At 70.8% G+C, this 48,628-nt stretch carries 22 protein-coding genes and 2 pseudogenes; 2 read left to right on the forward strand and 22 right to left on the reverse strand.

The features are described 5' to 3' along the window. Positions 1-141 precede the first annotated feature (141 nt). Entirely contained in the window at positions 142-1,779 is a 1,638-nt protein-coding gene (locus tag F3T56_RS11875; RefSeq protein ID WP_246203572.1) for a serine hydrolase domain-containing protein, read from the reverse strand. 165 nt (positions 1,780-1,944) lie between these two features. Then, positions 1,945-2,694, reverse strand: a complete 750-nt coding sequence (locus tag F3T56_RS11880) for a TetR/AcrR family transcriptional regulator (RefSeq protein WP_149824871.1) — start codon at positions 2,692-2,694, stop codon at positions 1,945-1,947. A 247-nt stretch (positions 2,695-2,941) separates the two neighbouring features. On the opposite strand from F3T56_RS11880, the gene F3T56_RS11885 reads away from it, so the two are divergent. Beyond that, complete coding sequence (locus F3T56_RS11885; RefSeq protein WP_149824872.1) at positions 2,942-4,486, forward strand: MFS transporter; 1,545 nt, start codon at positions 2,942-2,944, stop codon at positions 4,484-4,486. Positions 4,487-4,841: 355 nt separating this feature from the next. Here F3T56_RS11885 and F3T56_RS11890 read toward each other — a convergent pair whose 3' ends face one another. The 18 genes from F3T56_RS11890 to F3T56_RS11975 all read right to left on the reverse strand — a co-directional run bounded on the left by F3T56_RS11890 (position 4,842) and on the right by F3T56_RS11975 (position 44,913). Beyond that, positions 4,842-6,032, reverse strand: a complete 1,191-nt coding sequence (locus F3T56_RS11890; RefSeq protein ID WP_149824873.1) for an acetylornithine transaminase — start codon at positions 6,030-6,032, stop codon at positions 4,842-4,844. Further along, positions 6,029-6,934, reverse strand: a complete 906-nt coding sequence (argB, locus tag F3T56_RS11895) for an acetylglutamate kinase (protein ID WP_246203577.1) — start codon at positions 6,932-6,934, stop codon at positions 6,029-6,031. The genes F3T56_RS11890 and argB overlap by 4 nt, the downstream gene beginning before the upstream one ends. Positions 6,935-7,020: 86 nt before the next feature. After that, the gene (argJ, locus tag F3T56_RS11900; RefSeq protein ID WP_149824874.1) at positions 7,021-8,172 is read right to left on the reverse strand and encodes a bifunctional glutamate N-acetyltransferase/amino-acid acetyltransferase ArgJ; all 1,152 of its coding nucleotides are present in this window, start codon (positions 8,170-8,172) and stop codon (positions 7,021-7,023) included. After that, positions 8,169-9,197, reverse strand: coding sequence for an N-acetyl-gamma-glutamyl-phosphate reductase (gene argC / locus F3T56_RS11905; RefSeq protein ID WP_149824876.1), 1,029 nt, complete (start codon positions 9,195-9,197; stop codon positions 8,169-8,171). The genes argJ and argC overlap by 4 nt, the downstream gene beginning before the upstream one ends. Before the next feature lie 167 nt (positions 9,198-9,364). Then, positions 9,365-9,862 carry an ATP-binding protein gene (locus tag F3T56_RS11910; protein WP_149824877.1) on the reverse strand — a complete coding sequence of 166 codons (498 nt, stop codon included), beginning with the start codon at positions 9,860-9,862 and terminating at the stop codon, positions 9,365-9,367. Between the two features lie 277 nt (positions 9,863-10,139). After that, on the reverse strand, positions 10,140-11,369 hold the full coding sequence (locus tag F3T56_RS11915; RefSeq protein ID WP_172638904.1) for a cytochrome P450 family protein: 1,230 nt from the start codon (positions 11,367-11,369) through the stop codon (positions 10,140-10,142). Positions 11,370-11,677: 308 nt separating this feature from the next. Further along, positions 11,678-11,893, reverse strand: a complete 216-nt coding sequence (locus F3T56_RS11920) for an MbtH family protein (RefSeq protein WP_149824880.1) — start codon at positions 11,891-11,893, stop codon at positions 11,678-11,680. A 41-nt stretch (positions 11,894-11,934) separates the two neighbouring features. Then, on the reverse strand, positions 11,935-13,251 hold the full coding sequence (locus F3T56_RS11925) for a lysine N(6)-hydroxylase/L-ornithine N(5)-oxygenase family protein (protein WP_149824881.1): 1,317 nt from the start codon (positions 13,249-13,251) through the stop codon (positions 11,935-11,937). A gap of 95 nt (positions 13,252-13,346) precedes the next feature. Continuing rightward, on the reverse strand, positions 13,347-14,042 hold the full coding sequence (locus F3T56_RS11930; RefSeq protein WP_149824882.1) for an FMN-binding negative transcriptional regulator: 696 nt from the start codon (positions 14,040-14,042) through the stop codon (positions 13,347-13,349). Between the two features lie 116 nt (positions 14,043-14,158). Beyond that, complete coding sequence (locus F3T56_RS11935; protein ID WP_149824883.1) at positions 14,159-30,754, reverse strand: non-ribosomal peptide synthetase; 16,596 nt, start codon at positions 30,752-30,754, stop codon at positions 14,159-14,161. A 6-nt stretch (positions 30,755-30,760) separates the two neighbouring features. Continuing rightward, complete coding sequence (locus tag F3T56_RS11940; RefSeq protein WP_172638905.1) at positions 30,761-34,297, reverse strand: non-ribosomal peptide synthetase; 3,537 nt, start codon at positions 34,295-34,297, stop codon at positions 30,761-30,763. Between the two features lie 143 nt (positions 34,298-34,440). Further along, entirely contained in the window at positions 34,441-35,271 is an 831-nt protein-coding gene (locus F3T56_RS11945; RefSeq protein WP_149824886.1) for a condensation domain-containing protein, read from the reverse strand. Between the two features lie 125 nt (positions 35,272-35,396). Then, complete coding sequence (locus F3T56_RS11950; RefSeq protein WP_149824887.1) at positions 35,397-39,419, reverse strand: SDR family NAD(P)-dependent oxidoreductase; 4,023 nt, start codon at positions 39,417-39,419, stop codon at positions 35,397-35,399. Further along, the gene (locus tag F3T56_RS11955) at positions 39,416-40,480 is read right to left on the reverse strand and encodes a thioesterase II family protein (protein WP_425473563.1); all 1,065 of its coding nucleotides are present in this window, start codon (positions 40,478-40,480) and stop codon (positions 39,416-39,418) included. Before F3T56_RS11955 ends, F3T56_RS11950 begins: the two co-directional genes overlap by 4 nt. Continuing rightward, a complete protein-coding gene (locus F3T56_RS11960; RefSeq protein WP_149824890.1) occupies positions 40,455-41,582 on the reverse strand; it encodes a ParB/RepB/Spo0J family partition protein in 1,128 nt (375 codons plus the stop codon). Before F3T56_RS11960 ends, F3T56_RS11955 begins: the two co-directional genes overlap by 26 nt. 303 nt (positions 41,583-41,885) lie before the next feature. Then, positions 41,886-42,539, reverse strand: a complete 654-nt coding sequence (locus F3T56_RS11965) for a ScbR family autoregulator-binding transcription factor (RefSeq protein ID WP_149824892.1) — start codon at positions 42,537-42,539, stop codon at positions 41,886-41,888. A gap of 365 nt (positions 42,540-42,904) precedes the next feature. Next, on the reverse strand, positions 42,905-44,134 hold the full coding sequence (locus F3T56_RS11970; RefSeq protein ID WP_149824893.1) for a cytochrome P450 family protein: 1,230 nt from the start codon (positions 44,132-44,134) through the stop codon (positions 42,905-42,907). 101 nt (positions 44,135-44,235) lie between these two features. After that, positions 44,236-44,913: a ScbR family autoregulator-binding transcription factor gene (locus F3T56_RS11975; RefSeq protein ID WP_149824920.1), complete on the reverse strand. Its 678-nt coding sequence runs from the start codon at positions 44,911-44,913 to the stop codon at positions 44,236-44,238. A gap of 445 nt (positions 44,914-45,358) precedes the next feature. Here F3T56_RS11975 and F3T56_RS11980 point away from each other — a divergent pair, with 445 nt between their 5' ends. Then, positions 45,359-47,266: an acyl-CoA dehydrogenase family protein gene (locus F3T56_RS11980; RefSeq protein WP_149824922.1), complete on the forward strand. Its 1,908-nt coding sequence runs from the start codon at positions 45,359-45,361 to the stop codon at positions 47,264-47,266. A 336-nt stretch (positions 47,267-47,602) separates the two neighbouring features. Here the strand turns inward: F3T56_RS11980 and F3T56_RS11985 are convergent. Then, positions 47,603-48,139 (reverse strand): annotated as a pseudogene (locus F3T56_RS11985) (GtrA family protein); the annotation flags it as partial. A 290-nt stretch (positions 48,140-48,429) separates the two neighbouring features. After that, a pseudogene (locus tag F3T56_RS11990) lies at positions 48,430-48,628 on the reverse strand (hypothetical protein); the annotation flags it as partial.

Genomic DNA, 48,628 nt, shown 5'->3' on the forward strand with positions numbered 1-48,628 from the left:
TGAAAAGCACGAGGCTGCGCCCCCGTGCTTTTCATCGGCCCGCGGGGCCGTGTCTTTTAGGGGCGCGGGGAACTGCGCGAACAACCTCCACCCACCCGCACGGACCAACTCACCGCAGCCCCCCTTGTCTCCCAGGGGGCGTTACGCCGTCTTCGGGGCTGCCCTCATGCCGATGTACGCGCACTTCGTGCCGTCGGGCAGGGTGGTGAAGACGACCGGCATCCAGTCTTCGGTGAAGGAGGCGCCGCCGCCTGCGCCGGCGAAGACTGTGTCGGTGAGGGGGACCAAGTCCATTTCCAGGTCCGGGGAGTAGCCGGACATGCCGTCTACGAAGGCGTAGGTCAGGTGGGGGGTGCCGGCCTTCTCCGTGACGGTGATCAGGACGCCTTCGCGCTTGTACGTGCCCGTCCAGGGGGTGATGTCGACCGTGGGCGGGTTCTCGGCGGGGGCGAACGGGGTCGGCATCGTGACGTCGGCCAGGTCGGCGAGGAGTTCGCGCATGAGGTCGGCGTAGAGGAGACGGGAGCCGCCGCCGTTGGTGAGGAGTGCGACCGCGACACGGGCGCCGGGCACCACGCGGAGGTAGGCGTACTGGCCGATGGAGGCGCCGTCGTGGCCGAAGCCGGGGACGCCGTCCCAGTCGTAGAGGGTCCAGCCGAGGCCCCAACCGTCCGCGCTCACCGTCCACTTGTCGGGCACGTCCGTCTCGCGGTGCTGCATCGCGGCGACCGAGTCGGCGCCGAGGAGCCGCGTGCCGTCAGGTGCCTTGCCGCCGTCCACGTGGAGCTTGGCCAGGCGCACCAGGTCACCGGCGGTGGCGCAGACCCGCGCGGCCGGGCCCGCGGCGCGCGGCATCAGGTCCCAGGCCGGAGCGAGCATCTGTTCCCCCTCCGGCCCGGCGAGATGCCCCATCGCCGCTCGGAACGGCAGGACCTCCTCGGGGAGCGTCATGGTGTGCGTCAGGCCGAGCGGGGTCAGCAGCCGGTCCTTGAGGGCCTGGTCCCAGGTCGTGCCGGTCAGCACCTCGACGATGCGGCCGAGCACCACGTACCCGATACCGCTGTACGACACCGCCGTACCCGGCGGGCAGTCCATCGCCACGCCCTTCGCGGCCTCGACGTACTTCGCCAGGCTGTCGTCGCCGCGCCCGGTGTCCAGGTGGAAGTCGCAGGTCAGGCCGCTGGTGTGGGAGAGCAGCATGCGGGTCGTGATGACCTTCGTGGCCTCCGGGTCGATCGTCGCGAACTCCGGCAGGACCGATACCACCGGGGCGTCCAGGTCCAGGTCGCCGGACTCCGCCAACTGCATGATCAGGGCCGCCGTGTAGACCTTCGCGATCGAGCCGAGCTGGAAGACCGAGTCGGTGGTCGCCTCCACGCCCGTCTGGCGGTTCAGGACACCGCTGGCCAGCTCCTGGACCTCGTCGTCCACCACGAAGGCGAGCGTCGCGCCGGGTACGTCGTGCTCCTCGCGGAGTTCGTCGAGGCGGTGCTGCCAGTGGCCGAGGTCCACACGGCGGCCGGTGGCCAGTTCGATGACGTTCGAGACGGGGGTGGTGGGGGCCGGCTCCTGTGTGGCCGTCGTCGTCGGCTGCGGCGTCGGGGCCGGGTTCGGCCTGCCGAACGTGTCCCTCGTGGCGTCCCAGGTGCCTGAGGCGCCTTCCATCTGCCATGTGCCGGTCAGACCCCAGCTGTCGCTCGCTTCCCAGCTGCCGGTCGCGATCCACGTGCGGAGGTCGTTCCACTTCGTGTTCTGCGTCTTCTGCGTCTTCTTCGACATGGCTTGTCCTTTGGGGGTGGGTTCGGGCGGTGGCTTCGATGAACACCGTACGGAGTGCGAACACTGTTCGCAAGGCCGTACGGCGTTCATTGTCGGCCAATGAAAAACCGTCCACGAGGGTCTCAACGCCGTGGACGGTTTTCTCATGCACAGGTCGGGGCAGCTTCAGCCCCGGTCCAGGCGGGCCTGGAGGCCGTCCAGGACCCAGTCGAGGCCGTAGCCGAAGTTGTCCACGAGGACCTCGTTCGAGCGGCCGCCCTCCTGTGCGGTGTAGCGCCGGCGGAGGTGCGGATAGTCGCGGGTGGCCTGTTCGACCGCCGGCCACACCTTGCGCGTCCAGTCCTCCTGACTCTGCCCGCTGCGGGCGAGCATCGTCAGCCAGGCGGCCTCACTGGTGGTCATGCCCATCACGTACGCGAAGAGGATCCGCACGACGTGGTCGGCCTGCTCCAGGTCGAAGCCCGCCTCCTCCAGCATGGCGAGCATGCCCTCCGTCAGCCGCATCGAGTTCGGGCCGAGGGAGACGCCCACCTCGCCCAGCATCGGGGCGATCCAGGGGTGGCGCAAGATTGTCGAACGAATGCCGTTCGCACAGCGGGCGGCGGCCGTACGCCAGTCCCGCGCGGCATCCGGTCCCGGCACCTCCATCTCGCCGTAGATGTGGTCCACGACCAGCTCGATCAGCTCGTCCTTGCTCGCCACGTGCGAGTACATCGAGGTCGCGCCCGCGTTCAGGCGGGTGCCGAGGCGGCGCATGCTCAGCGCGGCGGCGCCCTCCTCGTCGAGCAGCTTGACCGCCTCGGCCACGATGACGTCCCGGCTCAGCGTGGGCTGCTCACGCTTCGGGCGGCGCGGGCGGGTCCAGACGGACTGGATCACCGGGTTCACGGACTGGCTCACCGGGTTCTCGGGCATGCGGCCTCCTCGTTCTTCTTCGGGTTCAGGGTAGCGGCGCATGTGGACGACGTGCGGGGTTGCGAACAGTGTACGCACATCGTACGGTGTTCGGCGAGGCCGAGCGCTGCGCGAGCGAGGTGCGAGCGGGGTGCGAGCGGGGTGCGGCCAGAAACAGGGTAGATAACAAACCGCGTTGCTGGTTTTATTGAGTCCCGGAGCGGCAGCAGTCCGGAGCAGCCCCACACTCTGTTTGAAAGGTTTCGTCATGGAAGTCGACGTCAAGGAACGTCATCCACGCCGCTGGCTGATCCTGATCGTGTTGTGCCTCAGCACGCTGGTGCTGGTCATCGACAACATGGTGCTGACGGTGGCAGTGCCGCCGATCGCGGAGGACCTCAAGGCGAGCGCCCAGGACATCCAGTGGATCCTGGAGTCGTACATGCTGGTCTTCGCCGGTCTTCTGCTGACCGCGGGAAGCCTGTCCGACCGCTACGGGCGCCGCAAGGTGATGATCATCGGTCTGACGGTCTTCGGCGCGGCTTCGGTACTGGCCACCTGGGCCGGCAGCGCGGAGATGCTGATCCTCGCCCGGGTGCTGATGGGTATCGGTGGTGCGCTGTTGATGCCCAGCACGCTGTCCATCCTCATCACCGTCTTCGATGAGGACGAGCGGCCCAAGGCGATCGGTGCGTGGAGCGTGGTGGCCATGATCGGGCTCGTCGGCGGGCCCGTGTTCGGTGGAGTGCTCATCGCCCACTTCTGGTGGGGGGCCGTGTTCCTCATCAACATTCCGATCGCTGTGCTCGCGATCATTTCGGCGTTGGTGCTCATGCCGGAGTCCAAGGGGCCTTGGCGTAAGCCGGATCCCGTGGGCACGGTGCTTTCGGTGGTCGGGATGACCGCGCTCGTCTGGACGATCAATGAGTGGCCGAAGGACGGGATCACGCACCCGACGACCCTGGCTGCGGCCGTGGTTACCGTCGTGGCGCTCGTCGGCTTCGGGGTCTGGGAGACCCGGATCGACTCGCCGATGATTCCGATCTCGCTGTTCAAGAACCGGGTGTTCACCGGGTCGAGCTTCTCGCTGGTGCTGCTGACGTTCGCCAACGGTGGGCTGATGCTGGTGCTGACCCAGTACCTCCAGTTCGTGATGGGCTACTCCCCCACCGAGACCGGGCTCGCGTTCATGCCTGCCGCCGTGGCCTCGTTGGTCTTCAACGGGGTGGGCGCCGCGTTGGCGAAGAAGATCGGGAATCGGGCGCTCGCCGTTTCCGGTCTGCTCGTCATCGCCGGGGGGTTCGCCACGTTGTCGACGTTGTCGGCGGGGGACGGGTTCGGGACGTTGGCTGTGGCGATGGTGCTGATGGGGGCGGGGGCCGGTCTTGCCATGCCGGCGGCGATCGCCGCGCTCATGGGGGCCGTGCCGGAGGAGCATGCCGGGGTCGGGTCGGCGCTCAACGACACGATTCAGCAGGCTGGGGCCGCGTTTGGGGTGGCCGTGTTGGGGGCTGTGCTGTCCAGCACGTATACGGCTGAGATGCCGGAGGGCGCGCCTGCGGCTGCGAAGGAGTCCGTGGGGGACGGGCTGGCTGTGGCTGCGGAGAGTGGGGACGGCGGGCTTCTGGCCGCTGTGCACGATGCGTTCACCGGGGCGGTGTCCAGCAGCTTCACGGTGGGGGCTGTGGGGGTTGTGGGGGCGGCTGTGTTGGCGCTGTTCCTGATGAAGGGGGCGGGGAAGGGTGAGGCTCCCGCCGAGGCTGAGGGGGGTGTTGGGGAGGAGGTTGCGCCTGAGGTCGCCGGGGTTCGGTGAGCTTTCGTGAGGACGGCGGGGCCCTGCGGATTGGTTTCCGCGGGGTCCCGCCGTCTGTGTGTGAGAGCTCGGGGGTTCTGAGGTTTTCGCCCCCGCCGCCCCTGCCCTCCCCCACTCTCGGCTTCGCTCGAGCGGGGCGACCCCCATCATCCCCAGGGGCTGCCGCCCCTTCGACCCCGCTGCGCCTTCGAGCTCGGGTGGATGGGGTTGGGGGGCGGGTGCGGGTGAGTGGGGGTTGTTCGCGCCCACGCGGCGGAGCCGCAAATCGATACAGCCCCGCGCCCCTAAGGGCAGCGGCTGCGCCGCTGGCCGGCTGGGGTGCGTTGTGGGGGCGGGGCCGTGCCGGCTTCCGCCGTCACGTGGGCGGGGGGCCGTCGTGGTGGGTGTTCAGGATGGACGGGAGGCTTGTCAGGAACTGGTCCGCGTCCTCGTTCGAGAGGATCAGTGGGGGTGCCAGGCGGATTACGTTCGGGGTGGCCGCGTTGACCAGGAAGCCCTTGCACTGTGCTGTTTGTTGGATTTGGGGCGCCGACGGTGTCGTCAGGACGATGCCCATGAGGAGGCCCGCGCCCCTGACTTCGGAGATCGAGGGGTGGGACAGGAACTCTATGCCTGTGCGCAGGCGTTCCCCCATGCGTTTGGCGTGGGCCAGCAGGCCCTCGTTCTCGATCGTGTCCAGGACTGCCAACGCCGCCGCGCAGACTATGGGGTTGCCGCTGAACGTGGAGCCGTGGGTGCCGGGGGCAAGGAGGTCGGCTGCCTTGTCGAAGGCCAGGGTGGCGCCTATCGGGAGGCCTCCGCCCAGGCCCTTGGCCAGGGTTACGACGTCTGCCTCTATGCCTTCTGCCTGGGCTGCGAACCAGTGCCCTGTGCGGCCTATGCCCGTTTGGATCTCGTCCAGGGCGAGAAGCGTGCCGGTGGATTTCGTTATCTCTCGGGCTGCCGTCAAATAGCCGGGTGGGGGGACTACTACTCCGTTCTCGCCCTGGATGGGTTCCAGGATCAGGAGGGCCGTGTCGTCCGTTACTGCGCTGCGTAGGGCTTCTGTGTCGCCGTAGGGGATGTAGTCCACCGGGCCGGGGAGGGGGAGGAAGGGGGCCCGTTTTGGTGGTTGGCCGGTTAGAGCCAGGGCTCCCATCGTGCGGCCGTGGAAGGCGCCCTGGGTGGAGACGATGCGGGGGCGGCCGGTCAGGCGGGCGATCTTGAAGGCGGCCTCGTTGGCCTCGGCGCCGGAGTTGGAGAAGTAGACGCGGCCGGGGCGGCCGGAGAGGGTCAGGAGGCGTTCCGCCAGGGTTACCGTCGGCTCGGCCACGAAGAAGTTGGAGATGTGGCCGAGGGTGGTGGCCTGGTCGGTGAGGGCGCGGACGAGGGCCGGGTGGGCGTGGCCCAGGGCGTTGACCGCTATGCCGGCCAGGAGGTCTATGTACTCGTTGCCCTCCGTGTCCCAGACCCGGGTGCCCTGGCCTCGTACCAGGGGGAGGCGGGGGGTGCCGAAGTTGTCCATCATGGCCGACTGCCAGCGGCGGGTGAGGGTGCTGTGTGTCATGCCACCGCCTCCAGTCGGGCGCGGGTTTCGTCGGGGACGACCATCGTGCCGATGCCCTCGTCGGTGAAGATCTCCAGGAGGATGGAGTGTTTGACCCGGCCGTCGATCACTCGGGCCGTGCGGACGCCGTTCGTCACGGCGTGGAGGCAGCCCTCCATCTTGGGGATCATGCCGCTGGCCAGGCCGGGGAGCAGGTCGCGTAGTTCGGTGGCGGTGAGTTTGGGGATGACCTCCTCGCTGTGCGGCCAGTCGGCGTAGAGGCCCTCCACGTCGGTGAGGATCAGCAGCATCTCGGCGCCCAGGGCTGCCGCCAGGGCTGCTGCCGCCGTGTCGGCGTTGACGTTGAAGACGCCGCCCTCGGCCGCGTCCTTGGCGTCGGAGCTGCGGGCTATGGAGGAGATGACGGGGATGCGGCCGTTGTCGATGAGGGCCTGGACGACGCCGGCGTCGACTGTGGCCACCTCGCCCACGCGGCCTATGTCGACCGGTTTGCCGTCGACGTCCGCGTAGCACTTGACGGCCGTCATGAGGCGGGCGTCCTCGCCGGTCATGCCTACGGCGTGCGGGCCGTGTTCGTTGAGGAGGCCCACGAGTTCGCGTTGGACCTGGCCGGCCAGGACCATGCGGACGACGTCCATGGTCTCGTCGGTGGTGACGCGGAGGCCGCCGGTGAAGTGGGACTTGAGGCCGAGGCGTTCGAGCTGGGCGCTGATCTGGGGGCCGCCGCCGTGGACGACCACGGGGTTCAGGCCGGCGTGGCGCAGGAAGAGGATGTCCTGGGCGAAGGCGGCCTTGAGGGCCTGGTCGACCATGGCGTTGCCGCCGAACTTGATGACGATGGTCTTGCCCTGGTGGCGGGCCATCCACGGCAGCGCCTCGACCAGCGCGTGGGCCTTGGGCAGCGCCTTCTGTCTGCGGTCGGCGGCCTGGCCGGTGGGGGTGAGGTGGGAGTCGGTGTCGGCGTCGTCGCCGGTTCGGGTGAGTGGGGTCACGACGAGTACTCGCTGTTCTCGTGGACGTACTGGGCGGTCAGGTCGTTGGCCCAGATCACGGCGGACTCGGTGCCGGCGGCGAGGTCGGCGGTGATGCGCACCTCGCGGCCGGTCATGTCGACGAGGGCTCGGTCCTCGCCCACCGCGCCGCCCTTGCAGACCCATACATCGTCGATGGCGACGTTCAGGTCGTCGGGGTCGAAGGCCGCGGTCGTGGTGCCGATGGCGGACAGGACGCGGCCCCAGTTGGGGTCCTCGCCGTGGATCGCGCACTTGAGGAGGTTGTTGCGGGCGATCGTGCGGCCTACGTCGACGGCTTCGGCCTCGGTGGCCGCGTTGATGACCTCGATCCTGATGTCCTTGCTCGCGCCCTCGGCGTCGCCGATGAGCTGTCGGGCGAGGTCGGCGCAGACGGCTCGTACCGCTTCGGCGAAGTCCTCGTGGTTCGGGGTGACTTCGGCGGCTCCGGAGGCGAGGAGGAGGACCGTGTCGTTGGTGGACATGCAGCCGTCGGAGTCGACGCGGTCGAAGGTGGTGCGGGTGGCGTCGCGAAGTGCCTCGTCCAGTACGGCACTTGAGACGTCGGCGTCGGTGGTGAGGACGGCCAGCATGGTGGCCAGGCCGGGGGCGAGCATGCCCGCGCCCTTGGCCATGCCGCCCACCGTCCAGCCGTCGCCCTCGTACACCGCCGTCTTGTGCACGGTGTCGGTGGTCTTGATGGCGATGGCCGCCTTCTCCCCCGCGTGTGCGCTCAGGGACGCGGCGGCCTTCTCCACTCCCGCCAGCAGCTCGTCCATCGGCAGTCGTACGCCGATGAGGCCCGTCGAGGCCACGGCCACCTCGTCGGGGCTCCGGCCCAGCACGGTGGCGGCCTTCTCGGCCGTGGCAACGGTGTCCTGGTAGCCCTCGGGGCCCGTGCAGGCGTTGGCGCCGCCGGAGTTGAGGACCACCGCCGATATATGGCTGTCGGCGAGGGCCTGGCGGGACCACTGGACGGGGGCGGCCTGGACGCGGTTGGACGTGAAGACGCCCGCCGCGGCCGACCGCGGACCGTTGTTGACCACGAGGGCGAGGTCCGGCTTGCCGTTCTGTTTGATTCCGGCGGCGACGCCCGCCGCCGTGAACCCTTTCGCTGCGGTGACGCTCATGGTGCGACTCCGATCGTGGAAAGCCCCAGGTCCTCGGGGAGCCCGAGGGCGATGTTCATGCTCTGGACGGCACCCCCCGCGGTGCCCTTGGTGAGGTTGTCGATGGCGCTGATCGCGATGATCCGGCCGGCCGAGGCGTCGAGGGCGACCTGGATCAGGGCGGAGTTCGACCCGTACACGGACGCGGTGGCGGGCCACTGCCCCTCGGGCAGCAGATGGACGAACGGTTCGTCGAGCAGTGCCTTCTCGTACGCGGCCCGTACGTCGTCGGCGGTGACCCCGGACCTGGCCTTCGCGGTGCAGGTGGCGAGGATGCCGCGGGGCATGGGCGCCAGGGTCGGGGTGAAGGAGACGGAGACCGGCTCCCCCGCCGCGGCGCCGAGGTTCTGCATCATTTCAGGGGTGTGCCGGTGTTCACCACCCACGCCGTACGGCGACATCGAGCCCATGACCTCCGAGCCCAGCAGATGCGGCTTGGCCGCCTTGCCCGCGCCCGAGGTGCCCGACGCGGCGACGACCACCGCCTCGGGTTCGGCGAGCCCGGCGGCGTACGCGGGGAAGAGGGCCAGGGAGACGGCGGTCGGGTAGCAGCCGGGGACCGCGATCCGGGTCGTACGCCTCAACTCATGGCGGGCGCCGGGGAGTTCGGGCAGGCCGTACGGCCAGGTGCCGGCGTGCGGGGAGCCGTAGAAGCGCTCCCAGTCGGCCGAGCCGCGCAGCCGGAAGTCGGCGCCGCAGTCCACTACCAGGACGTCGGGGCCCAGCTCCCTGGCGACGGCCGCGGACTGGCCGTGCGGCAGGGCGAGGAAGACGACGTCGTGGCCGGCCAGGACCTCCGTCGTGGTCGGCTCCAGTACCCGGCCGGCCAGGGGTGGCAGGTGGGGCTGGAGTCCGCCGAGCAGCTGCCCGGCGTTCGCGTTCCCCGTCAGGGCGCGGATCTCCACCTCGGGGTGCCCGAGTAGCAGGCGGAGAAGCTCACCTCCCGCATAACCGCTCGCTCCGGCTATGGCTGCTCGCACTGTCATGACCCCTCCCGGATTGGCATGGGTTGCCGATGTAACCGGGGGCGGAGTCGCCCAACAAGGGGTTCTGTTGTGGTCATGACAATCAGATCGAGTGGAAGAGGGCGCCGGCATGTGTGCTCGCCGGCGCCCTCTTCCTGCGGGTCGGATCCGTGGTTCGGATCCGTGGTTCAGCTCACCAGTCGCAGCGGTCCTCCGTACACCGCCTCCACATGCCCGAACCCCTCCGCCGGGAGGTCGGGCGTGGCGTCGACCGTCTCCGCGTACTGGAGGCGTACGACGTCGTCGGGGACGCGGCGCCCGGGTGGGCGCCGGGCGTTGCGCTCCAGACAGGTCTCCAGGGGGGTCGTCAGGATCAGTGCGGCCGCCGGGACGCGATGGCGGCCGGCGATGTCGAGCAGTTTCGCGCGCACCGCGCGGTCGGGGCTGTCCGCGTCGACGACCGTGGTCAGCCGGCGGGCCAGCCGGGCCTCCAGCACCTCGCCCAGCACATGGACGGCCTCGTCGGTGGCGTCCGCGCGGATCGGGTCGTCGCAGATCCGCTCCCGGAACTCGTCCAGTTCCAGCACCGCGCTCGGTGGCCAGGCGTCGGCGAGCGTGCTCTTGCCGCTGCCGGCCGCGCCCAGCAGCACGATCAGGATCGGGTCGGGCAGAACGGCGTCGGCCATGGCTCGTCTCCTCTCGGGTCTGGGTGGACGAGCCGGGTGCGTCCCGTGGAGTGCCCCCGTGGAGGAGTCCGTACACGGCCGACGGCCCGCTGCGGGCGGGCCGTTGGTCAGGCTGTTCGGGGTGTACGGGCGATACGGGGTGTCCAGGGGATGTGTGCACCCGGCCCCCACGACTGTCCGTCAAGGATCGACCAAGGATGGGTGTTCAGTCCATAGGAGTCAGTTCATAGGGGGCAGTCCATAGGGGTCGGTTCATGGGAGGAGGAGAAAGCAGGGGTCAGATGCGGACCGGCAGTGACACCAGGTGGATGCCGTCGCCCGGCATGGCCACGTACTCCAGTTCGTCGCGGTCTACGGCGAGGGTGAGGCCGTCGTTGCGGATCAAGAGGGTGTCGAGGACGACCTCGGCCTGGAGGCGGGCCAGGGCGGCGCCGATGCAGAAGTGGGTGCCGTGGCCGAAGGCCATGTGGCCGACGCCGCGGCCGAGTTCGCGGCCGATGTCGAGCTTGTCGGCGCCGCCCGGGAACTCGCGCGGGTCGTGGTTGACGCCCAGCAGCGCCGCCGTGACCGCCTCGCCCTGCTTGACCGGCATCCCCGCGAACTCCAGGTCCTCGGTGGCGTACAGGGGCGCGCCGATCGGGACCGGTGTGGTGAAGCGGAGCAGCTCCGGGACCGCGCGGCCCGCCAGCAGTTCGGGCTCGTCGCGCAGGCGGGCGAGCTGGTCGGGGTGGTCGAGCAGGGCGAGGATCGCGTCCGCGATGAAGTGGGCGGGCGGCATGATCCCCGTGTTGATCAGCAGCAGGAAGATCGCGATGATCTCCGTCTCTCCGAAGTCGCCCTCCTCCTGGCTAACCCGGATCAGCTCCGAGATCAGGTCGTCCGAGCGGGCCGCCGTGCGCTCCTCGATGAGCTTCTTGCAGTGCTCGACCATGCCCTTGAGGGCCGGGATGAACCGCTCCGGATCGCCGGAGATGTAGTCGCGGATCCAGCGGCAGATCTGGGGCTGGTCGGCCTCGTCCACGCCGATGAGTTCGCAGACGCCGAAGCCGGCGAGGGGGTGGCTGAGGTCCTCCAGGAGGTCGGCCTCGCCCTTTTCCGCCATCGCCGTGTACAGGTCGTGGGTGATCTTCTCGATCTTCGGGCGGAGGGCGTTGATACGGCGAGCCGTGAAGGCTCGGGTGATGAGGGTGCGCATACGGGTGTGGTCCTCGCCGTCGGCCAGGACGAGGATGCCGAGGTAGTCGCGGTACTCCGGGGGGAGGCCGTAGGCCTCGATCATCTGGTCGGCGATGCTTGGGCCGTCCTGGCCGGGGAGTTTGGTGCTGTCCCGTACGAAGCGGGGGTCTGTCAGGGCCGCCTTGGCGTCCTCGTAGCGGGTGATGAGCCAGACCGGGGTGTCGACGTCCGGGAGCGTTACGCGGACCAGGGGGGCCTGGTCGCGCAGGCTCGTGAAGCCACCGGGGGTGCTGACGAACTTCGAGGTCAGGGAGAGGACTTCCTGCGACATGTTGTCTCCATCCAAGGGTGGCGAGCCAGGATCTCTATTGGACGGCTGAAACATACCGGGACAGCGGTATGTTTTGTAGGGCGAGCGTTCAACTGTTCAGGGTGGGGTGGGGTGGGGTGGTGTGCATGAGTGAGGGCCGCGCGATGCCGGTTGGCTTCGCGCGGCCCTGGGTTTGGGCTGGTCGCGCCCACGCGGCGGAGCCGCAAATCGACACAGCCCCGCGCCCCTGAAAAAGCGGGCTGCGCCCGGCTTTTTCAACGGCCCGCAGGGCCGTTGTCTTCAGGGGCGCGGGGACCCCTCCCGAGTTCTCAGGCGGCGGTCATGGCCTCGCGCAGGGTCTTGGGGCGGAGGTCGGTCCAGTGGTGCTCTATGTACTCCAGGCACTCCTGGCGGCCGGCCTCGGCGAACACCACCCGCCAACCCGCGGGGACCTGGGTGAAGGTGGGCCACAGGGAGTGCTGGTCCTCGTCGTTGACGAGGACGTGGAACGTGCCGTTGGGGTCGTCGAACGGGTTGGTGCTCATGGTGAGTTCAGCTCCTTTGAGTGGTCAGTTTTGGCGGTTGCTCAGACCTTTGCGTGTTGGCGGGACGCCAGGTCTATCGCTATCGCGTCCGCTATCTCGCCGCTGCGGATGGCGATGTTGGAGAGGAGGGAGGAGGCCAGGCCGTGGGTGTGTTCCGTGCCGCCCTGGAGGTAGATGCCCACGTTCAGGTCGGGGGTCGTGACCAGGCGGTAGTCGCGTTCTACTCGGAGGCGGCCCTCGTCGTCGCGCAGGCAGTACGGGGCCAGGTCGCCCAGCAGGGTCGTGGGGTCCATGGAGTCGTAGCCGGTGGCGAAGACGATCGCGTCGACGTCGAGGGCGTAGGCCGAGTCGTCCCGTACGGAGTGCATCGTGAGGTGGGCGCCTTCGGGGGTCGGGGCCACGGTTCGGACCCTCGACAGGTTCAGCAGGTGGAGGCGCTTGATGCGGGCCACCTCGTCGTCGTACGCGCGCTGGTAGAGGTCGCGGATGACCTCGTCGTCGGCTACGCCGTAGTTGGTGTTGCGGTGGTAGCGCCAGAACGCGTCGCGGGTGCGGTCGGTGCCGCCGTAGTAGTCGTCTACGGCGTCGGCGTCGAAGATGCGGTTGGCGTAGGGGGTGTCGTCGGCGATCGAGTAGCCGTACGACGGCATGATCGCGTAGACCTCGGCGTGCGGGACGGTGTCGTAGACGAACCGGGTGATCTCGGCGGCGCTCTGGCCGGCGCCGACGACGGCGAAGCGGCGGATCCGGGACTTGTCGAGGGTGTGGAAGCGGCCGAGGAACTCGGAGCTGTGCCAGACGCGTTCGCCGCGGTCGATGCCGGTGGGCATCTTGGGGACGAGGCCCGTGGAGATGACGAGGTTGCGCGCCTCGACGAGGCGGGTGCCGCCGCGCGGGGCGTTGTCCTGCACCTCGACGCGTACGGTGTCGATGGCGCCGTCGCCCGGGTGACCGTCGGGGAGGTGGACCGCGCTCACCTCGGAGTTGTAGGTGACGCGGTCCGAGAAACTGGACTCGGCCCATTCGAGATAGTCGTGGAATTCGTTCCGGGTGGGGAAGAAGTCCTGGTTGTTCACGAACTGGGCGAGGCGGCCGACGGCGTGCAGATAGGCGATGAAGCTCCACTGGGAGGCCGGGTTGCGGAAGGTCGCCAGGTCCTTCAGGAAGGAGATCTGCATCTTGGTGTCCGGCAGCAGCATGTTGCGGTGCCAGCCGAGGGAGGGCTGCTTCTCGAAGAAGGCCGCGGTGAGGGGGTTTTCGCCCTTTCCTCGCTGCTCCTCCAGGGCTATGGCGAGCGAAAGGTTGGCCGGGCCGAAGCCAATTCCCACGACCTCGTACGCTTCGGTGTGAGCTTCCATGAATTCTCCCGCGAGTGGTGTGCTGGAAAGGTACGTCGCGTCTTTTTCAGGCGTCAACGAACGGCTGTGGCTGGACAGTTGAACTGGACAGCGGTTCAGTGGTGGACCGGGCAGCCCTTGATCGTGCCCGTCTTCTCCATGCGGTCCATGAGGCCGGCCGTTTCGCGGTACTGCGTGGAGTCGCGCAGGGCGAAGTCCTCGCGGACCCGGTCCCGGATTTCCTGGTCCTGTTCCTGGCTGAGCTTGAACATGCCCTCGGCGCCGGTGATCCGGACGCGGAAGGCGCCGACCGCGGGCAGGATCGTCGCGAAGTAGTCGATGGAGCGGGACATGTCCCAGGCCTTCTCGGCCCCGAAGTCCCGTTCGTAGGCCTTCACGGTGTCCTTGCAGACCTCCAGTGAGTCCTCGCCGGGGGCGGCGGCCTCGATCTTCTGGAAGACGCCATGGACGTGGACGGAGGTGAAGTCCCAGGTGGGTGCGGCGGGCGTGATGTCGTACACGGTGGGCGACACATAGGCGTGCGGCCCGGTGAAGGTGATGAGGACGGGGGTGCCGGTCTCCAGGGCCGTCCAGTGCGGGTTCTCCCTGTTCATATGGCCGATGAGCCGGCCGCCGGCCAGGTTCTCGGTCCACTCGCCGGTCCACTCCGGGTCACGGATGACAGGAAGGTGGGTGGCGTAGGGGTCGGCGTCGGCGGGGCCGTTGGATACCAGCAGGGCGAAGGGGTTGAGGCGGATCAGCTCGGTCATCCACGAGCCGTCCGGCTCCCGGTACGGTTCGGGAACGAACATTCGGACCTACCAATTCTCGGCGCTTGGGAGGGTTTTTCCGTCCCCGGGGCGTTCCTTGTGGGTTCGCCCCGGGGACGGATTCGCGGGGCCGGGGGGTGAGGGCTCCCGCGAGGGGGTCAGGACGGTTTGCCGCCCCGGGCCTTGTCGAGCTCGTCGAGCTTGTGGCCGATGACTTCCGCCATTCCGGCGGCGTGCGCCGGAAGGCACATCTCGTGGTGGGTGCTGTGGATGTCGTACGCCGTCACCTTTCCGTCGACGTACGGCTTCCACTGGCCCGTGTAAGGCGCCTCGGGGTTCAGTGTCGCGTTGAAGAAGAGGACGTCGCCCTGGAATACGGGCGGGGTGAACCTCTTCAGCAGGTCGACATGGTGGACCACGAATTCCGAGGACCGCTCCAGGAGGTTCTCCTGGTCCGTGCCGTCGAGTTCTCCGACGAATTCGCCGAGGAGGCCGCGTACCTGGGCCAGTTCGAGATCCGGGTCGTTCGCGAAGTGGCCGCTCGGTGCCGCGTCGAGCAGGCCGAGGAGGGCTACTTCGTGGCCCCTGCGCTGGAGTTCCGCGGCCATCGCGTGGACGACCGCTCCGCCGAAGGACCAGCCGATCAGGTGATACGGTCCCTCGGGCTGAACAGAGAGTATCTCTCCGACGTATTCCGTCACCAGGGATTCGAGGGAATTCGGCAGTGCGGAATTCAGCGGTACGGAATTCCCGGCCGGACCGGAGGACCACGCCGGCGACTGGATTCCGTACGCCGGCCGGTCCGCGGGCAGGTGCCCGGCGAAGGACAGGTACGGCCAGGCGAGTCCGCCGGTGAGGTGCGCGAACCACAGGGGTTCCCGGTCGCCGTCGGCCTTGATGGTGAGCACGCGGGCGAACGGGTCCGTGTTCTCCCGTGCCGTCCGGGCTCCGTGCGCGGCCAGCCCGGCCACCGTGGGCGCCTGGAACACCGCCCGCATGGGCAGCGCCAGGCCCAGCTCCCGGCGGACGCGGCTGACCAGCCGGGCCGCGAGCAGGGAGTGGCCGCCGAGGGCGAAGAAGTCGTCGTCGATGCCGACCTTCTGCAGGCCCAGTACGTCCGCGAAGAGGGCCGCCAGGGTCTCCTCGCGGGCCGTGCGGGGCGCCCGGTAGGCCTCGCCGGTGAACTCGGGTTCGGGCAGCGCCCGGTGGTCGAGCTTGCCGTTCGGGGCCAGCGGCAGCCGGTCCAGGTGCACGAAGGCGGAGGGGACCATGAACTCCGGGAGCCCGGCGGTCACATGGGCGCGCAGTTCCTCGGTGTCGAGGTCCGGGGTGGCCGGTACGACGTAGGCGACGAGCCGCCCGGTGTTCCCGTGGGGCCCAGGGGGTGTTTCGAAAGTCCTGTGCGGTGCCCGCGGTGTCCGGTGCGTGCCCTCGGCGTGCCGCACGAAGGCCCTCGATGGGGGTCCCCCCGCTCGAGCGAAGCCGGGAGTGGGGGAGACGCTACTTGAGTCTTTGGCCGGTGCGGCGGTGGAGGCCCCTCCCGCTCGAGCGAAGCCGAGAGTGGGGGAGTGTGCCGGGCGCCGCGGGTGCTGTGCGGGACTTTCGAAGCACCCCCTGACGACCACCACCGCCCGGTCGACGCCCGGGTGGGCCGTCAGGGCCGCCTCCACCTCGCCCGGTTCGACCCGGAAGCCCCGCACCTTGACCTGGACGTCACCGCGGCCGGCGTACTCCAGCCGCCCGTCCGCGTTCCAGCGGGCCAGGTCGCCCGTGCGGTACATCCGTGAGCCGGGCGGGCCGAACGGGTCGGCCACGAAGCGGTCGGCGGTCAGGTCGGGCCGTCCGCGATAGCCCCGGCCGACGTTTCCGGCGACGTACAACTCGCCCACCGCGCCCGGCGGTACGGGGGTCAGTCCGGGGCCGAGGATGTACGCCCGCATGTTGGCGAGCGGGGCTCCGATCGGAGTACTGCCGCCGGTGAGTTCGGTCGTGGAGGCGTCGAAGAGGGTGGCGTAGAAGCTCTCCGTCTGGCCGTACGCGTTGATCACGCGTACCTCCGGGAAGGCCTCCCGCACCCGCCGTACGAGCCCGGTCGACAGGCCCTCGCCCGCGAAGACCAGGGTGTCCACGGAGGTGGTGCCGGCGAGCTGGTCGACGAGTTCGGCGAAGACCGACGGGACCGTGCTGATCACGGCGCCCTGCCAGGCGTCCCGCTCCCCCAGCGCCAGCACGTCGCGGACGATCTCGACGGTGCCGCCGTGGGCGAGCGTGGTGAACAGTTCGAAGACGGAGACGTCGAAGTTGATCGACGTGCCCGCGAGCATCCGCCGCCCTGGGGCCATGCCCACCGGGCCGGCCAGCCGCAGTACGCCGTTGACCACGTTGGCGTGCGTGATCGCGACGCCCTTCGGGGTGCCCGTCGAGCCCGACGTGTACATCACGTACGCGAGGTTGTCCGGGTGGACCGGGCGGCCGAGGTCGGTGTCGTCGGCCGGGAGGACCAGTTCGTCGAGGTGGAGCTTCGGTGTCGTGGTCTCCGGGAGGACGTTCGCTGTCCCGGTGTCCGTGAGGACCAGCTGAGGCCGGGCCTCGCCGAGGATGTACTCCAGGCGGTGGCTCGGGTACTTGGGGTCGATCGGAAGGTAGGCACCGCCCGCCTTCAGGACCGCGAGCAGGGCCACCGCCAGGTCGAGGGTGCGGGGCAGGGCCACGGCCACGACCGTCTCCGGGCCGACGCCGTGTCCGACGAGCTCACGGGCGAGCCGGTTGGCCGCCGCGTTCAGCTCGGCGTACGTCAGCGTCGTCCCGCCGTACTCGACGGCCGACGCGTCCGGGGTGGCCGCGGCCTGCCGCTCGACCAGCCCGGCGACGGTCACCCCGGGCGTCGGCGCCGCCGTGCCGCTCAGCTCGGTGAGCCGCTCGTGCTCGGCCGGTTCGAGGAGGTCCACCGCGCCGACCGGCACCGACGGGTCGGCGGCCATCTGACGCAGGACGCGGACCAGCCGGTCGCCCAGCGCCTCGACGGTCTTCAGGTCGAAGACGCCCCGCTGGTACTGGAGCACCAGCTGGAGATGCGGATCGGCGGCCGCCATGACCGTCAGCGGGTAGTGCGTACCCGAGAACGGGCGGATGCCGGTGAAGGCGATCCCGGCCGCGCTGTTGGCGGAGTCGATGCCCTCCTTGTCCACCGGGAAGGACTCGAACACGACGAGGGTGTCGAACAGCGTGCTCAGGCCGGTGGTCCGGTGGATCTCGCTCAGCCCGTGGTGATGGTGGTCGAGCAGTGCGGCCTGGCGGCGCTGGAGGCCGGTGAGCAGGTCGGCCAGGGTGTCGCCGGGGCCGTACTCGACGCGTACGGGCAGGGTGTTGATGAACAGGCCGACCATCGAGTCGACGTCCGTGACCGTGGGCGGGCGGCCGGAGACCGTCGCGCCGAAGACGACGTCCTGGCGGTTCGTCAGGCGGCCGAGGAGCACCGCCCAGGCGGCCTGCACGAGGGTGTTGACGGTGATGCCGAGTTCGGAGGCGCGGCGGTTGAGGGCGCGGGCCTCGTCGAGCGGCAGGCGGACGTCGAGCTGGCCGACACCGAGGTCGTCGCCGGTCAGGGTCTGCGGGGCGAGGAGCGTAGGTTCCTCCACGCCCTCCAGTTCCGCCGCCCAGGCTCGGGCCGTCTCGGCGTGGTCCTGCTCGGCGAGCCAGGTGAGGAAGTCCTTGAAGCCCCGGGTGCGGGGCAGGACGGACGGGTCGCCGGCCGAGCCGTACAGGTGGAGCAGTTCCTGCATGAGGATCGGGAAGGACCAGCCGTCGAACAGCACGTGGTGGGCCGTCAGGACCAGTTCGGAGCGGTCGTCGGTCATCCGGACCAGCGACAGCCGCAGCAGCGGTGGGGCCGCCGGGTCGAAGTGCGCCTTGTGGTCCGCCGCGAGGAAGCGTTCGAACGCCTCCTCCCGTTCCGCCTCGGGGAGTTCGCGCAGGTCCACCTCCCTCCAAGGGAGGGCTACGCCGTCCACGACCGCCTGGAGCCGCGAGCCGGCCGCGTCCGTCACGAACGCCGCCCGCAGGTTCGGGTGCCGGTCCAGGACGGCCTGGCCCGCGGCCCGCATCCGGGCCGGGTCGATATGGCCGGAGACGTGGAACGCGATCTGCATCTGGTACGCGTCGTGTTCGGCGTCGTCGTCGAGGAGCGACTGGAAGAGGAGGCCGGACTGGAGTGCCGTGAGGGGCCAGACGTCGGTGAGGCCGGGGTACGTCCGCTCCCAGCGCTCTATGTCCTGCTGGGTGACGTCCACGAGGGGGAGGTCGGAGGGGGTGAGACCGCCGGCCTTCGGGTCCTCGGTGACGTGCCTGGTGATCGCGTGCAGGGCCTCCGACCAGAGGGTCATGAGGTCTTCGACCTCGGTGTGGGTGAGGATGCCGGTGGGGAAGCCGACGGAAGCGTCGAGCTGGGGGCCGAGGTCGGTGTCCATGACCGCCGAGTTGATTTCTATGGTGGTCATGGCGGGCATGTCGCCGAGGTCTGCGGCGAGGGTGACATCCGGGAGTTGGGTCCAGCCGAGGTTCCGTAGGTCTTCGGGCATGTCCGCGGATGAGAAGCGGCCGAGGTAGTTGAAGCCGATCTGTCCGGCGCCGCCCCCTAGCTGAGCCCTTGTTCCCTCGTTCAGGTAGCGCAGCAAGCCATAGCCCAGACCCTTGTCCGGGATCGCCAGCAGCTGTTCCTTGATTGCCTTGACCACCGCGCCCGTTGTGCGGCCTCCCTCGAACGCCTCCTCCACGTCGAAGCCCGTCGTGTCCAGGCGGACCGGGTACATGCTCGTGAACCAGCCGACCGTGGACGACAGGTCCGCGCCCGGTACCACGTCCTGTTCGCGGCCGTGGCCCTCCAGGCGGATCAGCGTGGACGGTTCGTCCTGGCCCCGGATCCGGCGCCACTTGGTCACCGCCAGCGCCAGTGCCGCCAGCAGGCCGTCGTTGACCCCTCCGTGGAAGGCCGCCGGGACCTTCGTCAGCAGTGCCTCGGTGACCTCGACCGGGAGGCGGACCGACAGGTGGTCCAGGGTGGAGCGGGTGTCCGTGGCGGGGTCCAGGGGGCGGGAGCCCAGGAGAGGGTCGGGGCCGTCCAGGATGGCCTGCCACAGCTCCAACTCCGCTGTGCGCTGCGGCGAGTTCGCCTCCTCCATCAGGGCGTGTGTCCAGCGGCGTACCGAGGTGCCCACCGCCGGGAGCTGGGCCGTGCCGTTCGCCTTCACCTGCTTCCATGCCTCGGCGAGGTCGGGAAGCAGGATGCGCCAGGAGACGCCGTCCACGACCAGGTGGTGCAGGGCGATCAGCAGCCGGCCAGGGACGTCGGCATCCGCCGGGTCGAACCAGACGAACTGGGCCATGGCCCCGGCCGCCGGGTTCAACCGGCCCGTCGCCGCGTCGAGTTCCGTGGCCGCCGTACGCAGCCACTCCTCGTCCCAGGCGCCGTCGCACTCGACCCGTCGTATCAGCGCGGCCGTGTCCACCGAACCCGGCGGGGCCACCTCCAAGCTCTCCCCGACCAACCGCGACCTGAGCAGGTCGTGGCGGTCGAAGACAGCGTTCAGGGTCGCTGCGAAACCGTCCCCGTCGATGCCCTGCGGGAGTTCCAACGGCAGCGACATCGAGAAGCGGTCGAAGTGGCCGCCCAACTCCAGCATGTACTGGGCGATCGGGAGCAGCGGCAGGGTGCCCGTGCCGCCGCCGTCGAACTCCTCCAGGAGCACGGCGGTGCCGGTCGTGCGGGCCACGCGGGCGAGTTCGGCGACCGTTCGGTGTTCGAAGATCTCGCGCGGGGTGACCTCGACGCCCTGGGCGCGGGCCCGGGTGACGACCTGGATGGAGCGGATGGAGTCGCCGCCGACGGCGAAGAAGTCGTCGTCGATGCCGATGCGGGCGTGGCCCAGGACGTCGGCGTAGACGGCGGCGAGGGTCTCCTCCTCGGGGGTCCGGGGGGCCCGGTACTCCCCGCCGCTGAACTCCGGTTCGGGCAGTGCCTTGTGGTCGAGCTTGCCGTTCGGGGCGAGCGGCAGCCGGTCGATGACCACGAAGGCGGCCGGGACCATGAACTCCGGCAGCCGGTCGCCGACGAAGCCGCGCAGGTCGCGGGAGGTGAGCCCGGCGGTGAGGTCGAAGTCGGTGCCGCCGAGGTCCTGGCCGGCGCCGCTCGACCCGGCCTCCGCCGGGACGACGTAGCCGACGAGTTGCTTGCTCTTGCCGTGTTCGCGGACCACGACCGCCGCCTGGGCGACGCCCGGGTGCGCGGTGATGGCGGCCTCGACCTCGCCGGGCTCGATGCGGAAGCCGCGCACCTTGACCTGGGAGTCGGCGCGGCCCGCGTACTCCAGCTGACCGTCCGCGTTCCAGCGGGCCAGGTCGCCCGTGCGGTACATCCGGGAGCCGGGCGGGCCGAACGGGTCGGCCACGAAGCGCTCGGCGGTGAGGTCCGGGCGGCCCCGGTAGCCGCGGCTGATGTCGCCGGCGATGTACAGCTCGCCGGCCACGCCCACGGGGGCGGGGGCGAAGCCGGGGCCGAGGACGTACGCCCGCATGTTGCCGAGCGGGGTGCCGATGGGGGCGCTGCCCGTGCCGCCACCGGAGAAGCCGTTCGGCCCGTTCGCGGTGAACGTCGTGGCGTAGAAGGACTCGGTCTGGCCGTACGCGTTGATGACCCGTACGCCCGGGATCTGCTCGCGCATCCGTTCCACCAGCGTCGTGGGCAGGGCCTCACCCGCGAAGACGACCGTCTCGACGTCGAGCCGGCCCGCGAGCTGGTCGAGCAGCTCGGTGAAGGCCGAGGGCACGGTGGAGATCATCGTGCCGTTCCAGCTGTCGCGTTCGCCGAGGACGAGGACGTCCCGGACGATCTCGGCGCTGCCGCCGACGCTCAGCGTGGTGAACAGTTCGAACACCGAGACGTCGAAGTTGATCGAGGTGCCCGCGAGGATCCGCGAGCCCTTCTTCACGCCGACCCTCGGGATCAGCCGCAGGACGCCGTTGACGATGTTGCGGTGGCTCAGGGAGACGCCCTTCGGCACGCCCGTCGAGCCCGAGGTGTACATGACGTACGCCAGGTTCTGCGGGTGGGCGGTGACCGGCAGGTTCTCCGGGGAGCGGTCCGTGAGGTCCAGCTCGTCGACGTACAGCTTCGGCACAGACACCGAAGGCAGTACGGAGACCGTCTCGGAGTCCGTCAGGACCAGGGTCGGGGCCGCCTCGGTGAGGATGTGGTCGAGGCGGTGGCTCGGGTACTTGGGGTCGATCGGGAGGTAGGCGCCGCCCGCCTTCAGTACGGCGAGCAGGGCGACGGCCAGTTCGGCGGTGCGCGGCAGGGACACCGCGACGAGCGTCTCGGGACCGACGCCACGGTCGACCAGTTCACGGGCGAGACGGTTGGCGCGGGCGTTCAGCTCCCAGTACGCGAGCGTGGTGTCGCCGGAGACGATCGCGACCGCGTCCGGGGTGGCCGCGACCTGCTTCTCGACCAGTTCGGCGACCGTGAGGTGCGGGGTCGGCTCGGCGGTGTCGTTGAAGCGGTGCAGGACCTTGTCGCGCTCGGCCTCGTCGAGGAGGTCGACCGCGCCGACCCGGGCCGCCGGGGCGGCGACGAGCTGGCGCAGCACCCGGACGAAGCGGTCGGCGACGCGTTCGGCCGTCTCCCGGTCGAACAGGTCGGTGGCGTACTCCAGCAGGCCCTCGACCTCGCGTCCGTCCGGGCCCGTCACCTCGGTGAGGTTGAAGAACAGGTCGAACTTGGCGGTGCCGGTCGGCGTCGGGACGTAACTCACCGCGAGGCCCGGCAGGTCGAAGTCGGCCTGGGCGAAGTTCTGCCAGGCGAACATCACCTGGAACAGCGGGTGGTAGGCCGTGGACCGCTCGGGGTTGAGCAGTTCCACCAGGCGCTCGAAGGGGGCGTCCTGGTTGGCATACGCGGCCAGCGCCTTGTCGCGGACCTGGGCGATCAGTTCCTCGAAGGTGGGGTTGCCGGAGAGTTCGGCGCGCAGCACCCAGGTGTTGACGAAGAACCCGACCAGGTCGGCGAGGGCCTCGTCGGTGCGGCCTGCGATCGGGGAGCCGATCGGGATGTCGTCGCCGCCGCCGAGCTGGTGCAGCAGGACCGCCAGCACGGACTGCATGACCATCGAGACGGTCACGTCATGCTCCCGCGCCAGCTTCTCCACCGCGGCGAGGAGTTCGTCGTCGATCGTGAAGTCGAGCATCTCGCCGCGGTGGCTCGCCTTCGGCGGGCGCGGGCGGTCGACGGGCAGGCGCAGCGGCTGCGGTACGGCGGCCAGTTCGCGGCGCCAGTACGACGACTGGCCGGCGAGCAGGCTGTCCGGGTCGGTGGCGTCGCCGAGCAGAGCGCGCTGCCAGAGCGTGTAGTCGGCGTACTGGACCGGCAGTTCGGCGAAGTCGGGCGCCCGGCCCTCGCGGCGGGCCGCGTAGGCGGTGGAGACGTCCCTGATCAGCGGGGCCATGGACTCGCCGTCGCCGGCGATGTGGTGGATGAGCAGCGTCAGCACGTGCTCGCCCGGTCCGCAGCGCAGGATGCCCGCGCGGACGGGGATGTCGTTCCCCAGGTCGAAGGTGTGCTGGGCCGCGCGGACGACCGCGTCCGTCAGGCCGTCGCCCGGTGCCACCTCGACGACCGGGACGGACAGGGTGTACTGCCCCGGCTCCAGGACGATCTGGTAGCCGGCGCCGTCCGCGTCCTCCCCGTACACGGTCCGCAGGCTCTCGTGCCGGGCCACGACGTCCCGGATCGCCTCGGCGAGCGCCTCGGTGTCCAGGTCACCGGTCAGCCGCAGCGCCATCGGGATGTTGTACGTCGCCGAAGGGCCCTCGAACCGGTCGATGAACCACAGCCGGCGCTGGGCGAAGGAGAGCGGCAGCCGCTCGGGGCGGTTGCGGGCCCGGCGCAGCGGGGTGCGCACGGTGTCGCCCGAGGAGAGCTGTGCGGTGAGCTCGGCGACCGTCGGGGAGCCGAAGACCACCTTGATCGGGATCTCCACTCCCAACTCGGTGCGGATACGGCTGATCAGGCGGGTGGCGAGGAGGGAGTGGCCGCCCAGGTCGAAGAAGTTGTCGTCGATGCCGACCTCGTCCACGCCGAGCACCTCGGCGTAGAGCCGGGCGAGGATCTCCTCCCGCTTGGTGCGCGGCGCCCGGTAGGGCACCCCGGCGAACTCGGGAGCGGGCAGCGCGGCCCGGTCGAGCTTGCCGTTGGGCATCAGCGGCAGCCGGTCGAGGAGCACGTGGGCGGCCGGGACCATGAACTCGGGGAGTTTCTGGGCCGCGTAGGCCGCCAGCTCCTCCGCGTCCACCTCACCGGCGGGCACGACGTACGCGACGAGCACCTTGCCGGAGTTGGTGCCGCGCCCGTTGCGGGCGATCACCGCGGCCTGGGTGACGGCCGGGTGGGACGCCAGGGCTGCCTCGACCTCGCCGGGCTCGATACGGAAGCCGCGCACCTTGACCTGGGTGTCGCCGCGCCCGACGTACTCGATCTGTCCGTCCGCGTTCCAGCGGGCCAGGTCCCCGGTGCGGTACATGCGGGAGCCGGGCTCGCCGAACGGGTCGGCCACGAAGCGGTCGGCGGTCAGGTCGGGGCGTCCGCGATAGCCGCGGCCCAGGCTCCCGGCGACGTACAACTCGCCGATCGCGCCCGGCGGAACGGGCGTGAGGCCCGGACCGAGGACGTACGCCCGCATGTTGGGCAGCGGGGTGCCGACGGGCGCGCTGCCCGTGCCGTCCCAGCCGGCCGCGTCGAAGGTGGTGGCGTAGAAGCTCTCCGTCTGCCCGTACGCGTTGACGATCCGGACACCGGGGAACGCCTCGCGGACCCTTTCGACGAGCGTCGAGGAGAGGGCCTCGCCGGCGAAGACGACGGTCTCCATGGAGGTGCGGTCGGCGATCTGGTCGACGAGTTCCGCGAACGCCGACGGCACCGTGCTGATGACACCGCCGCGCCAGCCGTCCCGTTCGCCGAGGACCAGGACGTCCCGGACGATCTCCGCCGTGCCGCCGTGGACGAGCGTGGTGAACAGCTCGAACGCCGAGACGTCGAAGTTGATCGACGTGCCCGCCAGCACCTTGGAACCCGCCTGGATGCCCATGCGGGCCGCGAGCCCGAGGACGCCGTTGACGATGTTGGCGTGGGTGATGGCGACGCCCTTGGGGGTGCCGGAAGAGCCCGAGGTGTACATCACGTAGGCGAGGTTCTGCGGGTGCACCGGGCGGACGGGGTCGATGGCGTCGGCGGGGACGTGGTCGATGGCGTCGACGTACAGTTTCGGCGTCTCGGTCGCGGGGAGGACGTTCGCTGTCCCGGAGTCCGTGAGGACCAGCTGCGGCCGGGCCTCGCCGAGGATGTACTCCAGGCGGTGGCTCGGGTACTTGGGGTCGATCGGGAGATACGCGCCGCCCGCCTTCAGGACCGCCAGCAGCGCCACGGCCAGGTCGAGGGAGCGGGGCAGGGAGACGGCCACGACCGTCTCCGGGCCGACGCCATGGTCCTTTACGAGCACATGGGCCAGCCGGTTGGCGCGGGCGTTGAGCTGCTCGTACGTCAGCCGGGCGCCCTCGAAGACCAGTGCGATCGAGTCGGGGGTGGCTGCGGCCTGCTTCTCGATGAGGCGGGTGACCGTCGCGTCCGGGGTGGGCGCGGTGGTGCCGCTCAGCTCAAGGAGGCGGTCGTGCTCGGCCGGCTCCAGGACGTCGACCAGGCCGATCGGCAGGGTCAGGTCGTCGGCCAACTGCCGCAGGATCAGGGCGAGTCGGGTCGCGTACGACTCGACGGTCGGCCGGTCCAGGACGTGCTCCTGGAACTGGAGCACGAGGCGGAGGTGCGGGTCCGCGTCCGCCATCACTGTGAGCGGGTAGTGGGTGCCCGTGGAGGGACGGATGGTGGTGAAGGCGATACCCGCCGCCGCGTTGGCCTCGTCGAGGCCGGCCCGGTCGACCGGATACGACTCGAAGACGACCAGGGTGTCGAAGAGGGTGCTGAGCCCGGTGGTCTGCTGGATCTCGCTCAGGCCCTGGTGGTGATGGTCGAGCAGGGCGGCCTGGCGCCGCTGGAGCCCGGTCAGGACGTCGGCGAGACAGTCGCCGGGGGCGTACTCGACGCGTACGGGAAGGGTGTTGATGAAGAGGCCCACCATCGAGTCGACGTCCGGGACCGCCGGGGGCCGCCCGGACACGGTCGCGCCGAAGACGACGTCCTGCCGTCCGGTGAGCCGGCCGAGGAGGACCGCCCAGGCGCCCTGCACCAGGGTGTTGACGGTGACGCCGAGCTCCGAGGCGCGCCGGGTGAGCGCGCGGACGTCGTCCAGGGGCAGCGGGACGTCGACCGAGCCGATGCCGTGGCTGCCGGTCGCCGGGGCGCCGCCGCGCACGAGGAGGGTGGGCTCCTCGACGCCCTCCAGTTCGCGGGCCCATGCCTGCGTGGATGCCTCGTGGTCCTGGCGGGCGAGCCAGGTGAGGAAGTCCTTGAAGCCACGGACTCGGGGCAGTACGGAGGGGTCGCCGCCGGAGCCGTACAGGTGCAGCAGGTCCTTCATCAGGTGCGGGAAGGACCAGCCGTCGAAGAGGACGTGGTTCGCCGTGAGGACCAGCTCGGAGGTCTCGCCGGTCATCCGGACCAGGGTCATGCGGAGCATCGGCGGGACGGCCGGGTCGAAGGCGGCGGCGTGGTCCTCGGCGAGGAAGCGTTCGAAGGACGCGTGGCGCTCCGCTTCGGGGAGGTGGGTCAGGTCGATCTCCCGCCACGGGAGTTCGACGCCGTCGACAATGACCTGTGCCTGGTGGCCGGCCGAGTCCGTCACGAACGCGGCCCGCAGGTTCGGGTGCCGGTCCAGCATCGCCTGGCCCGCCGCGCGCATACGGTCCGCGTCGACCTGTCCGGTGACGTGGAACGACATCTGCATCTGGTAGGCGTCCCAGGAATCGTCGTTCAGCATCGTGTGGAACAGGAGGCCGGACTGGAGGGCTGTGAGGGGCCAGACGTCGGAGAGACCGGGGTACGTCTGCTCCCAGCGCTCGATGTCTTCCTGGGTTACGTCGACGAGGGGGAGGTCGGAGGGGGTGAGGCCGCCGGCGTTCTCCTGGTCGGCGTGGTGGGTCAGTGCGGTCAGGGCTGCGAACCACAGTTCGACGAGTTCTTCGACGTCCTGCTTCGTGAACAGGCCTGCGGGGAAGCCGATGGAGGCGTCGAGTCGGGCGCCCTCTTCGGTGTCCACGACCAGGGAGTTGATCTCCAGGGCGGACATGGCGGGCATGTCCGCGTCGAGGGGGGCGGAGAGTTCGGAGAGTTGGGTGAAGCCGAGGCCTCGCAGGGCGTCGGGCATGTCGGCTGTGGAGAAGCGGCCGAGGTAGTTGAAGCCGATCTGCCCCGCTGAGGTCGTTGGTTCACTGCGGGTTCGATGTGGCTGGTCGCGCCCACGCGGCGCAGCCGCACATGTCACAGCCCCGCGCCCCTTCAGGTCTGCTGCCGTGCCCTCATTCAGATAGCGCAGCAAGCCATAACCCAAGCCCTTGTCCGGGATTGCCAGAAGCTGTTCCTTGATGGCCTTCACTGCACGCCCGGCGGCCGGGCCGCCCGCGAACGCCTCGTCCAGATCCACGCCCGCCACGTCCAGCCGTACCGGGAACAGGCTCGTGAACCAACCCACCGTGGACGACAGGTCCGCGCCCGGTACCACGTCCTGTTCGCGGCCGTGGCCCTCCAGCTTGAGCAGGGTGGAGGACTCGTACACCCCTCGTGCGCGGCGCCACTTGGCCACGGCCATGGCCAGCGCGGCGAGGAGGCCGTCGTTGACTCCGCCGTGGAAGGCGGCCGGGACCTTGGTCAGCAGGGCCTCGGTGACGTCGGCGGCGAGCTGTACGCGGACGAAGTCCAGGGAGCCTCGTGTGTCGACGGCCGGGTCGAGCGGGCGGGAGCCGAGCAGCGGGTCGGGGCCGTCGAGGATGCGCTTCCACAGCGGGAGTTCGGCCGCTCGCGAAGGACTGTTGGCCTCCTCGATCAGCGCGTGCGTCCAGCGGCGTACGGAGGTCCCGGCGGCCGGCAGCTTCGCCCGTCCGCGCTCCTTGACCTGCTGCCAGGCGGCGGCGAGGTCCGGGAGCAGGATGCGCCAGGAGACGCCGTCGACGACCAGGTGGTGCAGGGCGACGACCAGGCGCCCGGGGACACCGGGGTCGGCCGGGTCGAACCACACGAACTGGGCCATGACCCCGGCCGCGGGGTCCAGCCGGCCGGTGGCGGCGTCGAGTTCGGCGGCCACCCGCGCGTCGAAGGACTCGTCCCACACCCCGTCGCAGCCGACCCGGCGCACCAGCGTGCCCGCGTCCACCGACCCCGGCGCACCGACGCACATGCGGTGGCCGTCGAGGCGGGAGCGGAGGATGTCGTGCCGGTCGAGGACGGCGTTCAGGGTGGCGACGAGGCCGGATCGGTCGATGCCGAGCGGGAGTTCGGCAAGCACCGCCATGGAGAAGCGGTTGTGGGAGCCGCCGAGTTCGAGCATGTACTCGGCGATCGGCAGCAGCGGGAACTCGCCGGTGCCGCCGCCCTCGAACTCCGGCAGGGTGACGGCGGCCGTGGCGTGTTCGGAGACCACGGACGCCAGTTCCGCCGCCGTACGGTGTTCGAAGATCTGGCGGGGGGTGACCTCGACGCCCTGGGCGCGGGCCCGGGAGACGACCTGGATGGAGCGGATGGAGTCGCCGCCCACGGCGAAGAAGTCGTCGTCGACACCGACCCGCTCCAGGCCGAGGACCTCGGCGTAGACCTCGGCGAGGATCCGCTCGCGCTCGTTGCCCGGCGCCCGGTACGCGCCGCCGGTGAACTCCGGCTCGGGGAGGGCCTTGCGGTCGAGCTTGCCGTTCGGGGCGAGGGGGAGACGGTCGAGGACGACGAAGGCGGACGGGACCATGAAGTCGGGCAGCCGCTTGGCGACGAAGGCGCGCAGCTCGGCGGTCTCCACGCCGGCTCGCAGGTCGGTGCTGGTGGAGTCGCTGCTGTAGGCGGGCACGACGTACCCGACGAGCTGCTTGGTGTTGCCGTGTGCCCGGGCGACGACCGCGGCCTGCGCGATGCCCGGGTGGGCGGTCAGCGCGGCTTCGACCTCGCCGGGCTCGATACGGAAGCCGCGCACCTTGACCTGGGTGTCCCCGCGGCCCAGGTACTCCAGCTGCCCCTCGGCGTTCCAGCGCGCGAGGTCGCCGGTGCGGTACATGCGGGAGCCGGGCGGGCCGTACGGGTCGGCGACGAACCGGTCGGCGGTCAGCTCGGACCGGCCGTGGTAGCCGCGTGCCACGTTGCCGGCGACGCACAGCTCGCCCGCCACGCCCTGCGGTACGGGGGTCAGGCCGGGGCCAAGGACGTAGACACGCATGTTGCCCAGCGGGGTGCCGATGGGCGCGCTGCCCTCGCCGTCCCAGCGGCGGCTCTCGTCGATGGCGAACGCAGTGGCGTAGAAGCTCTCGGTCTGGCCGTAGGCGTTGATGATCCGGACGCCCGGGAACGCCTCGCGGACCCGTTCGGCGAGCGTCGAGGACAGGGCCTCGCCCGCGAAGACGAGCGTGTCGACGGTGGTAGTGCCCGCGATCTGGTCCATCAGCTCGGCGAAGACCGAGGGGACCGTGCTGATCAGGCTGCCGTTCCAGCCGTCGCCCGCGGCCGCCCGCTCGCCGAGGACGAGCACGTCGCGGACGATCTCGACCGTGCCGCCGTGGGTGAGCGTCGTGAAGATCTCGAAGACCGACACGTCGAAGTTGACGGACGTGCCCGCGAGGGTCCGCGAGTCCTTGCCCATGTCGACGCGGTCGGCCAGTTGGAGCACCCCGTTGACGATGTTGTGGTGGCTGAGTGAGACGCCCTTCGGGGTGCCGGTCGAGCCCGAGGTGTACATGACGTAGGCGAGGTTCTGCGGGTGCGCGCCGGTCGTGAGGTTGTCGGCCGGCCGGTCGGTGAGGGCCGGCTCGTCGACGTACAGCTTGGGCGTGTCCGTCTCCGGGAGGACGTGCACCGTCTCGGAGTCGGTCAGGACGAGTGCCGGGCGGGCCTCGCCGAGGATGTACTCCAGGCGGTGGCTGGGGTACTTGGGGTCGATCGGGAGGTAGGCGCCGCCCGACTTCAGTACGGCCAGCAGGGCGACGACGAGGTCCGGGGAGCGGGGCAGGGAGAGGGCGACGACCGTCTCCGGGCCGACACCGTGGTCCTGTGTGAGCACGTGGGCCAACCGGTTGGCGCGGGCGTTGAGTTCGCCGTACGTCAGTGAGGTGCCCTCGAAGACGACCGCCTCGGCGTCCGGGGTGAGGGCGACCTGCTCCTCGACCAGCCGGGCCAGGGTGACCATCGGGGTCGGCTCGGCGGTGGCGTTCACCTCGACGAGGAAGCGCTGCCGCTCGGCCGGGGCCAGGGTGTCGACGGCGCCGACCGGGAGGGCCGGATCCGCCATCAGCTGCCGCAGGACGCGGAGGAAGCGGGCGCCGACGGCCTCGACGGTGGACCGGTCGAACAGATCGAGGGCGTACTCGATGGTGCCGCGCGCCCCCTGCCCGTCGTGGTGCCGGGCGATGTTGAACTCCAGATCGAACTTGGCGGTCTTGGTGTCGAGCTGCTCGAAGTCGAGGCGGGCTTCGAGGCCGGGCAGGTCCAGGTCGGGGCGGGTGATGTTCTGCCAGGCGAACAGCACCTGGAAGAGGGGGTTGTAGGCGGTGGAGCGCTCGGGGCTGAGCCGGTCCACCAGCATCTCGAAGGGGGCGTCCTGGTTGTCGTAGGCGTTCAGGGCGCGTTCGCGGACCTGCTCCAGGACGTCCTCGAAGGTGGGGTTGCCGTCCAGGCGGACACGCAGCACCCAGGTGTTGACGAAGAAGCCGACGAGGTCGGCGAGGTCCTCGTCGCCGCGGCCGGCGATCGGGGAGCCGATCGGGATGTCGTCGCCACCGCCGAGCTGCTGGAGCAGCACGGCGAGGACGGACTGGAGGACCATCGACACGCTCAGGCCGCGTTCGGTCGCCAACTCCTCGACCTGAGCGAGGAGTTCGGGCTCCAGCTCGAACTCGACGACGTCACCGCGGTGGCTGGCCACGGAGGGCCGGGTGCGGTCGAGGGGCAGCTGCAGGGGCTGTGCTATGCTGGCCAGCTCGCTCTCCCAGTGGGCGAGTTGGCCTGAGACCAGGCTGTCGGGGTCGTTCTCGTCGCCGAGCAACTCGCGCTGCCAGAGCACGTAGTCGGTGTACTGGACGGGGAGTTCCGGGAACTCCGGCTCCCGGCCCTTGCGGCGGGCCGTGTAGGCGAGGGCGAGGTCCCGCAGCAGCGGGGCGCCGGACTCGCCGTCGGCGGCGATGTGGTGGAAGAGCAACAGCAGGACGTGCCGGTCGGGGGCCTGGCGCAGGATGCGGGCGCGGACCGGGATCTCGGCGTACAGGTCGAAGGTGTACGAGACGGCCTCGGCGACCGCTTCGGAGAGCCGCTCGGGCTCGACGTCCACGACGGGGATGTCGAGCCGGAGGTCCTCCGGCGGGAGTATTCGCAGGTAGGGGACGCCGTCCTCGTCGTAGAGGATCGTGCGCAGGCTCTCGTGCCGGCCGACCACGTCACGGATCGAGGCGGCGAGCGCGCGGGTGTCCAGCTCGCCGGTGAGGTGCAGGGCGAGGGGCACGTTGTAGGTGGCAGAGGGGCCCTCGAAGCGGTCGATGAACCAGAGCCGACGCTGGGCAAACGACAACGGGATCACTTCGGACTACTCCTTGTTCATTCTGCGCAGACGGGGCCTGCTCGGGCTGGACGTGGTCGTGGCGGAGGCACCGCCGGCGATGTGGTCGGCGAGTTGGGCGACCGTGGGGCTGGAGAAGATCGTCTTGATGGAGACCTCGGCACCCAGCCGCGTACGGATCCGGCTCTTGAGGCGGGTCGCGAGCAGCGAGGTCACGCCCAGGTTGAAGAAGTTGTCGTGGACGCCGACGCGGTCGACGCGGTCGGCGCCGAGGAGGTCGGTGAGCAGGTCGCAGAGGGCCTGTTGGTGGGGGGTGAGGGGGGTTTCGGGGGTGGCCGCTTCGGGGGCGGTCTGTTCGACCTGCTCTGCTACGGCTGTGATCGGGCCCCCGAGGTCCAGCGCGCCCACCGGCTGTTCCGGGTCGGCGGCCAGGGCCCTCAGCACCGTGTGGACGGCGGTGGCGACCCGCTCCGCGGTGTCCTGTTCGAAGACGCCCCGCTGGTACTGGAAGGTCAGCCGCAGCCGGGGTTCGGTCTCGGCGATCAGGGTCAGCGGGTAGTTGGAGCCGCCGAGCGAGCGCGTCCCGTCGAGGGTGAGGCGGGCGGCGGCACAGGCCTCGGCGAGGCCGGAGTCGTCGACGGGGAAGGCCTGGTAGACGAGCAGGGTGTCGAAGAGCGCCCCCAGGTCGGTGGCCTCGTACAGGCCGCTCAGCGGCTGGTGGTGATGGTCGAGCAGCTCGGTCTGCCGTTCCTGGAGGGCGGTGAGCAGCGTGCCGAGAGCGTCCTCGGGGGTGTGCCGCACCCGTACCGGAAGGGTGTTGATGAACAGCCCGACCATCGACTCCACGCCGGGCAGCCCGGGCGGGCGGCCGGAGACGGTGGCGCCGAACAGCACGTCGTCGCGTCCGGTGAGCGCGCCGAGGGCGACGGCCCAGGCGCCCTGCACCAGCGTGTTGAGGGTGACGCCCAGTTCGCCGGCCCGCCGGACGAGCCGCTCGGCGTCCTCGGCCGCCAAGGGCACGGCCACTGTGCCGACGTCCGATCCGGACGCCTCGTCGCGGGCGACCGCCGTGCCGGCGAGCAGCGTCGGACGGTCCACGCCGTCGAGTTCGGCGGCCCAGGCCCTGGCCGCGCTCTCCCGGTCCTGCCGGGCCAGCCAGGCGAGGTGGTCGCGGAAACCGCGGGCGGGCGGGAGGGGCGCCGGATCGCCGTGGGAGCCGTACAGACGCAGCAGGTCCTGGGCCAGGACCGGCTCGGACCAGCCGTCGAGGAGGGCGTGGTGCAGGGTGAGGACGACGGCCGCCTGCTCGGCGCCCAGCCGGACCAGGGTCATGCGCAGCAGCGGCGGGGAGGCGAGGTCGAAGGGCACGGCCTGGTCCTCGGCGAGGAAGCGTTCGAAGGCCGCGTCCCGCTCCTCGGGCACCAGGGTCCTGAAGTCCCGCTCCTGCCAAGGGAGTTCGACGCCGTCCATCACCAGCTGGACCAGATCGCCGTCGGCGTCCGACGCGAAGGCGGCGCGCAGCGCCGGGTGCCGTTCGAGCAGGGCCTGCCCGGCGGCCCGCATCCGTTCGGGGTCGACGCGGCCGGAGAGCGTGAACACCGACTGCATGCGGTAGGCGTCGTAGCCGCTGTCGCTGAGCATCGACTCGAACAGCATCCCGGACTGCATCGGCGTCAGCGGCCACACGTCCGACAGGTTCGGATACCGCTCACGGAAGGCGGCCAGATCCTCGTCGCGCAGCGAGACGAGCGGGCCCACCACGTCCTCGTACGCCTCGGTGGGCGTCCCCGCGTGCGGGGCGAGCCGGGCCACGGTCCGGTACGTGAGCACCTGCCGCTGGGTGATCTCCAGGCCCCGGGCGCGGGCCCGTGCCACCACCTTCACCGAGCGCAGCGAATCGCCGCCGATCGCGAGGAAGTCGTCGTCGGCGCCGACCCGTTCCAGGCCCAGTACCTCGGCGTACACCTCGGCGAGGATCTCCTCCTCCGGGGTGCGGGGCGCCCGGTACTCCCCGCCGGTGAAGACGGGCTCGGGCAGCGCCTTGCGGTCGAGCTTGCCGTTCGGGGAGAGCGGCAGGGCGTCGAGGAACATGAACGCCGCCGGGACCATGAACTCCGGCAGCCGCCCGGCGGCCAGGGCCCGCAGCTCGTCGGCCCCGGCCCCGTCCGCCACCAGGTACGCGACCAGCTGCCGCCCCTCGTGGGCGACGACCGCGGCCTGCCGTACGGCGGGGTGGGCGAGGAGCACGGACTCGATCTCGCCCAGCTCGATGCGCAGCCCGCGCAGCTTGACCTGGTGATCGGTGCGCCCGAGGTATTCGACCTCGCCGTCGGCGGTCCAGCGGGCCAGGTCGCCGGTGCGGTACATCCGGGTCCCGGCCGGCCCGTACGGGTCCGCGAGGAACCGGTCGGCGGTGATCTCCGGCCGCCCCAGATAGGCGCTCGCCAGTTGCACGCCCGCGAGGTACAGCTCCCCGGGCTCGCCGACCCCGCACGGCCGCAGCCCGGCGTCGAGGACGTACAGCCGGGTGTTCCACACGGGCTTCCCGATCGGTACGGGACCGTCGGCGCCGGTGTCGCAGGGGTGGTACGTCACGTCGACGGCGGCCTCGGTCGGCCCGTACAGGTTGTGCAGCTCCACGCCGGGCAGCAGCCGCCCGAACTCCCGCACCGCCTCGCGCGGCAGCGCCTCGCCGGAGCAGAACACCTGCCGCAGCCCCGTGCAGGTCGCCGCCTTGGGCTCCGCCAGGAACACCTGGAGCATCGAGGGCACGAAGTGGCAGGTGGTGACGCCGAGTTCGCGGATCGTCCGCGCGAGGTAGGCCGGGTCCTTGTGCCCGCCCGGCTCCGCGACGACGATCGCCGCACCCTCCCGCAGCGCCCAGAAGAACTCCCACACGGACACGTCGAAGCCTGAGGGTGTCTTCTGCAACACCCGGTCGGCGGCCGTGAGTTCGTACTCCGCCTGCATCCAGCGCAGCCGGTTGTCGATGGCCGAGTGCGGGACGACCACACCCTTGGGGCGGCCGGTGGAGCCGGAGGTGAAGATGATGTAGGCCGGGTGGTCGGGGGTGACCTGCGGCAACGGGGTGGCGGCCGTCTCCGGGAGGGATGCCTCGTCCAGTACGACGACGGGGATGCCCTCCGGTACGGGTACCCGTCCGGCGGTGTCCGCGACGACGCAGGCCGGGCCCGTGTGGTCGAGCATGTAGGCGAGCCGGTCGGCCGGGTAGTCCGGGTCCAGCGGCAGATAGGCGCCGCCCGCCTTCAGTACGGCGACCAGGGTGAACAGCAGCTCCAGGGAGCGCGGCACGGCGACGGCGACCGTGCTGCCGGGGCGGACGCCGAGCCCGACCAGGTGGCGGGCCAGCCGGTCGGCGCGAGCGTCGAACTCGGCGTACGTCAGCGTCTCGCCGCCGAAGACCAGGGCCGTCGCGTCCGGGGTGCGCCGGACCTGCTCCTCGATGGGCGCGACGAGGGTGGTGACCGGCAGTTCACGGCCGGTGTCGTTGAACTCCTCCAGAACCAGGGCGCGTGCGGCGCCGGCGTCCTGCTCGCCGGTCAATTTCCACACCTCTTCTCTCACTGGAATGACGCGAATGGGCAGGGGGGTACCGTCCGGGAATTCCATGAATGACCGGAAGGAAATTACTGAGAAAGGGATTCGATAACGACCCTAAGGTCGCCTCTATTACCCAACAAGCGTGTTCAACCGACCAGTTGGGCGAGCGGGACGGGGAATTCACCGTCGCTGGAAACAGCCGCCCGTGAATCCGTGGCGAGCCGCCGCAGTACGCCGGCCAGCCGCTCCGCGGTGTCCCGCGCGGCCGCGTCCCCGAACAGCCCCCGCGCGCACCGCAGCCGCAGCTCCAGCGGCCCCGGGGCGGCCCGCAGGACGAGGGCCAGCGGCGGCTGCCCGTGGTGCACCGCCCGGACCCCGGTGACGGTGACCCGCCCGGAGGCGCCGAGCCCGGGCGTACCGATGTCCTGGACGCCGAGCACCGCCTCCCGGCGCCCGGGGGCGCCGGTCAGGGCCACGGTCCAGGCACCGCGCACCACCGTCTCCAGGCTGACCCCGAGCCCCAGCGCCCGCAGGGTGAGCCGCCCCGCGTCCGCCACGCTCAACGGCACCTCGACTTCCTCGACGGCCACCGGGGAGCCGGGGAGCCGGGCGGCGCCCCCGGTGACGTACGACCGCAGCAGGGCCCGCAGCAGCGAGCGCAGCGCTCCCTCGTCGAGGTGCAACTGCCGCGTGGTGACCAGCAACAGGTGCCGCTCCCACGCCAGCCGCACGAGCGCGACCCGCACCGGGGGCCCGGGGCAGCCGACGCTCGCCCGGTCAGCCGCGAGCAGCGCATCGAGCGCCTCGGTCCGCTCCCCGATCGTCAGCACCCCGAGATCCGACTCCCGCCAGAACGGCCTCGGCCCCTCCCGGGCGAACAGCCCCTTGACGGCCGTACGCATCCGTACGGGATCGACCCAGCCGGCCAGGTGCACGACGAGTTGGAGGGGGCCGGTGTCGGGGGCGGGGAGTGTCACGGGCGGGGGTGAGGAGGGGGCCGGCGACGGGGGTACGGGCATCGCAGGGGCAGGCGCCGACGGCGCGGCCGGTGCAGGTGCCGGCGGCGAAGCCGCAGGCACCTCAGCCCTGGCGGCGGGCCGGATCACTGCCCGGCCCTCGCGGCAGCCGCCCCTGCCGCCGTCCCGGCCCTCGCCGCCTTCCCGGTCTCCGCGCCCGACCCTGTCGCCGTCTCCGTCGTCGCGGGCCGCTCCCCCGCCAGCGCGGCCATCCCCTCCACCGTCGGGTTCTCGTACAGCTCGTGCGTGCTCAGCCGGATCGCGAGTTCTTGGGCGAGGCGGGCGAGGAGGCGGGTGGCGCGGAGGGAGTTGCCGCCGAGGTCGAAGAAGGAGTCGTCGCGGCCGACGGTCTTCTGGCCGAGGACGTCGGACCAGATGGCGGCGATCCGCTGCTCCAGCTCACCCTCCGGCGCGGTGTACTTCCGCTTGCCGAGGGCGGACCGGCGGGGGGCCATGTCAAGGAGGAGCTGGGTGGTGTCGACGGCGCCGGTGCCGTCCTTGGGGATGCGGGCGACCTCCATCAGCCGTACGGGCACGGGGAGTTCGCCCATGACCGGGGCGAGCGCGGCGTGGACGGCGGCCGGGTCGGCGGCGGCGTCCGGGTCGGTCGTGTAGGCGACCAGCACCTCGCGCACGCTCAGCTCGTCCGGCGCGAGCTCGCCCACGATCACGGGGTTGGCCGGGTCGAGGCCGATGAGCTGGTAGTGGTACGGCAGTGCCGTGGCCGTGAGGAAGCAGCGCAGCCCCCGCTCGGGGTCGATCGCGCGGAAGCCGCGGCGGCGTGCGGGTGCCGTGGACTGGCCCTGGCTCATGCCGATGTCGTCCCACAGGCTCCAGGCGAGGCAGCGCACACTCCGGCCGAGCTCGTGGTGCCAGTGGTCGGCGAACCCCACGAGGAACGCGCTGGCGGCGGAGTACGCGCCGAAGGAATGGCCGCCGAACTCGCCGTTGACCGACCCGAAGAGGACCAGCGAGGCCTCCGGCCGGTCCGCGAGGACGTCGGCGATGGCGAGGGTGCCCCCGACCTTGGCGGCGTACTGGGCACGGAAGCCGTCCTCGGACTCCCGGGCCAGCGTGTGCCGTTCGAGGTTCTTCCACTGCTCGGAGACGTCCGCGGCGGCCAGGTGCAGTACGCCGTCCAGCGGGCGCCCCCAGCGCTGCTCGGCGGCGGCGACCGCGGCCCCGAGCTGCTCCGGGTCGGTGATGTCGACCTGCCGGTAGGTGACCTCGCCGAGGTCGGTGAGGTCCCTCAGCCGGGCCGCCTTCGCGCCCTCGGCCGGCGACCGGCCCACAAGCAGCAGCCGTACCCCGTACGCGGCCAGCAGATACCCGGCGAGGTCGCTCGCGATCCCGCCGAGACCGCCGGTGACCAGGTACAGCCCGCCCGCCACCAGCGGCGGCGCGCCCTCGGCCTCGGTCTCCTCGTCGACCGCGCGCAGCCTCGGCTGCCAGCGCAGCCCCTCGCGCGCGGCGACCACCCCGGTGTGGGTCGGGTCGGCGAGCTCGGTGCGCACGGCACGCGCCCACTGCCCATGGTCGGCGGGCAGGTCCAGCTGCCGCACGGTGATCAACGGGTTCTCGGCGACCGCCGTGCGCACGAGCCCCGGCAGGGCGCAGACACCGAGGTCGACCCGGTCACCGGGCCGCACATGGACCGCGCCCTCGGTGAGCACGAGCAGCAGCGGGGCCCCGAACTCGCCCAGGACCTGGATGAGGGCGGTGAGCTGACCGGTGACGGCGGCGAGCCGTTCGGCCGGCCCGGCGCCCTTGTCGTCGAACGGCCCGGCACCCTTCCCCTCGCGTGCCCCGGCACCCTTGTCGTCCTTGTCGTCCAGCGGCCAGGCGAACACCACCGAGTCGATGGGCCCGTAGTGGGCGGTGACGTCGGTCAGTACGCGCCGCAGGTCCTCGGGTTCGCCGGGCACGACCCGGTACCGGTCGAGGTCCACCTCGGCGAACGACCGCCCCTTGCCGACCAGCACCGCCGCCTCGTCGTCCAGCCCCAGCCCGGCGAGCTGCTCCTCCTCGGCGAACACCACGCGCGTACCGCAGTCGGCGGAGAACACCAGCCGGGAGGACCCCTTGTCGGCCGGGGCCTGCGCGGCGGGCAGCCGGGACCACTGCCGCCGGAAGAACCACGACCCGGACTCGTCCGGCACCTCCTCGTCACCGGCGATCCGGTCCGCGAACCGCCCGGCCCGCAGATCGGCGACGAGCGCGGCCCGCTGGATCTTGCCGCTGGCGGTCTTCGGGAACTCGGCATCGGTGACCGGCACGACGACATCCGGCGCGATCCCGGCCTCCCGCACCAGCGCGGCCCGTACCTCCTGGAAGGTCCGGGCGAGCGTGTCGGGGTCCCAGCGCACCGGCACGAAGAAGATCACCAGCCGGTCGGGCCCCTCCCCCGGCTCCCGCACCCCGGCGGCCGCCGAGAAGGTGACCCGCACGCCCTCGACCTGCTCGACGACGCTCTCCAGCTCATGCGCGACGAAGTTGGCGCCCCGCACGATGATCTGGTCCTTCTTCCGCCCGGCGATCACCAGCGCCCCGTCCCGCACGAAGGCGAGGTCCCCGGTCCGGAACCACCCGTCCTCGGTGAACGCGTCCCGGTTCGCCTCGGCGTTCCCGTGGTAGTGCCGCAGCATGGTCACCCCACGGATCTGCAACTCCCCGACCCGGTCCCGGGGCAACGTCCGCCCGTCATCGCCGACGACCCGGATGGTCACGCCCGGGATGGGGCCGCCGACCTCGGTGAAGGCGACGGCGCCCTTGTGACCCGACGTCTCGTAGACGAGGCGGTCCTCGCCCAGGGACGACTGCCGCACGACAACGGTCCCGAGCTCCCGGTCGTCCCGGCTCTGCCGCGTGTACGTGACGCCGGAGCAGGTCTCCGACATCCCCCAGCACGGCACCATCGCGTCCGCCCGCAGCCCGTGCGGCGCCAGCAGCTCCAGGAACCGATGACTGGTGGCGGCCACCACGGGCTCGCCCGCGTTGACGAACTCCCGCATCCGCGACAGATCCCAGCTCCGCCGCCCGATCTCCTCGGCACACTCGTTGACGAGGTTGTACGCGAAGTTCGGCGCCCAGGTGTTGGTGACGCCGTACCGGTCGATCCAGTCCAGCCACAGCAGCGGATCACCGAGTACGTCGTCGATGCGCCCGTTGACATGCCGGCAGCGCAGAAAAACGTCCCGGACGTTGTAATAGACCATCGTCACGTGGTCGAGCGGCATCCAGATGAGGCTGACGTCCTCTCCGGTGTAGCCCCGCGCCTGGATGACGGCCCATTCCCGGGCGGCCACGGAGGCATTGGTGTGCTGGACGCACTTGGGAACGCCGGTACTGCCCGAGGTCAGCAGATTGATGACCGGCGAGTCGGGAGTGGTCGCGTACCAGTCGGAGTCCCGCTCGTGGGTGATCAGTTCACCGATCTGGAGGATCCGCAGATCCGGCGCCCCCCACAGCCCGTGCAGCCCCGCGAGCGCCGGAGCCGTACCGGTATCGGTGAGGATCACCGGCCGGTCGAGCAGCTGCCACGCGTTGTGCAGCTTCCGGGTCGTCTCGTTGTGGCTCTCGTACGTCGTCGCCACCGCGACCGGCGTCGGTACGAACCCGCCGAGCACACAGGCCCAGAACGCGGTCATGTACGCCCGGTGATCCCGGAACTGGAACAGCGCGGCGTCCCCGGGCCCGAGCCCCGCCGCCCGCAGCCCCCCGAGCACCCGCTCGGCCTCGACGAGCAGCTCGGCGTATGTCTGGAAGTCGTCCGCCTCTCCCCGCCGCACGTACAAGGTCCCCTGCTGCGAGCTGAGTTCGGCGGCCTGCCGCAGCCCTTCCTGCAGGGTCATGGGAGCCCCGTCGGGTATGCGCAGCTCGCCGCCGAAGGTCTCGGAGGAGGGCCGGTCGGTGTCCGACGGCCTGGTGCTCTCGTCGGTGTTCTCCATGTGTACGGGCAAGGGATCAAAATCGCCGCTGTCGGCGGTCCGCGCCTCCTGTCGTACGACGACGGCGGCGTCACGCACGCCGGGTACCGCGCGGGTGGCGGCGGCGAGACGGGCGGCGACGACGGGTTCGACGCCGGGTGTGGAGTGGGGTGTGAGGGTCATCGCGCGCTCCCCGCGAGTTCGGGACTGAGGGACTGACTTACGGACCGGCCGAGGGACTGGCCGAGGGACTGGCCGAGGGACTGGCCGAGGTAGGCGACCAAGTCGCTCGGATCGCTCATGAAGTAGAAGTGGCCGCCTGGGTAGAACCGGGTGCGGAAGGCGCCGGTGGTGTGCGCGGCCCACCCGTAGAGGGTGTCCTTGGGCGCACGGGGGTCGGCGTCGCCGCTGAGCACGGTGATGGGGGCGTCGAGCGGCGGCCCCGGCTCCACGCGGTGCCGCTCCCAGAGCGAGAAGTCGGCACGCAGGACGGGCAGCAGCCCCTCCATGACCTCCTCGTCCTCGGCGATCTCGGGCTCGATCCCGCCCAACCGCACCACTTCGGCGCCGAGTTCGGCGTCGGAGAGCGTGTGCATCACCGGGACGCGCCCGACGGTGCCGGGCGCGGGCTGGGCCGACAGGAACAGCTGACTCGGCTGGGGCCCGCCCTTCTCCCGCAACGTCTTGGCCACCTCGTACGCCAGCGCCGCACCCCCCGAGTGCCCGAAGAACGCGAACTCCCCGTCCAGCACGGGCCGCAACGCCTGCGTGAGCACCCTCACCAACGGCCTCACCTCGTTCACCGGTTCCTCGGCGATCCGGTTCTGCCGCCCCGGCAACTGCACAGCCACGAGCTCGACCTCCGCCCCCAGCAACCGCGCCCACTCCCCGTAGGCCCCGGCCCCGGCCCCCGCATGCGGAAAACAAATAAGCCGAGCCCGAGCACGAGGCCGCCGAGCCCGCCAGATCCAGGGCGTCTCAACAAGAAGATCGGGACTGTATTCAGACATGCGTGTCCTCCATAGGAGTTCTGGGAGTTCAGAGAGTTCAAATGCAAAAGGGAGCGACCGAAAATTCACGGCCCCTGCGGCCGCGCCCCCAAAGGGGCGCGGGGCTGTGTCGATCTGCGGCTCCGCCGCGTGGGCGCGACCAGCCACAAACAACCCGCACTCGCCGCCCAAACAAGCCACCCCTACGGCGACTAGGCGAATCGACGCCTCAACCCCGCCGCATCTCAAGCTCATTGGCCAACCGCAACCAATGATCCGCACACCTCCGCGCCGCCTGCGCGAGCATCGGTGCCCGATGCCCCGGCACGCTCCGAGCCAACCGCTGCCACTTCGCCTCGTCCCCGATCGAATGCACGCTGAGCATCTGCAACAACATCCGCCCCGCCTCGGTCCGCAACGACGGATCCTTACGAATATTCGGCAGAATCAACCCGATAGCCGCAGCCGACATACGCGACCCCTCACGCCCGGCGGCACCACCGGAACCAACAGCCCGACCGGAACCGACAGCCCCACCTGAACCCACGTCGCCACCTGGCCCGGCGGCGCCACCCTTCGGCTGAACCGGCGGAGCCACCGGCAAGGGCCCCTCCCCCCGCCGTATCCGATCCCGCACATCCTTCGCCGTGGCCGTGGCGATCCCGGCCCGCTCGGCGATCTCGCGGAGCGACGCCGTGGGGTTCGCGGCGATGACCTGGCTCGCCCGCAACCGCCCCTCGGTCGCCTGCAACGGCCGTACGCGCCCGTCCCGGCCGACACGGGGCGCGTTCAACTGGTCACTTCGCCCCGTTGAACGCCGGCGGATCGCCGCGACGGTGCTGGGGGCGAGCCCGGCGTTGGAGGCGACGCGGCGGTCGGACCAGTAGGGGTGGGTCTTGAGGATGCGTTCGGCGGCGGCCGTGCGGTCGGCCTGCGACAGCGGAAGCCCGTGCGCGATGTTGAGCTCGACGGAGAGGGCGAAGACCTCGTCCTCGCCACCGTCGAAGTACTCGACCTCGATGGTGCCGGCCCCGCGCAGCCGGGCCGCGGCGAGCCGGTGCATGCCGTCGATGACCCTCATGGTCGGCTGGTGGACCAGGATCGGCGGCAGCGGCTCCTCCTGCTCGGCGAGCATCCGCACATGGTCGCGGTTCTCGCCGCCGAGCCGCGGCGAGTCGGAGGCGTCGAGCGAGTCGATGTCCACGACCGCGGTACGCCGCCGAGCTCGCCCCGGCTCACCGACGGGCCCGGCGCCGGTCGGCGGCGCGTCGGTGCCCGCCGCGACGGCCAGACGCAGGCCCGGCCTGGGGCCTTCCCGGCGGTCAGTGGTTTCGGCGTGAGCGCCTGAGACGTTCATGACGTGTTCGCTCCTCCCCGTACGGGCGGGCCACAGCTCTGCTTTCCCCCGTGGCCCTCTCAACCGTCGCCAAAAACATACCAGGCGCGCGGATTGTTTCAGCCCCTCGTGCACCGGTTTCTCGCCGCGGGATCCCTCGCCACACTCCGGCGTATGGGCATAAAAACGGCCCGCAGCCGTGCCCCGGGGGATGTAGGCACGGCTGCGAGAGTCTGTTTTGCCAGCAAATCAGGGGTATCCGTCTGGAGGCTTCACCCTGACCGCCGACTGCCCCTCCATCAAAACATACCGGCATCGCGGTTTTCAATACCGGCGATTCAGGCGCCTCGCCCCGCTCGCCGCGAGAGAACCAGGCGCCACCGAGGGCGCCGACGCACGCAGATTCGACGTCCGGGCCAGCCGGGGCAGCAACAGCCGCCAGAAGCGGGTCAGGGAGTCGGGGGAGAACCAGCGGGGGTCATGTCGACCCAGGGATTCCAGGCCGGCGGTGGCGGCGACGACCACGGCGGCCGCGTCCTCGGCGGAGACACCGCGCGCGAGGGCCCCCTCCGCGGCGGCCCGGACCAGTACGCCCTCCACCCACTCCTGCCAGACCTGCCGCACCCCGGCGCCGGCCCGCTCCCGCCCGACCCCGTCACTCAGGCCGAACCCGGCGCGCAGCACGGCGTCACGGCCGAGGGCGGCGACCAGAGCATAGGTGGCGTCGATGAGCGACTGGAGGGTGTCGTCGGCCTCCCGGGCGGTGATGCGGTCCAGGCGCAGCGCCGCCGCATGGCCGACCGCGTCGGCGAGGTCCGCCTTGCTGGCGAAGTGGAAGTGCAGCGCCCCGCTGCTCACCCCGGCCCGGGCGCTGATCATGGACAGGGACGCCGTCTCGAACCCGTCACGGTCGAACAGCTCGGCGGCGGACTCGATCAGCGCGTTACGCGTACGCACCGCGCGCTCCTGCTTGGCCATGAGGGCGCTCCGTCACTACGCGGGAACCTGGCAGACCTGTGCGCTCGGGACGCCCCCGCTGGACCCCTGGCCCGCTCCCTAGCTCACCCTTACGGTACCAAACCGCCCTCGCGGTTTCTAGATGGCCACTGAACGGATCAGACGTTAGGTGCACCGTTCATAACGGTAGGTACCCGAACCGGAGCCCACGCCACCGGAATCATCACCCCCGCTCAAGGGACACGGGATGTGCACACGAGCGACACGGACACCGGCGCGGGGTGGGACGCACCCGGACACACGTGTGCCCCGCGGCCGCCGGAGTTCGGCCGCGGGGCACACGCTGATCCTGATCCCCCCTCAACACCGTTGCGCAGGGCGCCCGTTCACTCGGAGCGCAGCACCACAGGAAGGGAGGCGTAACCGTTGAAGAGGAAGGTGGGCATCGGCCGGAGCTCCGCCACGGGCCTCGCGAGCCGCATGTCGGGGAACCGGCCGAAGAGCGCCTCCAGGGCGATGGCGGACTCCATGCGGCCCAGGGGCATGCCCAGGCAGCGGTGGACGCCGTGTCCGAAGCCGAGGGAGTCCCGGTCGGTGCGCAGCACGTCGAAGACGGCCGCGTCGTCCCCGTACCGCTCCGGATCGAGGCCCGGGGCGGCGAAGTTGACGATGATCGGGTCGCCCTGCTTGATCGTGGTGCCGTCGTCCAGCGTGATGTCCTCGACGGCGAACCGCAGCGGGACGTACGCCGGGGGGTTGTGCACCCGGACGGTCTCGTCGACCACGTCCGTCCAGCTCGCCCGGCCGGACCGTACGTGCTCCAGTTGGTCGGGGCGGTCGAGCAGCGCGGCGACGGCGTTGCAGATCGCCCCGGTCGTGGTCTCCTGACCGGCGGCGATCATGAGGTACAGGCTGTCGACCAGTTCCTGCTCGCTGAGCTTGTCGTCCTCGTCGCGGGCCGTGATCAGTGCGGAGGTGAGGTCGTCGCCGGGGTCGACCCGCTTGAGGGCGACGAGTTCGGCCAGCATCTCGCCGATCCGTATGCGGGCCGCGTTGATCTCCGAGGGGGTCGCCGAGGTGCTGACGGTGGTGCCGATGGCGTCGGCCAGCGGGAGCCTGGACCCCTCGGGCACACCGAAGAGTTCGCAGATCACCCGCATGGGCAGCAGCGCCGCGAAGGCGGGCAGCAGGTCGGTCTCCTGCCCGGCGGGCAGGGCCGCCAGGCCGTCGGTGAGCGCGGCGGACATCTCCTCGACCCAGGGTCTGAGCAGTTCGGTCCGCCGTGTGGTGAAGGCGCCGGCGATCAGCCGCCGCAGCCGGGCATGGTCGGCGCCGTAGGAGAAGAGCATGGTCTTCGCCGACACCCAGGGGTAGAGCGGCCACTCCTCGGTGATGTGCCCCTCGATGTAGGCCGGCCAGTGCTGCCGGGGGTCCCGGGACACGCGCGGATCGGCGAGCAGCTGCTTGACGTACCGGTGGCGGTTGGCGGCCCAGGCCGTCACCCCGCCCGGCAGGCTCACCTCGGCGACCGCGCCGCGTTCCCGCAGCGCGGCGGTCTCACCGGCCAGATCGCGTGCCGTGGGATCCAGAGCGTACGGGCAGGCGATGGTCTTCATCAGACGGTGCTCTCCGTTCGGTCGGTCGATCGGTCTTGCACTTGGCAGTTCCCGCACCCGGCTGAACAGTGCCCCCGTGGCGCACCGTTGATCGTGCGCGCTCAGCCGAGCGCGACTTCCTCTCCCGCCCGGTCCTGCGCCCGGGCGGCTTCCCACACGTACTGCGCCCTCGCGGGCGTGAAGTCCAGTCGTACGAGGACGCCCGGGACGGCGATCGAGGACATCAGGTGCCGGTACAGGTCGGACACGCGCTGCACCATGTCCCGGTGCTGCGTCAGGATGTGCGACAGCACCTGGACTCCGGTGAAGCAGCCGACGAACACCCTCGCGATGGAGGGCACGTCCGTGTCGGGCAGCAGTTCGCCGTCCGCCTTGGCCTTCGCGAACATCTCCTCCGAGCGCTCCACCCAGGCGCGCATGGGCACCTGCCGGTCCAGACCGTCGAGCGCGCCCTGCTCCACCGTGAGGCGGACACTGCCGCGCACCAGCGGGTCACCCTCGCCGAGCAGATACGCCAGCAACAGGGCCTCGTCGATCGCCGACTGCAGCGTCAACTCCTGTTCCTTGACGGTGGGCACGGCGTTGACCTGCGTGGCGAGGACCTCTTGGGCGAGCTCCTCCTTCGACGCGAAGTGGAAGTACAGCGCTCCCTTCGTGACGCCAGCCTTCTTGAGGATCTGGGAGATGGTCGCCGCCTCGTATCCGACCTCGTCGAACACGGCGGCCGCCGCCACGACGATCTTCTCCCGCGTCCTGATCGCTCGTTCTTGCCGCGCCACCACACACCACCTCCGTACACCACCGCAAAAAAATACCGTCAGGTTCGTATGCTATGCAGGGTGACGCTCCGTAGGCAAGTGCGGCTCGGCCACTCTGCGCGCCGACGGTTCGGAGCAGCCGTCCGGCAGTCATCGAGCCGCGAAACCGACCGGCGAGAACGAGAATAAAACCGCTCTCCCGGTTTTTCAACCTCCCTCACACCCGCCCCGCCGGAGCCCCGTCCGCCACCCGGTGCGACCTCATAAGAGCAGGCCGGAACGGCAACTGCCGGTTCCGAAGCGGAACCTCGCACTACTCCCCCGGTAGGCGACGACTGACGTTCAGGTCTCACAAGGTGCCAGAGAACCAGCAGAAGGGTCTTGAATAAAAACCGGTTGGTTCGTATCTTCTGAGCCGTGCGATCCCACACTACTGGGCTCTAATCAGGGGGAAGAGGTCGTGACCATGACCTTGCTCACGCTCGACAAGGCTGTCTCCACGAAGACAGACACGCGAGAAACAGACCGCGTTCCGCCCCAGCCGGGTCCCCTCCAGCGAGAGGTCCGGGCCACGGCAGCCGAGGAACTGACCCACCTGCTCTTCGACCAGCAGGACCGGGCCCGTATCCACGACACCTGGCGCACCCTCGTCGGCGGCGAGGCCTTCGCGTACCGCCCGGGCCTCTCACCGGACGAGCGCACGGCGCTGTCGTACGACCGGCTCCGACTGGTCAACGACGCGGTCGACAACCCGGAGGCACTCGCCTCCGACCCGCGTCTGCTCGCCAGTCTGCATGAGTGGACGGGGTTCGTCGACGGCGCCCTCGGCACTCTGTCGGGCATTCACTACAACCTCTTTCTGGGCAGCTTCGTCGACCACGACGACCGCCGGCACGACCTTTCCGAGTACATGTCGATGAACCGCACAGGAACGTTCCTGTGCACCGAGCTCGACCATGGCAACGACGCGGCCGCCATGGAGACCACCGCGACCCTGGACCCGGCCACGGGCGGCTTCGTCCTCGACACCCCCCACCCCGGCGCCCAGAAGTTCATGCCCAACACCAGCCTGGTCGGCGGCCCGAAGAGCGCCCTGGTGGCCGCGCGACTTCTGGTGGAGGGCGAGGACCAGGGGGTCTTCCTCTTCCTCGTGCCGCTGAGCGACGAGAGGGGACATCTGCCCGGCATCACGGTCCGCGCGCTGCCACCGAAGCTGGGGAGCAACGTCGACCACTGCCTCACCTCCTTCGACCAGGTGTGGCTGCCGCGCGAGGCACTGCTGGAGGCCGAGCACGGCCGGCTGTCCCCCGACAACACGGTGACCAGCGGCGTGGGAAACCGGCGCAAGCGGTTCCTGCGCTCCATCGCCCGGGTCACCACGGGCAAGCTGTGCATGAGCGCCGCCGCGATCGGGGTCTCCCGTACGGCGCTCGCCATCGCCGTACGACACGCCCACCACAGGCACATCTCCGGCCCGAAGGCCGGGCAGCGCCTGCCGCTCGCCGCGCACCGCAGCCACCACGGGCGACTGCTGCGCGCCCTCGCCACGGGGTACGCCATGACGTTCCTGCACCGAAGAGTGGTGACCCGGTGGGCCGAGCACACCCCCGCCGACCAGGCCGAGGTGGAACGTCTGGTCGCCATCGCCAAGGGCTGGATCACCTGGCAGGCACGGGACATCACCCTCGAGTGCCGGGAACGCTGCGGTGCGCAGGGGCTCTTCCGGGTCAACGGTCTGACCGAACTCCAGCAGGACCTGGAGGGCGCGATCACCGCGGAGGGCGACAACCTCGTGGTCTGGCTCAAGGCCGGCGGCGAGATGCTCTTCGGACACGAGCCGGTCGAACGCGGCCACCTCGGTCCGCTCTCCCCCGACCAGGAACTCGCCGACCTGGAGTTCCTGCGCGGTCTGCTCGCCGAGGCCGAATCCATCTGGCAGGCCCGAGCCCGCACCGCCCTGCGCGAGGGCCCCGCCGGTGACCCGGTGGGCCGCTGGAACGAGGCCTCCACCGCCGCCCTGGAGGTGGTCTCCGCCCACGCCCGCCTCCAGGCCGCCGACGCCTTTCTCGCCACCGCCGCCCAGGCCACCCAGCCGACGGCCCGCTTCCTCCTCCACAGCCTGTGCCGGCTGTTCCTCCTCAAGCAGATCTCCGAACACACCGGAGACCTGCTCGCCGAGGGCCTGATAAGCCCCGACCACGTACGCGGCCTCCCGAGAACCGTAGAAACGGTCGTCTCCGACCTGGCCCCCCACATGACGACCCTCGTCGACGCCTTCACCCTCCCGGACGAGTACCTGGCAACCATCCCGATCGCCTCGGGCACGTCCATCACCCAGCACCTCTACGACCGCCCCTCCCTGGTGACGACCTGACCCCCGGCAAGACGCCCCCGCTCCACCGCACGACGACGGGAGCCCGGCACAGCTTTACGCCGTACCGGGCTCACCGCACGTGACTGCCGGAGCGCCGGCGCCGGCCCTGACCACGGTGATCGGCGAGCGCTCCCCCGACGTCGCCTCCGGAGTCGGTCGTCACCGTGCCAGGCACAGGGTCCAGGAGCCGCCCGTCGTCCAGGTCGCGCACTCGGCCGGTACGGTGCCGGGGCGGGTCCACTCGTGCCAGGTGTACGACAGGGTGGGGGCCAGGGGGCGGACGTGACGCCGGGCTCGGCGGGAGGTGGTGCCGAGCGGGGCGCGGCGGGGTGCGGTCGGGACCGGGGCGGGCTGGGCGGTGCGTCCGTCGCCGGGCTCCTCGGCGGGCCGGTTCGTCGCGAAGACGAACAGGCGTAGAACCAGGAACCGCCCGACCCCGGCCAGCGCGGACGCGGACAGGTAGACCGTCTGCTCGACGAGGACGCCGGGGGCGGAGTGCACGAGGTGGAGTACGGCCATCGCCGCGCAGGTCACTCCGTACGCGACCGCCGCCGAACCGGCCGACTGCAGATGCTCCCGCCGTCCGGCCCGGCGCCCGGCGCCGAAGGTGAAGCGCGCGTGCAGTTCGGTGGCCACGACCGTCGACACCACCGTGACCAGCGCGTTCGCCACCACCCACGGCACCAGCACGGCCAGCAGCGCCACGGCCCCGCTGGAGACGACTCCGACCCCGCCACCGCACACGACGAAGCGTACGAACGCGGCCAACGGGCCCTTCGGTTCCGTCGATTCCGTCGGTTCCGTCGGTTCCGCGACAACGGTCGGTGTCGCCTGGGCCGGGAGGCGGCGCGTCGCGTACTCCGTCTGCTCCATCACGAACCTTCCGCCCCCTCGATCCGACCGCACTCGCATGCGTTCGCACGTCGCACGTCGTACGTTGACGAGAACAACGTACGTGAATGCGCACACTGTTCGCAAGGGGGTACGGGGTTCGGCGGCCGAGCCCGAGCGCGGGATCCGGAGAGGGTGAGCAGAAGGCGGCGTCGGCGCGCCGAATGGAGTCGACCGGCGCGCGGAGCCCACAGCTCCCCCCCGTGGAAACCATGAGCCCCGCCGCCGGTCGGTGTGCCGGGAGCGGTGGACGGACGAAGCCGACGCCTGCCTCAGGTGCCGGCCTGGCCGTCCGCCTCCGCCTCCGGGGTCGCCGGTTCGGCGGTCGTGCCAAGCCTGCTGACGAGTCTGGCCCGCAGCCTGGAGGTGGGCAGGCCGGAGATCAGGTTGCGGAACCGCTTCCGGCGGCCGTGCTTCTCCCGGGTCTTCTCCGCCTGGAAGTCGAGGTCCTCGACCGCGATCGCCAGACCG

This window comes from Streptomyces tailanensis, assembly GCF_008386495.1.
GTDB lineage: Bacteria > Actinomycetota > Actinomycetes > Streptomycetales > Streptomycetaceae > Streptomyces > Streptomyces tailanensis.

Coding starts and splice junctions, on each gene's coding strand:
- F3T56_RS11875 (WP_246203572.1), bottom strand. CDS start 1,779: ATGTCGAAGAAGACGCAGAAGACGCAGAACACGAAGTGGAACGACCTC.
- F3T56_RS11970 (WP_149824893.1), bottom strand. CDS start 44,134: ATGAAGACCATCGCCTGCCCGTACGCTCTGGATCCCACGGCACGCGAT.
- F3T56_RS11885 (WP_149824872.1), top strand. CDS start 2,942: ATGGAAGTCGACGTCAAGGAACGTCATCCACGCCGCTGGCTGATCCTG.
- argC (WP_149824876.1), bottom strand. CDS start 9,197: ATGACAGTGCGAGCAGCCATAGCCGGAGCGAGCGGTTATGCGGGAGGT.
- F3T56_RS11950 (WP_149824887.1), bottom strand. CDS start 39,419: ATGACCCTCACACCCCACTCCACACCCGGCGTCGAACCCGTCGTCGCC.
- F3T56_RS11980 (WP_149824922.1), top strand. CDS start 45,359: ATGACCTTGCTCACGCTCGACAAGGCTGTCTCCACGAAGACAGACACG.
- F3T56_RS11925 (WP_149824881.1), bottom strand. CDS start 13,251: ATGGAAGCTCACACCGAAGCGTACGAGGTCGTGGGAATTGGCTTCGGC.
- F3T56_RS11955 (WP_425473563.1), bottom strand. CDS start 40,480: ATGAGCTTGAGATGCGGCGGGGTTGAGGCGTCGATTCGCCTAGTCGCC.
- F3T56_RS11910 (WP_149824877.1), bottom strand. CDS start 9,862: ATGGCCGACGCCGTTCTGCCCGACCCGATCCTGATCGTGCTGCTGGGC.
- F3T56_RS11930 (WP_149824882.1), bottom strand. CDS start 14,042: ATGTTCGTTCCCGAACCGTACCGGGAGCCGGACGGCTCGTGGATGACC.
- F3T56_RS11960 (WP_149824890.1), bottom strand. CDS start 41,582: ATGAACGTCTCAGGCGCTCACGCCGAAACCACTGACCGCCGGGAAGGC.
- F3T56_RS11920 (WP_149824880.1), bottom strand. CDS start 11,893: ATGAGCACCAACCCGTTCGACGACCCCAACGGCACGTTCCACGTCCTC.
- F3T56_RS11890 (WP_149824873.1), bottom strand. CDS start 6,032: ATGACACACAGCACCCTCACCCGCCGCTGGCAGTCGGCCATGATGGAC.
- argJ (WP_149824874.1), bottom strand. CDS start 8,172: ATGAGCGTCACCGCAGCGAAAGGGTTCACGGCGGCGGGCGTCGCCGCC.
- F3T56_RS11880 (WP_149824871.1), bottom strand. CDS start 2,694: ATGCCCGAGAACCCGGTGAGCCAGTCCGTGAACCCGGTGATCCAGTCC.
- F3T56_RS11915 (WP_172638904.1), bottom strand. CDS start 11,369: ATGTCGCAGGAAGTCCTCTCCCTGACCTCGAAGTTCGTCAGCACCCCC.
- F3T56_RS11965 (WP_149824892.1), bottom strand. CDS start 42,539: ATGGCCAAGCAGGAGCGCGCGGTGCGTACGCGTAACGCGCTGATCGAG.